This is a genomic window from Acinetobacter sp. YH18001, from assembly GCF_013416975.1.
GTDB lineage: Bacteria > Pseudomonadota > Gammaproteobacteria > Pseudomonadales > Moraxellaceae > Acinetobacter > Acinetobacter pseudolwoffii.
This window is the reverse complement of record NZ_VPEU01000019.1, coordinates 1-51,092: the sequence shown is the minus strand read 5'-3', so window position 1 is coordinate 51,092 and position 51,092 is coordinate 1. Positions and strand designations below refer to the sequence as shown.

At 43.4% G+C, this 51,092-nt stretch carries 46 protein-coding genes and 2 pseudogenes; 23 read left to right on the top strand and 25 right to left on the bottom strand.

The window, feature by feature from the left end; all coding sequences use genetic code 11:
• Positions 1–128: pseudogene (locus tag FTV48_RS08120) on the bottom strand (DUF475 domain-containing protein); the annotation flags it as partial.
• A gap of 231 nt (positions 129–359) precedes the next feature.
• Between FTV48_RS08120 and FTV48_RS08115 the strand changes: the two are divergent.
• Positions 360–833, top strand: coding sequence for a CinA family protein (locus FTV48_RS08115; protein WP_100357155.1), 474 nt, complete (start codon positions 360–362; stop codon positions 831–833).
• A gap of 98 nt (positions 834–931) precedes the next feature.
• Positions 932–1,552: an aminotransferase gene (locus FTV48_RS08110; RefSeq protein ID WP_205668327.1), complete on the top strand. Its 621-nt coding sequence runs from the start codon at positions 932–934 to the stop codon at positions 1,550–1,552.
• A gap of 52 nt (positions 1,553–1,604) precedes the next feature.
• Here FTV48_RS08110 and prpC read toward each other — a convergent pair whose 3' ends face one another.
• On the bottom strand, positions 1,605–2,744 hold the full coding sequence (gene prpC, locus FTV48_RS08105; protein ID WP_005096804.1) for a 2-methylcitrate synthase: 1,140 nt from the start codon (positions 2,742–2,744) through the stop codon (positions 1,605–1,607).
• A gap of 4 nt (positions 2,745–2,748) precedes the next feature.
• Positions 2,749–3,633: a methylisocitrate lyase gene (gene prpB, locus FTV48_RS08100; protein WP_005096803.1), complete on the bottom strand. Its 885-nt coding sequence runs from the start codon at positions 3,631–3,633 to the stop codon at positions 2,749–2,751.
• A gap of 231 nt (positions 3,634–3,864) precedes the next feature.
• On the opposite strand from prpB, the gene FTV48_RS08095 reads away from it, so the two are divergent.
• The 3 genes from FTV48_RS08095 to FTV48_RS08085 all read left to right on the top strand — a co-directional run bounded on the left by FTV48_RS08095 (position 3,865) and on the right by FTV48_RS08085 (position 6,123).
• Entirely contained in the window at positions 3,865–4,512 is a 648-nt protein-coding gene (locus tag FTV48_RS08095) for a TetR/AcrR family transcriptional regulator (protein WP_179999950.1), read from the top strand.
• A 113-nt stretch (positions 4,513–4,625) separates the two neighbouring features.
• Positions 4,626–5,546, top strand: coding sequence for an ornithine carbamoyltransferase (argF, locus tag FTV48_RS08090; protein WP_005171086.1), 921 nt, complete (start codon positions 4,626–4,628; stop codon positions 5,544–5,546).
• Positions 5,547–5,649: 103 nt separating this feature from the next.
• A complete protein-coding gene (locus FTV48_RS08085) occupies positions 5,650–6,123 on the top strand; it encodes a hypothetical protein (RefSeq protein ID WP_179999948.1) in 474 nt (157 codons plus the stop codon).
• Positions 6,124–6,227: 104 nt separating this feature from the next.
• On the opposite strand, the gene FTV48_RS08080 is transcribed toward FTV48_RS08085, so the two are convergent.
• The 7 genes from FTV48_RS08080 to rpiA all read right to left on the bottom strand — a co-directional run bounded on the left by FTV48_RS08080 (position 6,228) and on the right by rpiA (position 12,979).
• Positions 6,228–6,581 (bottom strand): YnfA family protein, encoded by a 354-nt coding sequence (locus FTV48_RS08080; RefSeq protein WP_005096798.1) that lies wholly within the window; start codon positions 6,579–6,581, stop codon positions 6,228–6,230.
• Between the two features lie 96 nt (positions 6,582–6,677).
• Entirely contained in the window at positions 6,678–8,954 is a 2,277-nt protein-coding gene (clpA, locus tag FTV48_RS08075; RefSeq protein ID WP_005171089.1) for an ATP-dependent Clp protease ATP-binding subunit ClpA, read from the bottom strand.
• Positions 8,955–8,963: 9 nt separating this feature from the next.
• Positions 8,964–9,377: an ATP-dependent Clp protease adapter ClpS gene (clpS, locus tag FTV48_RS08070; protein ID WP_005171093.1), complete on the bottom strand. Its 414-nt coding sequence runs from the start codon at positions 9,375–9,377 to the stop codon at positions 8,964–8,966.
• Between the two features lie 18 nt (positions 9,378–9,395).
• A complete protein-coding gene (locus FTV48_RS08065; RefSeq protein WP_074382830.1) occupies positions 9,396–10,145 on the bottom strand; it encodes a DUF6776 family protein in 750 nt (249 codons plus the stop codon).
• Positions 10,146–10,222: 77 nt separating this feature from the next.
• Entirely contained in the window at positions 10,223–11,278 is a 1,056-nt protein-coding gene (argC, locus tag FTV48_RS08060; protein ID WP_171063327.1) for an N-acetyl-gamma-glutamyl-phosphate reductase, read from the bottom strand.
• Between the two features lie 202 nt (positions 11,279–11,480).
• On the bottom strand, positions 11,481–12,158 hold the full coding sequence (locus tag FTV48_RS08055) for a M48 family metallopeptidase (RefSeq protein ID WP_074382831.1): 678 nt from the start codon (positions 12,156–12,158) through the stop codon (positions 11,481–11,483).
• A 149-nt stretch (positions 12,159–12,307) separates the two neighbouring features.
• Positions 12,308–12,979, bottom strand: a complete 672-nt coding sequence (gene rpiA, locus FTV48_RS08050; RefSeq protein WP_005096791.1) for a ribose-5-phosphate isomerase RpiA — start codon at positions 12,977–12,979, stop codon at positions 12,308–12,310.
• A 104-nt stretch (positions 12,980–13,083) separates the two neighbouring features.
• Between rpiA and ilvA the strand changes: the two genes are divergently transcribed.
• The 3 genes from ilvA to FTV48_RS08035 all read left to right on the top strand — a co-directional run bounded on the left by ilvA (position 13,084) and on the right by FTV48_RS08035 (position 16,778).
• The gene (gene ilvA, locus FTV48_RS08045) at positions 13,084–14,622 is read left to right on the top strand and encodes a threonine ammonia-lyase, biosynthetic (protein WP_179999946.1); all 1,539 of its coding nucleotides are present in this window, start codon (positions 13,084–13,086) and stop codon (positions 14,620–14,622) included.
• Positions 14,623–14,784: 162 nt separating this feature from the next.
• Complete coding sequence (locus FTV48_RS08040) at positions 14,785–15,441, top strand: TrkA family potassium uptake protein (protein ID WP_179999944.1); 657 nt, start codon at positions 14,785–14,787, stop codon at positions 15,439–15,441.
• Positions 15,438–16,778 (top strand): TrkH family potassium uptake protein, encoded by a 1,341-nt coding sequence (locus FTV48_RS08035; protein WP_179999942.1) that lies wholly within the window; start codon positions 15,438–15,440, stop codon positions 16,776–16,778. Before FTV48_RS08040 ends, FTV48_RS08035 begins: the two co-directional genes overlap by 4 nt.
• A gap of 70 nt (positions 16,779–16,848) precedes the next feature.
• Here the strand turns inward: FTV48_RS08035 and FTV48_RS08030 are convergent, their stop codons facing one another.
• From FTV48_RS08030 to FTV48_RS08020, 3 genes are all read right to left on the bottom strand, one after another.
• Positions 16,849–17,991 carry a phospholipase A gene (locus FTV48_RS08030; RefSeq protein ID WP_100328678.1) on the bottom strand — a complete coding sequence of 381 codons (1,143 nt, stop codon included), beginning with the start codon at positions 17,989–17,991 and terminating at the stop codon, positions 16,849–16,851.
• A gap of 21 nt (positions 17,992–18,012) precedes the next feature.
• On the bottom strand, positions 18,013–20,952 hold the full coding sequence (locus FTV48_RS08025) for an insulinase family protein (RefSeq protein WP_179999940.1): 2,940 nt from the start codon (positions 20,950–20,952) through the stop codon (positions 18,013–18,015).
• A 165-nt stretch (positions 20,953–21,117) separates the two neighbouring features.
• The gene (locus FTV48_RS08020; protein ID WP_005096782.1) at positions 21,118–21,570 is read right to left on the bottom strand and encodes a GNAT family N-acetyltransferase; all 453 of its coding nucleotides are present in this window, start codon (positions 21,568–21,570) and stop codon (positions 21,118–21,120) included.
• Between the two features lie 277 nt (positions 21,571–21,847).
• Between FTV48_RS08020 and FTV48_RS08015 the strand changes: the two genes are divergently transcribed.
• The 3 genes from FTV48_RS08015 to FTV48_RS08005 are packed head-to-tail and all read left to right on the top strand — an operon-like array spanning position 21,848 to position 23,810.
• Positions 21,848–22,852 (top strand): adenosine kinase, encoded by a 1,005-nt coding sequence (locus FTV48_RS08015; protein ID WP_005171110.1) that lies wholly within the window; start codon positions 21,848–21,850, stop codon positions 22,850–22,852.
• Between the two features lie 14 nt (positions 22,853–22,866).
• Entirely contained in the window at positions 22,867–23,175 is a 309-nt protein-coding gene (locus tag FTV48_RS08010; protein ID WP_171063348.1) for a Rieske (2Fe-2S) protein, read from the top strand.
• Between the two features lie 20 nt (positions 23,176–23,195).
• A complete protein-coding gene (locus tag FTV48_RS08005) occupies positions 23,196–23,810 on the top strand; it encodes an OB-fold-containig protein (protein ID WP_179999938.1) in 615 nt (204 codons plus the stop codon).
• 64 nt (positions 23,811–23,874) lie between these two features.
• On the opposite strand, the gene FTV48_RS08000 is transcribed toward FTV48_RS08005, so the two are convergent.
• Positions 23,875–24,555, bottom strand: coding sequence for a YidB family protein (locus FTV48_RS08000; RefSeq protein WP_100355015.1), 681 nt, complete (start codon positions 24,553–24,555; stop codon positions 23,875–23,877).
• Positions 24,556–24,653: 98 nt separating this feature from the next.
• Complete coding sequence (locus FTV48_RS07995; protein ID WP_074382836.1) at positions 24,654–25,124, bottom strand: DUF6231 family protein; 471 nt, start codon at positions 25,122–25,124, stop codon at positions 24,654–24,656.
• Between the two features lie 34 nt (positions 25,125–25,158).
• Here FTV48_RS07995 and FTV48_RS07990 point away from each other — a divergent pair, with 34 nt between their 5' ends.
• Positions 25,159–26,028, top strand: coding sequence for a DUF2797 domain-containing protein (locus FTV48_RS07990; protein ID WP_005096774.1), 870 nt, complete (start codon positions 25,159–25,161; stop codon positions 26,026–26,028).
• A gap of 63 nt (positions 26,029–26,091) precedes the next feature.
• Here FTV48_RS07990 and FTV48_RS07985 read toward each other — a convergent pair whose 3' ends face one another.
• The 3 genes from FTV48_RS07985 to FTV48_RS07975 form a co-directional block, all read right to left on the bottom strand.
• A complete protein-coding gene (locus FTV48_RS07985) occupies positions 26,092–27,957 on the bottom strand; it encodes a SurA N-terminal domain-containing protein (RefSeq protein WP_179999936.1) in 1,866 nt (621 codons plus the stop codon).
• Positions 27,958–28,087: 130 nt separating this feature from the next.
• Positions 28,088–28,360, bottom strand: a complete 273-nt coding sequence (locus tag FTV48_RS07980; RefSeq protein WP_004786051.1) for an HU family DNA-binding protein — start codon at positions 28,358–28,360, stop codon at positions 28,088–28,090.
• Positions 28,361–28,517: 157 nt separating this feature from the next.
• Entirely contained in the window at positions 28,518–28,997 is a 480-nt protein-coding gene (locus tag FTV48_RS07975) for a phasin family protein (RefSeq protein WP_179999934.1), read from the bottom strand.
• A gap of 203 nt (positions 28,998–29,200) precedes the next feature.
• On the opposite strand from FTV48_RS07975, the gene FTV48_RS07970 reads away from it, so the two are divergent.
• From FTV48_RS07970 to fdx, 8 genes are all read left to right on the top strand, one after another.
• Positions 29,201–29,851: a hypothetical protein gene (locus FTV48_RS07970; RefSeq protein ID WP_179999933.1), complete on the top strand. Its 651-nt coding sequence runs from the start codon at positions 29,201–29,203 to the stop codon at positions 29,849–29,851.
• Positions 29,852–29,963: 112 nt separating this feature from the next.
• A complete protein-coding gene (locus FTV48_RS07965) occupies positions 29,964–30,437 on the top strand; it encodes an Rrf2 family transcriptional regulator (protein WP_005096769.1) in 474 nt (157 codons plus the stop codon).
• A 1-nt stretch (position 30,438) separates the two neighbouring features.
• Positions 30,439–31,656 carry an IscS subfamily cysteine desulfurase gene (locus FTV48_RS07960; protein ID WP_005171123.1) on the top strand — a complete coding sequence of 406 codons (1,218 nt, stop codon included), beginning with the start codon at positions 30,439–30,441 and terminating at the stop codon, positions 31,654–31,656.
• A gap of 107 nt (positions 31,657–31,763) precedes the next feature.
• Positions 31,764–32,150, top strand: coding sequence for a Fe-S cluster assembly scaffold IscU (gene iscU / locus FTV48_RS07955; protein WP_005171124.1), 387 nt, complete (start codon positions 31,764–31,766; stop codon positions 32,148–32,150).
• Between the two features lie 34 nt (positions 32,151–32,184).
• Entirely contained in the window at positions 32,185–32,505 is a 321-nt protein-coding gene (gene iscA / locus FTV48_RS07950) for an iron-sulfur cluster assembly protein IscA (protein ID WP_005096766.1), read from the top strand.
• 103 nt (positions 32,506–32,608) lie between these two features.
• Positions 32,609–33,124 carry a Fe-S protein assembly co-chaperone HscB gene (gene hscB, locus FTV48_RS07945; protein ID WP_100328683.1) on the top strand — a complete coding sequence of 172 codons (516 nt, stop codon included), beginning with the start codon at positions 32,609–32,611 and terminating at the stop codon, positions 33,122–33,124.
• A 34-nt stretch (positions 33,125–33,158) separates the two neighbouring features.
• Positions 33,159–35,018: a Fe-S protein assembly chaperone HscA gene (gene hscA, locus FTV48_RS07940; protein WP_179999931.1), complete on the top strand. Its 1,860-nt coding sequence runs from the start codon at positions 33,159–33,161 to the stop codon at positions 35,016–35,018.
• 15 nt (positions 35,019–35,033) lie between these two features.
• A complete protein-coding gene (fdx, locus tag FTV48_RS07935) occupies positions 35,034–35,372 on the top strand; it encodes an ISC system 2Fe-2S type ferredoxin (RefSeq protein ID WP_005171126.1) in 339 nt (112 codons plus the stop codon).
• Positions 35,373–35,438: 66 nt separating this feature from the next.
• Here fdx and FTV48_RS07930 read toward each other — a convergent pair whose 3' ends face one another.
• The 5 genes from FTV48_RS07930 to aspA all read right to left on the bottom strand — a co-directional run bounded on the left by FTV48_RS07930 (position 35,439) and on the right by aspA (position 43,169).
• Positions 35,439–36,929 (bottom strand): adenylate/guanylate cyclase domain-containing protein, encoded by a 1,491-nt coding sequence (locus FTV48_RS07930; RefSeq protein ID WP_179999929.1) that lies wholly within the window; start codon positions 36,927–36,929, stop codon positions 35,439–35,441.
• A gap of 56 nt (positions 36,930–36,985) precedes the next feature.
• Positions 36,986–37,420, bottom strand: coding sequence for an HIT domain-containing protein (locus FTV48_RS07925; protein WP_004646760.1), 435 nt, complete (start codon positions 37,418–37,420; stop codon positions 36,986–36,988).
• 228 nt (positions 37,421–37,648) lie between these two features.
• Positions 37,649–41,107: a transcription-repair coupling factor gene (gene mfd, locus FTV48_RS07920; protein ID WP_179999927.1), complete on the bottom strand. Its 3,459-nt coding sequence runs from the start codon at positions 41,105–41,107 to the stop codon at positions 37,649–37,651.
• 123 nt (positions 41,108–41,230) lie between these two features.
• Positions 41,231–41,596 carry a hypothetical protein gene (locus FTV48_RS07915; protein WP_005171129.1) on the bottom strand — a complete coding sequence of 122 codons (366 nt, stop codon included), beginning with the start codon at positions 41,594–41,596 and terminating at the stop codon, positions 41,231–41,233.
• A gap of 130 nt (positions 41,597–41,726) precedes the next feature.
• Entirely contained in the window at positions 41,727–43,169 is a 1,443-nt protein-coding gene (gene aspA / locus FTV48_RS07910; protein WP_074383167.1) for an aspartate ammonia-lyase, read from the bottom strand.
• 419 nt (positions 43,170–43,588) lie between these two features.
• Here aspA and putP point away from each other — a divergent pair, with 419 nt between their 5' ends.
• The gene (putP, locus tag FTV48_RS07905) at positions 43,589–45,097 is read left to right on the top strand and encodes a sodium/proline symporter PutP (RefSeq protein WP_100357194.1); all 1,509 of its coding nucleotides are present in this window, start codon (positions 43,589–43,591) and stop codon (positions 45,095–45,097) included.
• Positions 45,098–45,174: 77 nt separating this feature from the next.
• On the opposite strand, the gene FTV48_RS07900 is transcribed toward putP, so the two are convergent.
• Complete coding sequence (locus tag FTV48_RS07900) at positions 45,175–45,669, bottom strand: Lrp/AsnC ligand binding domain-containing protein (RefSeq protein ID WP_100357140.1); 495 nt, start codon at positions 45,667–45,669, stop codon at positions 45,175–45,177.
• Between the two features lie 119 nt (positions 45,670–45,788).
• Here FTV48_RS07900 and putA point away from each other — a divergent pair, with 119 nt between their 5' ends.
• Together putA and trmA are read left to right on the top strand one after the other, a co-directional pair.
• The gene (putA, locus tag FTV48_RS07895) at positions 45,789–49,541 is read left to right on the top strand and encodes a trifunctional transcriptional regulator/proline dehydrogenase/L-glutamate gamma-semialdehyde dehydrogenase (protein ID WP_179999926.1); all 3,753 of its coding nucleotides are present in this window, start codon (positions 45,789–45,791) and stop codon (positions 49,539–49,541) included.
• Between the two features lie 184 nt (positions 49,542–49,725).
• Positions 49,726–50,808, top strand: coding sequence for a tRNA (uridine(54)-C5)-methyltransferase TrmA (gene trmA / locus FTV48_RS07890; protein ID WP_179999924.1), 1,083 nt, complete (start codon positions 49,726–49,728; stop codon positions 50,806–50,808).
• A 157-nt stretch (positions 50,809–50,965) separates the two neighbouring features.
• Here trmA and FTV48_RS07885 read toward each other — a convergent pair.
• Positions 50,966–51,092, bottom strand: a pseudogene (locus FTV48_RS07885) (IS3 family transposase); the annotation flags it as partial.

Sequence of the window (51,092 nt, the reverse complement as noted above, 5' to 3'; positions counted from 1 at the left end):
ATTGCCAGACCCAGCATGATGATAACCACGTCTGAGGTAATCGCAAAGGCACCGATCACGCCATCAAAACTGAATGAGGCATCCAGAACTTCTAAATACAGGAAACCACCAATACCGGCTTTCACTAAGCACTTTATTTTTATTTTTACCACTGTTCAGCTTGAGAAGAAACCTCTATTTGAAAAAATAGTCTAAGCTTTAACCACTCAGGTTTTGTGATCAAATCAGTATCAAATTGTACTAATCCATGAAAAATTTTAACTTTCATAAAAATATAAATATACTCGGAGTTGAACGACAGAAAAAATCTGTCTAAATTAAGCTAAAACCACTCGGATCATAAAGAAAATATAGAGACTATGATAAAGACCTGTTGCAACTTACTCGAAGAGAAAAATATAAAAATTGCCTTTATTGAAAGTGCGAGCTCTGGATATCTATGTAGCCAGTTTTCCATCTGTAAAAGTGACGGCGCCGAAATTCTGGCCGGTGGATTGGTCTGCTACGATGTTGGTGTGAAAACTTCGGTATTAAACATTCCCCAGGCTTTGATCAATAGTTACACTGCCGAATCCATGCCAGTTACTGTTGCCCTGGCAGACGCGGGTAAAAAGATGTTCCGGGATGCAGACTGGATTATTGCCTGTACAGGTTTGCTTAAACCCGGTGGTAGTGCGACACCAGAGAAACCGGAAGGGACTTTTTTTGTAGCAATTAATGATGGTACTCAAGTGCATCAATTCCAGTATTATTTGAAAGGTACTCCACTCGAACGTCTGAATAAACTGTCTGCCGTGGTTGCACACGATATGATTAATCTACTCAATCATTAATCTAGTTTTATAATTACGCCGCAACAAGCTTCATTATTTCTACTGTATTTTAAGATAGATTAGCATGATCAAATGCTAATCTATTTTTTGCGGGTAGAATAACCATGAATATTAAAACTGCGCTGTTTCTGCTCCCTCTTGGCTTGCCCAGTCTGGCTTTTGCTACGGTCGGTGGCCCACAAAATATTGAAATTCTAGGCTATGAAGTCAAAGAGCAAAAGCTCTATGTCATGCGTCATTACCTTGATGGTCGTGGGCGCTTACCACAGCTGTATTATTATAATTTTAAATCCGCAAAACCGAATCAGTTGATTCAGGTCAACTCCTTATATATCAATCCAAAAACCAAACGTATTGATTATGACCAAGACAGTCGCAAGTTTGATCAGGACATTGCCAAAATCAAAAAGCGTTTAGTTCCGCTGAGTCCGATTCAAAGTTCAAAGCCACAACTTAAAATGTTAAAAACCACAACAGGGACGGCAGCTGCCTGGTACGATCCACAAGAAAAAGTGCCAAAATGGACTTATCAATATCAAGTAAAATCTGGCTCACAAAAAAGTCCGACTCATCAAGCGATCAGTTATCAGCAAGGTCTAAAAATTAGCCAGGCCTATAAAGTTCCTAAACAGAATAAAACGCTGGTGACAGTCAAGTATTTGGGGATTCCTTTTGAAACAGGCTATAGCATTGAAGATCCAGTCCTGTTAAGTCGATAAAAAATAAGGTCTCGATTGAGACCTTATTTTTTATTCAAGATATTAATAAATATTAAGCCGCTGTAGAACGCTCGGCGATCGGTACTACTTTACGCAGTTCAGGCCCAGTATAATCCGCGCTTGGACGGATAATACGGTTGTCTGCACGCTGTTCCATCACATGTGCTGCCCAACCTGTGACACGTGACATGACAAAAATCGGGGTAAACAGCTTGGTTGGAATGCCCATAAAGTGATAAGCCGAAGCATGGAAGAAATCGGCATTACAGAATAATTTCTTCTCACGCCACATCACTTCTTCGCAGCGCACTGAGACCGGATACAGTACCGTATCACCGACATCTTTGGCTAAACGCTCAGACCAGATTTTGATGATGCCATTACGCGGATCATTGTCTTTATAAATCGCATGACCGAAGCCCATAATTTTTTCTTTACGTTCCAGCATGCCCAGCATTTCACGTTCAGCTTCTTCAGGCGAAGTCCAGTTTTCGATCATATCCATTGCAGCTTCGTTAGCACCGCCATGTAGAGGGCCACGCAAGGAACCGATTGCACCGGTAATACAAGAATGCATGTCAGATAAAGTCGATGCACATACACGCGCCGTAAAGGTCGAAGCATTAAATTCATGCTCTGCATATAGAATCAGAGAAACATTCATCACCTGTTCATGCAGTTCATTTGGCTTTTCGCCACGTAATAAATGCAGGAACTGTGCACCGATTGAATCATCATCGGTATTTTCTTCAATACGTACACCGTCATGACTATAACGATACCAGTAACAGATAATTGCCGGTAAAGTGGCAAGAATACGGTCTGCAATATCCTGTTGCTGTTCAAAAGACAGTTCAGTTTCAAGATTGCCCAGCATCGATACGCCAGTACGCATCACATCCATCGGATGAGAATCGGCAGGAATACGCTCTAGCACTTCTTTTAAGGCTTGAGGTAGCGTGCGCAAAGATTTTAATTTGGCTTTATAGGCAACTAACTGCTCTGAAGTTGGCAGTTCGCCAAAGAAAATCAGATAAGCCACTTCTTCAAACTGGCAATGTTCAGCCAGATCCTGTACGTCATAACCGCGATAGGTCAGACCTGCGCCACTTTTGCCTACAGTTGAGAGTGAAGTTTTCCCTGCCACTTGTCCACGCAATCCTGCGCCGGTGAGTACTTTTCCTTCAGCCATTTTTTTAATTCTCCTGTTTAAACAGTTTATCTAATGTGTCTTCGAAGCTGTGATAATCTAAAAATTCGTAGAGTTCTTTGCGTTGCTGCATAATATCCAGCACATTCACCTGAGTGCCGTGTTCACGCACCGAACGCATCACTTCAAGGGCTGCCTTTTGCATGGCACGTGTCGCTGATAATGGATACAGCACCATGCCAATACCCTGCTCTGCCAACTCATTTACCGTATAATACGGTGTATCACCAAATTCGGTAATATTTGCCAAGACTGGCACACCCACTGCATCGCATACGGTGCGATACATGGTGATATCGGTCATCGCTTCGGCAAAAATTGCATCTGCACCCGCTTCAACACAGGCACAAGCACGATCAATCACCGCTTGCAGGCCTTCTTTTTGTAGCGCATCGGTACGCGCCATGACCACAAAGTTTGCATCGGTTTTCGCATCGACCGCCGCTTTAATACGATCGACCATTTCCTGCTGTGACACGATTTCTTTATTTGGACGATGACCACAACGCTTTTGTGCCACCTGATCTTCAATATGCACCGCGGCTGCACCAGCTGCAATCATCTGTTTGATCGTGCGAGCAATATTTAATGCACCGCCCCAACCGGTATCGATATCGACCAATAAAGGTGTATCAACACGTTCTGTAATCCTGCGTACATCTTCCAGAACATTATCCAGACTGGTCATGCCCAGGTCAGGCAAACCATAAGAATAATTCGCGACACCCGCACCTGATAAATAAATGGCTTTATAACCGACTTGTTTGGCCATCATGGCAGCATAGGCATTTACCGTACCCATAATTTGCAATGGTTTCTCGACTTCAAGTGCTTGTCTAAATCTTAGACCTGCAGACATTTGTTCTGTCATCTTCCTTTTCCACAGTCTTGGCTATAATTATTGAAACTCGAGTATACTCATTTGGCTTGCTCATTCCACAATCTGATAGAACAAATACTCTAAAACTTTAGTCAAATTTTTAAGTTTTACTTTACCTAATCCGGCAAATACTGCGCTTATGCGGTGCAATTATGAAATATGTACATATATTTGCTATGATGGCATTTCAATCTTTATTGACATGTTGATGTATTATCTCCTATGCAAGACCTCGTCCTAGAACCGCTCGCCAAAGACCTGCCGCAGACCAAACGTGGTCATGAGCGCTGTATTGCGCTGCTGAACAGTGCAACCGAGCTGTTTCTGGAACGGGGTTATGATGCTGTGTCTCTCGATGATATTGTTCAGCATGCAGGTGGCTCCAAAGCCTCCATTTATAAATACTTTGGCAATAAAGAAGGCTTGTTTAAAGCCATCTGCGATTATCGTCGTATCAAGTTTTTTGAAGATATCAGTATTCCAATCGAACTGATGGCACTGGATTTTCGTAGTTATTTAGTACACACGCTACTCAATTTTTATCACCAGATCATGCAACCTGAAAACTCGGCCTTTATGCGTCTGGTACTGGAACAGAGTCAGCGCAATCCGGAACTTGCTCAGCATATCCATGAGCGAGGCCCGGTGCATGTGCAAAGTGCCATTGCTACGGCTTTAGAACAGGCAGATGCGCAAGGTTTATTGCATTGCGAGAATCCGCAATATTCGGCGCAGCTGTATTTTGGTATTTTGCGCAATCTGGAATGGCGTATTCTGATGGGAATTCCGGTACAGGAAGATGATCAGGAAATCGACAAATACATCAGTTATTGTGTGGATCGCTTTTTAGACGGTCATCAAAAAGTCTAGTTTTTTTGCATTTTTCATTGCTTATAGTATATTAGCCGATTCCGTATTTTTTCTTAAACTAACCAACAACTGATTGTTGATCGAGTTTTTCGGCAATTATTGTGGAGTAACGAATGGCTCTCCGTCACTTTCTCACCTTACGCGATTTATCAACTTTAGAACTTAACCAGATTTTGCAACGCGCAATTGAGCTTAAGCGCAAACAGCATAACAATGAAGTGTTCCAACCATTTGTTGGTAAAGTGATGGGCATGATTTTTGAGAAATCGAGTACCCGTACGCGTGTTTCGTTTGAAGCTGGCATGAGCCAATTTGGTGGTAGCGCAATTTTCCTGTCTTCTCGCGATACCCAGTTAGGCCGCGGTGAACCGATTGAAGATTCTGCACGCGTGATCTCAAGCATGCTAGATATCGTGATGATCCGTACTTTCGGTCATGATATCGTGGAACGTTTTGCATCTTACTCAAAAGTTCCTGTGATTAATGCTTTAACAGATGATCACCATCCTTGCCAGTTACTTGCTGACATGCAGACCTATGTAGAGCAACGCGGCTCAATCGAAGGTAAAACTGTTGCCTGGATCGGTGATGGCAACAACATGTGTAATTCATATATTGAAGCAGCACACATGTGGGGCTTTAATCTGAAAATTGCAGCGCCAAAAGGTTATGAACCACAAGAAAAATTCCTGTCTGAATTTGCGCATTGTGTTGAACTGGTCGATACCGCTGAAGATGCAGCCGTGAATGCTGACCTGATTGTGACTGACGTTTGGGCAAGCATGGGCCAGGAAGAAGAACAAAAAATCCGTGAGAAAGCATTTGCAGACTATCAAGTGAATGAACGCCTGATGGATCTTGCGCATCCGGATTGTTTGTTTATGCACTGCTTACCTGCGCACCGCGGCGAAGAAATTTCAGAAAACTTGCTTGACCATAAAAATGCCGTGGTTTGGGATGAAGCTGAAAATCGCTTGCACGCGCAAAAAGCTCTGGTTGAATTCCTGATTAATGAAAATCTGAAAAAAGACTAAATTAAAAGCTGAATCTTCACAAATTAAGCACCAATCTCTGGTGCTTTTTTTGTCTCAGCTCTTATAATCATGATTGAAATGGAATAAAAAGTGATGTTATACAATGCAAAATAAATATTGGGCCTTGGCACTATTGGCAGGTTTTAGCAGTGCGACCTTCTCCGTTCATGCTTCTGAATTTGATCAATATCTTCAGGAAAAAAATATTATTGACAGCAAATTTAAAATTCAGAAAAAAGCTGAACTGAATGAATTACTCGCGGTACTCAGTGCAGAAGATTCCAGAACTTTACCTTTACAGGTCGACCAGAATACAATTATTGAACAATTACAGTTAAGTGCCAATAAAACCACATTAAAAGGTTTAATCACCACACCGGATTTTAGCCAATTTGAAAAAGATCTGGGCCGCAAAGAAGTGATGAAAATGATCCGTAATAATCTGCTCAATAATTGCGAGATTTTCTTTGAGCATCGCTATCAGATTGAAAACCCATACAAGGTCGAGCTCAGCCTGAGCTCGCAAACACAAACCTATAAAACTGATATTTCCCAGAAAGATTGCAAATTGAAATAGTCTAAAGAAATAAGATATTGGCTTTTATTCAGGATTAAAACATCAAGAAAACAAAGAGGTCGCTATAGCTACCTCTTTTTGATGAGGTTTGCTGTTATATCCTGCTAACGCACCAAACCTTGCGGCTGTAGAATTATAATCAGTGCCCCCAGTATTACCACCATCCCGCCAAGTAAATCCCAACGTGACAGCGTTACTTGATCAACGAAGCGCAACCACATTAGCGCCGAAAAAATATAGATGCCACCATAAGCGGCATAAATCCGTCCAGAAGCAGCCGGATGCAAGGTGAGTAGCCAGACAAAAGCCGCCAAAGCCAGAGCTGTCGGAATCCACAACCAGTGACTTCTCCCCTGATTTAAAATCAGGTAGGGAAAATAACAGCCTAAAATTTCCATCAATGCCGTGACCAGAAACAGGCAAAAAGTGGTGAGCAGCTTGGTAATTTGAATATCCATGATTTGTCTTTTGAACTGTATGAATGAATTTGATGATTTAAAATATGAGTGCATGAAAAAACCCGTGCTTGCACGGGTTTTATTTTTTCATATTGATTAAGCAGGTTCAGCAGTCTGGTCTTCAAAGACTTCAAGTTTTAAGCCAACAGCTTTACCATTTTCTTTCTTCACCGACACTGCAACATTACCGCCATTTTCAGCCAGTTCACCAAACAGGATCATTTCTGCCAATGGTTTTTTCAGGTGTTCCTGAATCAGACGCTGCATTGGGCGTGCGCCCATTAAACGGTCATAGCCTTGCTCTGACATCCATTCACGCGCACTCTGATCCACTTCCAGCATGACTTTCTTATCATCAAGTTGCGCTTGAAGTTCGGTCAGGAATTTATCCACGACATTTTCAATGATGCTGCTTGGCAATGCCTTGAACTGAATCACGCCGTCAAGACGGTTACGGAATTCCGGAGAGAAGGCTTTCTTCATCGCTTCCTGGTTATCGTTGCTATTGTCCTGTTCCATAAAGCCAATGCTAATACGTGAAATACTTTCAGCACCAATATTGGTGGTGAGTACCAAGACCACGTTACGGAAATCCGATTTACGTCCGTTATTGTCGGTCAAGGAACCATGATCCATAATCTGCAATAACAGGTTAAAGACATCTGGATGCGCTTTTTCGATCTCATCAAGCAATAGCACACAATGTGGATTTTTATGGATCGCATCAGTCAACAAACCACCCTGATCAAAACCGACATAGCCCGGAGGTGCACCGATTAAACGCGACACCGCGTGGCGTTCCATGTACTCGGACATATCAAAGCGAACCAGCTCTACGCCCATCTGCTTAGCCAGCTGCTTGGTCACTTCGGTTTTACCGACACCGGTTGGGCCAGCAAAAACAAAGCTGCCCACAGGTTTATCTGGAGATTTCAAACCAGCACGAGACAGTTTAATGGCAGACGCTAAAGCTTCGATCGCTTCATCCTGACCAAAGACCACCCGTTTCAGATCGCGCTCAAGATTTTCCAGTACGCTCTTGTCATCTTTAGAGACCGTTTTTGGTGGTATACGCGCAATTTTCGACACGATATCTTCGATGTTTTCTACCGTGATCAAACTGTCATCTTGTTCAGCTTTTAAACGGCGCTGCGCACCTGCTTCATCAATCACGTCAATGGCTTTATCTGGCAAGAAACGGTCATTGATGAACTTTGCAGAAAGTTCAACTGCAGATACCAATGCCTGATCGTCATATTGCACATGATGGAAATCTTCAAACTTCGATTTCAAGCCACGTAGGATATCAATGGTTTCAGAAATAGATGGCTCATTCACATCGATTTTCTGGAAACGGCGTGACAAAGCATGATCTTTTTCAAAGACCTGACGGTATTCCTGAAAAGTGGTTGAACCAATGCAACGTAAAGTGCCATTGGCCAATGCAGGCTTGATCAGATTCGATGCATCCATGGTGCTGCCCATACTGGAGCCTGCACCAATAATCATGTGAATTTCATCAATAAACAGCACAGCTTCAGGTTTCTTTTTCAGCGCATTTAAAAGCTGTTTCAAGCGTTTTTCAAAGTCACCACGGTATTTTGTTCCGGCAACTAATGCTCCAATATCCAGACTGAAAATTTCAGCATTTTCGAGTGGTTTTGGCGCTTTACCATTAACGATCAACCATGCCAAACCTTCTGCAATCGAGGTTTTACCGACCCCCGGATCACCGACAAGAAGTGGGTTATTTTTACGGCGGCGGCACAGAATTTGAGCGGCACGTTCAATTTCTTTTTCACGACCAATCAGTGGATCGGTCTTGCCCTTTTGCGCTTCGATATTGAGATTAGTCGTATACAGTTCAAGCGGACCTGAACTGGCTGAAGATGCAGACTCACCATCGAGGTCTTCAATTTCTTCTTCACCCTGTACTTCTTCTTTACGCGTACCATGAGACAGGTACTGAGTTAGCGTAAGGCGATTAATTTGATGACGTTTCAATAGATAGACGGCAAATGAGTCACGCTCAGAATACATCGCAACCAGAATATCAGCACCTTCTACAGTCCGATCACCACCGCTAGATTGCACGTGAAAAATCGCGCGCTGCAAGATCCGGTCAAAACTTTCTGTTGGGTGTGGTGCCTGATCACTATTTTCACCAAGCTTAGGGGTATGCTGTTCTACGTATTCTTCTAATTCCTTGCGCAACACGATAATGTCTGCGCCACATGCTTTAAGCGCATTTACGGCAGAGTCATTGTCAAGCAAGGCTAATAATAAATGTTCTACGGTCAGGAACTCATGTCTCTTTTGACGAGCCATGCTGACAGCCAAACGTAGTGATACTTCTAATTGACGACTGAGCATGTAACCCCCTTAATCTTTAGGCTCTATTTGGCAAAGTAATGGATGACCTTGTGATCGAGCATAATTATTGACTTGGTTCGCTTTGGTTTCCGCAATGTCTCGAGGATAGACCCCAGCTACACCCTTTCCTTCATAATGTACAGTTAGCATTACTTGTGTAGCTTGGTCAAGATTCATTGCAAAGTATTGTTGTAAAATTTCAATTACAAATTCCATCGGGGTATAGTCGTCGTTCATTAAAACGACAGCATATAAGGGCGGACGTTTCAGTTCTGGCGGTGCAGTCTGCACAGCAAGGTCAGAATCATCACCTTCCAAAGGTTCATTTGCTAAACGCGGGCTGATATGCCAATCAACAATTCCAGATTCATAAAAAGAATTTTTGATATCACTTAAACACATTTGACGTTTATTGCTTGGCATAAGATTTATATTTCACACTTAATTTGCATTTGCTTCGGTTTTCGGAATTTCTGACAAGGCGGCAGACTGATTTTCAACTGCTTTGCCCTGTTCCCAGCTAAAACGACGGATCACCGGTTTGGCACCGCTGAGACGTATCTCAATAAATTCTGGCTTAAAGCCTTTTGGCATGCTCCAGCGACCTGTTAAACGCTCATAATTTTCAAAATTAAAGTTTTTGTCTTCCAGTGGCACCACCAGAATTTCAGTCCCTTTAATCAAGCGTAATTCAATACTCCCGGAGGCACGACTTTTGCCCGGACTAACTTGAACCAGATCAATCTGATATTCAAAGGCATTTTCAGGCAAAGGCTTAATCGACAGGTTTTGCACGGCCAAAGCCAAACCGCCACGCTGACGTAAGACCTCGCGATAAATGGTTCCGACACTTTCAGCCTGCACCTGTTCATCACGTGCCTTGGTCATGGCCAGATAGAGATCATTGGCATTACTCACCGCCAGATCACGCTCCTGAACCGCAGTATTCAGATTCTTATTTAATGTTTCCAGACTGGCTTTTTGTGTCTGTACCACATCGACCAGTTGCTCTGCATCTGCATCATAACCCGCCGCAGTCAAACCCTGACGGTGTCCTACGGTATATCCGAGCACACCACTACTCAAGATCAATACAGCCGCACCAATGACCAAGGGCGTATTGCCTTTCATCAAAGATTTTTTTGCAGCTGGTTCCTGAGGAATGGTCGTATTTGACTCGTTATTCGGCATTTTGATCTCTTGTTTGCTTTATTCAAGACACACATTTAAATCCAAATCTAAATGTGTGTGAAGTTCTAATACGTTTCTTATGGTAATAAACCAATATTATTTAAGCCAGCATCTTCGGCAAATCCGAACATCAGGTTCATGTTTTGTACGGCCTGACCTGCTGCACCTTTCACCAAGTTATCCTGTACAACCAGGACTACCAGCTTGGTCGGTTGCGGCTTGTACAAGGCTATACGCAACTGATTGGCACCACGCACTGAACGGGTTTCTGGTGAGCTGCCTGCTGGCATGACATCGACAAAAGTTTCATTGGCATAGAACTGTTCATACAATGCCTGTAAATCTGCTGCTTGTCCTGCTTCAGTGAGATCGATGTAGATGGTCGACAACATACCACGGATCATTGGCACCAAATGCGGAACAAATAAAATGTGATCAAACACATCTTTTTGACCTGAGATATTTTCCAGAGCTTCGACAATTTCAGGATGATGGCGGTGACCTGCTACGCCATAGGCTTTAAAGTTATCGGCATTTTCAGTATAGATGCCGCCCAAGCTTGCTTTACGACCTGCACCCGACACACCTGATTTCGCATCAATAATAATGCTTTCAGGTTTCACTAGTGCGTCACTTGATGTTAATACTGGCGCCAGCCCCAACTGAACCGTGGTTGGATAACAACCCGGGTTTCCAACTACATTGGCCTGTTTAATTTGTTCACGATTCAATTCAGATAAACCGTAAACAGAGTCTTTTAACAGTTCTGGACAAGCATGTTGCATGCCATACCATTTTTCAAACTGTTGCAGATCTTGTAAACGGAAATCTGCCGCCAGGTCAATGACTTTGGTCTTTGCAGCCACAAGCGCTTCGGCATGTTTCATTGCAACACCATGCGGCGTTGCAAAGAACACGACATCACATTTTTTAAGTTCATCGATATTTAAATCTGAATATTGAAGATCGGTATGTCCGCGTAAACTTGGGAACATGTCATCTACACGGCGACCATTTTCGGTACGTGATGTTAGTACATTCACCTGTACATTTGGGTGTCGTAGCAAAAGACGCAACAATTCAACGCCTGTATAACCTGTACCACCGACAATACCAACAGTAATCACGATCACTACCTCAAATCAAAGTTTCCATTTCGTAACTGCGTAGTATGACAGGAAGTTGAGGTTTTCTAAACTGTTTCAGCGGGGATTACTGGTTTTTTATAAGTACTGAACCCAATTTCAAAATTAAAGAGAGATGGAAAAGTAATATCTATATTGCTTAGGCTATTTTAAGCCTTTATTTCCCTCTCATTCTCTATTCAGTTCAATTTTAAGCTTCCCACCAATATGGCAACGGCGTATTTTTTAGCATTTTCCGATGCTGTTGAAAATTTGCATCATGTTTCTGAACTTCCGCCCAAAAAAGTGAACTATGATCAAAATATTGGGTATGTGCCAGTTCATGTACCGCGACATAACGGGTAATTTCTTCGGGAAATAGCACCAAAGCACTATTCAGCATAATGTCATGCTGAGCAGAACAACTGCCCCAGCGGGTTTTGGGTTGGCGAATATTGCACTTTTTAAAAGGCAGATTGCATTGCTGTGAGACAAGATTTAAATATAGGGGAAGCTGTTCTTTGGCATAGCTGATGACAAAGGCTTTTAAATATTCTTCAGGATGTCGATCACTGACACAGAGCTGTAACTTCTCAGAATCGAAAACAAAGTTATGTTTCTGGCTTTGATAATGAATCTGAACTGGTACGTTTAAATTAAACAGCTGCAGCTCAGTTGGTAGCGTTCGGTCTATTTTTTGGAATTTTTCCTGCTGCGATTGCCAGGTTTTAATCAGCCATTGTTCTGATTGTTTTAAAAATTCTTGAACTTGGCGCTGTGTGCAAAACTGCGGCACAGTTAATTTAATTTGCGTCGGCTCTACACGCAGTCTCAAGCGTGTTGCGCGTAATTTTCGAGTAATTTGGATTTCAGGGAGGTTTGGGGTCATATTTTATTGATTTTATTTTTAATCCTCCCTAACCCTCCTTTTTCAAAGAGGGGCTTTTAAAAGTCTCCCTTCTTGCACTTGTTTTAAAGCAGTGCTTTAAAACTTCGCTCAGGGAGATTTAGGGGAATTTAATTTATAAAATTAAAGGATTAAACCGCAGTACGTTCTTCAATACCATCATTGGTTGCCACAATTGCGATGTCCGCTTTATTAATCGCAAAAATTCCGTTACAGACCACGCCAGGAATATTGTTAAGCGTTTTTTCAAGCTCGAGTGCATTTAAGATATTCAGATTATGCACATCTAAAATCACATTACCATTGTCAGTCACGACACCTTCACGATATGCAGGATCACCGCCCAGAGAGACAATTTTACGTGCAACCGCAGAACGTGCCATAGGAATTACTTCAACTGGCAGTGGGAAATCGTGTCCCAATTGTCCGACCCATTTTGAATCATCCACGATACACACAAATTTTTTCGCAATCGATGCCACAATTTTTTCACGTGTCAGTGCTGCACCACCACCTTTGATCATATGCAAATGACGATCAATTTCATCTGCGCCGTCGACATAAGCATCTAGTCCGCCGACAGAGTTCATATCGACCACTTCAATGCCTAACTTCTTAAGACGTTGCGCCGTTGCTTCAGAACTTGCCACAGCCGCTTCTAACTGAAGTTCTGGCAATAAATCGATTAAAAAGTTAACCGTACTTCCGGTACCTACGCCTAAAATGCCGCCTTTTGGTAAGTGTTTCAGAGCAGCACGGGCCGCTGCTTGTTTTTTCTCATCTTGGGTTGCATATAGACTCATGGCTTCACTCAACTATTTTGGACTTTTGCAGTATTTTCGAACCGCAAAGCCGTATGGTTTGTTACAATAAGCGCCTATTTTAAACTGTTAGATGGAAAATTAACATGCTGTCTCGTTTGGTTCGACAAATATTACAAGCAACGGTCTACGATGTTGCAATCGAAACTCCACTCGAAGCAGCACCACGAATTAGCGAACGACTCAATAATAACATCCGCTTTAAACGTGAAGATTTACAACCGGTTTTTTCATTCAAATTACGTGGTGCTTATAACCGCATTAGTCAATTGCCGAAATCTCAACTGGAACGTGGTGTCATCACAGCTTCAGCAGGCAACCATGCGCAAGGCGTGGCATTATCGGGTAAAAAATTGGGTATTCGCGCCATTATTGTAATGCCAAAAACAACACCAGATATTAAAGTCCAAGCGGTAAAACGCCTTGGGGGTGAAGTTGTTTTACATGGTGACTCATTCGACGTTGCCAACAAATATGCAATTCAACGTGCTCAAGAAGATGGCATGACTTTTATTCCGCCTTATGATGATGAGCTGGTGATGGCGGGTCAAGGTACCATTGCCAATGAAATCTTGCGTCAATGGCGCGATGTTGATTATGTATTTGTAGCGGTAGGTGGCGGTGGCCTGATCGCAGGTGTGGCAGCCTACCTGGGTGATGTTGCCCCGCATGTCAAAGTCATTCCGGTGGAGTATGACGAATCGGCATGCTTAAAAGCAGCTTTAGAGGCCAATGAACGTGTCATTTTACCTTCTGTGGGTTTATTCGCTGACGGTACAGCCGTCGCACAAATTGGTGAAAAACCATTTGAAGTGATTCGCCTGCAAAAGTCAGATAATTCTGGCCCGATCGTAGAACCACATGTGGTACTGGTCAATACCGACGAAATTTGTGCAGCCATTAAAGATACTTATGACGAATGCCGCAGCATTGTCGAACCCTCAGGTGCTATGGCATTGGCCGGCATTAAAAAATATGTCGAAGAACATAAAATCGAAGGTAAAAATATGGTGTCGATTGTGTGCGGCGCCAACATGAATTTCGACCGTTTACGTTATATCGCCGAACGTACCGAACTCGGTGAACGTAAAGAAGCGATTTTTGCCGTGACGATTCCAGAACAGAAAGGTTCATTCCTCAACTTCTGTCGCGCTTTGCAAGGTCGCAATATTACCGAATTTAATTACCGTGCCAGTGATGTCTCTACTGCTCAAGTATTTGTTGGGATCAGCTTAAAAAATGGTGAAAAAGAACGTCAGGAAATTTATGAAACGCTAAAATTCCAGTATGACGTCGATGACCTGTCTGATGATGAAGTGGCAAAACTGCATATTCGTTACCTGATCGGTGGTCATGCCGATATTGAAAATGAACGCCTGTTCCGGGTGGAATTTCCAGAACGTCCTGGTGCTTTATTAATGTTCCTGGAACGTCTTGGCCCAACGCATAACATTACCCTGTTCCATTACCGTAACCACGGCGCTGCGGAAGGGCGTGTTCTGGTGGGTCTGGAGGCGACCGATGCGCAGCAGAATCCGGATGGCTTGATTGAAACCCTTGAAACCATTACCTATCCATATCAGGAAATTACCAATAATCTGGGCTATCAGCGCTTCCTGAAGTAATTGTTAAAATATAGACCGCCTTTCGAGGCGGTTTTTTATGTGCAACTCAAAATCATGATCATACTATTTATCTCGGCATAGCTTGCTGAATAGCAGCGCAATTTTTACGAAATTCTCTTACACTAAAATTGAGATGTAATAAAAATAGTTAGGACAATATTCATGGCATTATTTGCAGTGATTGGGCTGGGTAGTTTTGGTGCGACTGTGGCCACGCAACTGATCAGTCTGAATCATGAAGTGATCGGAATCGATCTGAATAAAAAATATGTAGAAAATATTTCTGATCAACTGACCCATGCTGTAATTGCCGATGCAACCGATGAGCATGTGCTGGATGAACTGAATGTGCAGCGTTGTGATGCCGTAGTCGTGGCGATCGGAGAAGATATTGAAGCCAGTATTTTGTGTGTATTGCACCTGAAAAATATGGGCGTCAAAAAAATCTGGGTAAAAGCCAAATCCAAATCCCATCACATGATTCTGACCCATCTCAATGTCGAGAAAATCATTCATCCTGAAGAAGATATGGGCGTGCGTGTGGCTCAGTCTTTAAGCTACCCGATGGTCAGTCGTTATATGGCACTGGAAGATGATCATTATATTGTCAAAATTCAGATTCATGCCGATCATCATGCTACGCCGCTCAACCAACTGATGAAGCACGCCCCTGAAATCACCACCTTATTACATAAGCGCGGATCAGTGGTGCAATACCAGGTCGCATCCGACCTGATTCTGCAGGAAGGCGATATTCTTGTGGTTGAAGGATTACTGGAGCCTTTACGCCATCTCGCCAGATATTTTAAAACGCTATGAGAAGTTCTGACTTAAAGCAACATAGAACCATTAATCTCAGCCCACCGAGTTTATTGGCCTTGGGTTTTCTCGGATTAATCCTGATCGGTTCACTGCTACTGATGTTACCTATTGCCCATCAGGGTGATATCAGCTGGTTGCAAGCCATTTTCACGGCTACTTCTGCGGTGACCATTACCGGACTGTCCGTAGTGAATGTCGGTGAAGCCTATACGGTATTTGGCCAGATTGTCATTATGTTTCTGCTGCAATGCGGTGGACTGGGTTTTATGACCTTTGCCATTCTGGCAGTGATGAGTCTGGCACCCAAGATGGGGCTCAAACAGCAAGTCATGGCACAGGAATCGATTGGCCAGACCAGCCTGAAAAAAGTCAGTTTTACCATTAAAGCGGTATTTTTATATTCCCTGTTTTTTGAAGCTATCGGTACGCTGATTCTGACCTTGTCCTGGCTCAGAGAATATCCGTTCAGTGAAGCACTCTTTTATGCTGCCTTTTATAGTGTGTCAGCGTTCAATAATGGTGGATTTTCGCTTTTTCCAAATAGCTTGATGAGCTTTTCAGGGCAGTATCTGATCACCTTTACCATCAGTATGCTGTATATCATTGGTGGTATCGGCTTTCTGGTGCTGATGGATGTCAAGCAACATAGACGCTGGCGCAAGTTAAGTACCAATAGCAAGCTCATTCTTTCGACGATTCTGGGGCTCAATCTGAGTGCGTTTATCGTACTTTGGCTATTGGAGGCTTCCAATCCACAGACCTTAGGTCTCATGAGTTTGGGCGATCAGGCCGTGAATGCCTGGTTCCATGCCACCGTTCCCCGCTCTTCAGGTTTTCATAGCTTGCCAATGGAACAAATGAGTGATGCATCCACTCTAGTTACCATATTTCTAATGTTTATTGGTGGAGGTTCCTTAAGTACGGCGGGCGGCATTAAGGTCGGTACGTTTATTATTGTGGTCATCAGCGTAATCAGTTTTTTAAGACGCGAAGATGAGATCCGGCTGTTTAATCACTCTATTCCTGAAAAAACTACGTTTAAAGCATTGGCCGTCGTGTGTATTACTGCAGCGTTGATCATGATGGGTTTTATGAGCTTATTAATCCTGGAACCTGAGCAGGATTTTCTGGATCTGTTGTTTGAAGCCGTGTCTGCGGCCTGTACCGTCGGTTTGTCCCGAGGGGTAACTGAGGAGCTACAACCTGCCAGTTTGATCATTCTGATGCTGTTAATGTTCGCAGGGCGTCTAGGGCCACTGACGCTTGCTTATTTTATTGCGACTCCCAAAAAGAGTCGTCTCAAACATCCGCCTTCAGAAATCCAGATTGGTTAATCTACCTAGAAAAAACCATGCATCGGCATGGTTTTTTATTTTCATTGCAAGATGATTCAAAATGGGAATTTTAGAACCAGTTCATTAAGGAAACACCCAAGCCCACATAAGTGGCACGATGGTTATAATCAATCAGACTTTCGCCATAGCCATCAAAAAGCTGGAATTGACCACGTAAACGGCCACTGATCGGGAATGACCAGTCAAACTGGATTGCACCACGATTGTCATCACCGCCTTTTAAGGTATGACGCAGCATCAAGGAAAAATCATGCTCGTTATGACGATAAAAAGCCGTCATGTCGCCGCGTCCAATATAGTTCTTGATCTCGGGATTGTTATCGTCGTCACGATTCTCTTCAAAGCGATACCAAGGGCGAACCATCAGGGCAAAATTGTCTTTTTCAAAGCCCAGATTCAGCATGACGCGGTTCCAGCTACGCGACAACGGGTCAGAACGGCCATTGGACTGATGATTAATGGTTAGTCCCAACATACGCCAGTTAAGACCAAAAAGGTCATAATTGGTACGCAAAACAAAACTTGCTTCGGGTTCATAATTGGTTTCACGAAACGGACGTGACTCTTCCGAGTTATAGACCTGCCAACGTGAAGACTGAGTATAACCGAGCCAGAGATCCCCATTATTCCCCAGAATATTTTCAACGGCCTTGGTTTTTAGAGACAGTTGAAACTTTGCTTCGATTGAGGTGAGATTTTGATCCTCTTCTACCGTATTTTGTGGATTTTCACTCTGTGGAAATTCATTTTTCTTTGAAGTCCAAAAACCGGGCATCAGGTAAATTGGCTGATAAGAACGGATGTTCCAGGTACCCAGTTTACTTTCCGGAGACAATTCCCAGCGACTATCCAGCAAAGACAGATTTGGTGTCAGCTTTGATCCTTCAGAAGCATAAATATTAGAAACGGTTTGTCCCATTCTGGCTTTTAAATTATCAGGTTCAGGCGCAATTTCTACTGCTGCACGACGTTCAGAAACGATCACCGGCTTATCGATAATCGCTATTTTAAACAAGCTATCATAACAGGCCAGACGTTCTGCACTGATTTCCAGTGCTGCACAGGCTTCAGCCGTTGCCGGCATGGGACTATTTACCACTATTTTTTCTTCCGCATTCACTTGCGTCCCAACTGTACAGCCCAGCACAACGCTCAGCTGCAGAGTTGAGCGCCTAAACGAATTAAGCGCCATCCCTTATCCTCATTTTTTTATTTATAGAACTTGTTGAATTACAAAACCAAGCTGCTCCAGCGTTTCACGTTTTGCCACTGGCGCCACGACTGCCTTAGTAGCCTGCTGCTCAAGCAGATAAGTTTGTGCAACACGCTTTAAATCATCCAGTGTGACATTTAACAGACGTTCACGTAATTTCTTACGGAATGCTGGTGTACGCTGATGCAGATAGGCATAACATGCAGTGATTGCCTCGCCCGCTGGTGAACCCGGTTTATCCATACTGGCAATCAGACCCAGAATCGCTTCTTCCAGTTGATGCGGCTGTTGCGGCGCATTGAGTAACCACTGAATACTGGCATCAAAGTCCTGAAAGGTTTCTGCCAGACGCGGGTCACGGTAGCTGTAGAAACGGAATGAACAGGCATTGCCGTCATAGCTGGCACCACCGCCATAAGCACCACCTTTTTCACGGATTGCACTGTGCAGGAAGCCATTACGTAAATAACCCGCCAGCACCATCAAGGCAGCAGCATCAGGATGCGCCACTTCGACCGCCGGATAAGCAGCCGCGCAGAACTGGACATTGGCCTGAATTAACCAGGCTTCATGCTGATCATGCGTCACTTTTTCGATTTGAGTCAGTGCAACCGGTGCAGGATCAACCGCCAGTTTGTCCCAGACATTCTGGATTTCTTCAATCAAGCTATCAGATTGCGGCTCTTCACACACCAGCAGGAACTGCTTCGGGGCTTGCAACAAGACACGATGAATTCGTTTTAACTCGTCAATCAGCAGATCATATTCAGCCGGATCTTTTTCAATTTTAGAGACCAGCTCGATCAGCCAGTTTAATGCACCCAAACCAGTATTGTGATAATCACGCAATGCCAAGGCACTGTGCTGACGAGATGCAGATTGCATCGCATAGCTATGCCCCGAACCGGAAACACGTGACTGCCAACGTGTTTTACGCTGTTGTAACAGTTCAATAATACGGTCTTTTTCATCAAAACGCAGCTGTTCAAAACCGATCTTTAACAGACGAATGGCATCTAAATGATTCACCAGCGATTTGGTGGTCAGTGTCAGCCAAGCCGTGATCTTGTTTTTGTCATCGACTTTAGAGCGCAACGATGCGCCCATACCCAGACCGCCACTTACCGCAGTTTGCAGTTGCTGGAATTCCAGATAATCATATTCACCCGCACCGACTTCGCCCATCAGGATCGAAAGCAGGTTGAAGTATGGCGACTGCACCACTTCATCTGGAATATTCACTAAAACCTGTTGATAATAAATACCATTGGTACCGGCATGATACAGATTCAACGGCGTATCGACCTGATTACAGATAATCTCGCGTAACTGGCCCTGAACAATCTGTAATTCCGCAGGTACATCTTCCAGACCGACTTTTGGCAATAAGTTCAAGTCATCCGGTGTATCCTGACGCACATTCAATGCTTCAGTCTGGGCAATAATGTCTGCTTTCTGCTCTTCGGTCAGATTCTTGCCAATTTCAGCCAGACGGGCTTTTTCATCGGCCGCTTCTTTGGCAGATTTGGTCGCATCCGGAACCAGCGTCAATTGTACACGATGCGGATTATCCAGCAGATGCTCTTGAATCAGGTTGGATAACCACATTGGATCTTGCAGTTCTTCTTTCACCGCAGCAATCGCGGAATCCACATCCCAGACTTCGACCGGATCACGGTGATGAATCGCACTGCCCAAACCGCTCAGAATCAGGCTCAGACCATAAGGCGTGCCATCCCCATTGATTTCACGCTGATGCAGTTCAATTTGATGCAAAATTGCATCGACCATGTTCTGATCGACCGGTTTAGAGGCGACATCTTCTAAAACTTTAAACACGCCATTTTTAAATTCTTCTGCATGTTCAGGATTTGAACCCTGCACCGCACAGTAAAAAGTCATTTCAAAATTAGAATCATCCACGCCCATAAATGGACCACTAGACTGTGCATAATCACAGGTTTCCAGATAATGACGCAGTGGTGATGCTGAATCTTCCAGCAGAATCCCTTCGACTAAACGCATACCCAAACGCAGTTTAATATTGCTGGCTTCTGGCAATAACCATGACAGCACATGATAGGTTTTATCCTGCAAATCTTCAGCATCGACCGCATAGCTGTCTGTCACAGTCAATGGTGCAGTCAAACGGGTTTCAGGCGTTGGATATAAGGTCTGACCTTGCTCAAATTTGGACAATGCCAGTTTTTCAAACTGTTCTTGCAGTTCAAATGCAGATTGATTACCAAAAGTCATGAAGACTGCATTACTTGGATGATAATGTGACTTATAGAAGTCGACTAACTCTTGGTAAGTTAAGTCAGGAATATCTTTAGGATCACCGCCAGAATTATAATGATAAGTGGTATGCGGATATAAATGATGCGCCAGCGTATGATACAGCTGGTCTGAAGGCGAACTCATCGCCCCTTTCATTTCATTAAAGACCACGCCTTTATAGACTGGCTCGCCATTTTCCAATTCAATGCGAATGCCTTCCTGAGCAAAATCCAGTGGATTCAGGTTCGCAGCAAATGCCGCGTCCATATACACTTCAAGCAGGTTTTGAAAATCTTTGCTGTTTTGCGTTGCAAATGGATAAGCCGTCCAGTCTGCCGCAGTAAAGGCATTCATGAAGGTGTTCAATGAACGGCGGATCATCAGGAAGAATGGATCGCGCACCGGGAACTTTTCTGAACCGCATAATGCAGTATGTTCCAAAATATGTGCTTCGCCTTTAGAATCCATCGGCTGGGTACGAAACGCCACCAGAAAGACATTTTCATCGTGATTGGTCGCCAGGTGATAATGTGTGGCACCAGTCACTTTATGTTTATATTCAGACACAAAAATGTCTAAAGCTTCAACATGTTGTTGACGTAACAACTGAAACGCAGGATGTACAGTTTGAGAAATGGTTTCAGTGACATCTACAGTCATGCGATCTCCTAATGCTTTAATTAAAATAACTAAGGACATTATAGCTTTAGTTATCTGAATTATTCACGTTGAAAACCGAGGATTTTGATCGAATTAAGTAAACTTGATCATTTGAAAATTAAATCATCAAATTTACTGGCTAAGTCTGGCTCAACAGCCGCAAGATCACGAAATCAAATATTTGAAGTAGTTATAACTTGGATTATTTTCCACAAATACATAATTCTGTTTTTGATAGAAGCTGGCAGCCAGTCGGGTATCTGTTTGCAGACATAAGGCCGAATAATGCGGAGCTGCCAACTGTTCCAGATAAGCCAGAAGCTGTTTACCGACCCCATGCAGCCGATATTTTGGATGGACATAGAAACGGCGCACACGACCAATCCGCTCTTCAATGCCATTATCGCCCCATTGCTGGTTTAGGCCACCACAGGCAATCAGTTTTTTGCCATCATGCGCGACCAGTAAATGTTCATTGGCTTGAGCAAAGCAGTTTTTACCGGTGCGATATTCTTCAATTAACTTATCCAACACATCTAAGCCTTCTTTACGCGCAAGGGTCGCTAGCGTTTCGACTTGGTCAGGAAGTTGTTCAACTTTTACAATTTTAATATCCATATACGCACACTATTTGAAATGATTGTGAAGAATGATCTTCGCAGAACGACTTTAAAGTATCATGTCGAACGCGATATATCCTTATAAATAAAATTTGATGCTTAAATCAATGCTACAGCAACGTAGTGCATAAAAATAAGTCAAATCTTAGACCAAAGATAGTCACTGAATAAAATACAGCATTTTTGGAAAATATTTGAAAATGATTCAGCAAACTACAGCAATCCCAAGCAATCGTGTAAACTTGGCACTTTCATTTTTAATGTGATATTTGAACATGGCAAATGTTGATCTTTTTGCAATTGGTAATGCGCTGATTGACCAAGAATTTAAAGTGTCTGACGACTTTTTAACTGCACATCACTTGCAAAAAGGCACCATGCAGCTGACAGATGGTGATACTCAGGCCAGACTTTATCAAAATCTTCAAGCGACTCAAGTTTATAAGGGTCAGGCTTCAGGCGGTTCAGCAGCCAACACTACCGTGGCATTTTCTGCACTTGGCGGTTCTGCATTTTATGGTTGCCGTGTTGGTAATGATGAACTGGGGCAAATCTATCTGAAAGGTTTAAATGATGCAGGCATTCAGACCACAATCCAGTCGATCAGCGAAGGTGTAACGGGAACTTGTATGGTTCTGGTGAGTCCTGATTCTGAACGTACCATGCATACTTATCTAGGTATTACTGCTGAACTCACGGATCAACAAATTGATTTTAGTGCGCTAAATACTGCGAAATGGCTATATATCGAAGGTTATTTATCGACTTCTGAAACAGCACGCCATGCCGTCAAACAGGCACGTGCAATTGCCCGCGCTAACGGAGTTAAAATTGCTTTAACTTTATCGGATCCTGCCATGGTGCAATATGCGCGTGCCGGTCTGGATGAAATGATTGCAGAAGGTGTCGACCTGTTGCTGTGTAACCAGCAAGAAGCCCTGATGTATACAGAGACCGATAATATTGACGCGGCTCTAGTTAAATTAAAAACACTCAGTCAACACGTTGTCATTACATTGTCAGCCGAGGGTGCACTTATTTCGGATCACGACAATACATTTAAAGTTCCTGGCCGCAAAGTTACTGCAGTAGATGCGAATGGTGCCGGTGATGCATTTGCCGGGGCTTTCCTGTATGCCTTGAATGCCAACCTAGGTCTTAAAACTGCGGCTGAACTGGCGATTTTAATTTCCAGTCAGGTGGTTTCGCAATTTGGCCCACGTTTAGCGATTGAAGACTATGCGGCATTATTACAAGACTTTCAGAAGGAATGTGCTTAATGTTTAAAATTTGTATGACCGAAGATGTTCCAGAGCGTGAAGCACGCTCTTTTGAACTGGACAATGGGGATATTATTTTTATTACCCAGCGCGATGGAGCTTTTTATGCCTATCAAAACCTGTGTCCGCATTTGCAAGTCGAGCTGGAATTTCTGGAAAACCAGTTTTTGGATCGTGATCAGGAATTTATTGAATGTTCAACGCATGGTGCACTATTTTTGGTAGAAAGCGGTGAATGTATTTCCGGGCCTTGCCAAGGTCAGTCACTTGAAAAAGTAGAAATTACCGTGCATTCTGATGGTGGAATTTACCTCACAGAATAAGACCTAAAACGGACTTCACCATGCCTGCATTTTTTCTAGACTATAATCTGATGCCTTTTCATCTCAGTTTATTGGCGATTATTTTATTCGGCGTGGTGAAAACCATTGGTTTCTATTTTGGACTCAGATCCAGCAAATTTTTGCAAAAAATTTCACCTTATAATTTTCAACAATTAGACCTGTTGAATGTCAAATTCTCCAAAACCCTAATTGTATTTTTCTTTCTGATGAATTTCAGCTTTGCTGGCTATGTTTTACAATTCCTGATCTATTCTCAGGAGTTTGAGTTTCTGCCCGCTTATTATCTGATTATTCCAGCTTTAATTATTGCCACTTTTTTTACGATTTTCATGATTCATTGCCTGGATCAGGTCATTCCACCCAAATATAAAAAGAATAATGTCAATTTGCTCGGCCGTCTGGCAACGATTTCAAGTGGCAATGCCCGCCCTGGATTTTCTGCTCAAGCGCGGGTTCGAGATGAATATGGGCAACTGCATTATGTACAGGTAGAACCGGAATTTGGTGAACTGGGTTTTCAATCGCAAATTATTTTAATTCGTACCCGAAAATCTCATTATATTGCCAAAAAAATCTGTGAGTCTAACCAGCTGTTTAGCCTGAACCTAGATTAGCGATTTTAAAGTCTGCATAGCATTAAAAATCCCGACTCAAATCGGGATTTTTACATGATGGAATTTATTTTTTGAGAAGCCCTGAGACCATATTCAAGACATTTTGAATATCATTATTGGCTTCCTGCTTACTGGTCTGTTCACCCTGTGGCGTAAGTGAGTCAATAATCTGCGGCAAAACTTGTGAAATTGCACTATACACATCCTGTTTAGGCGCATGAGTTTGCTGTGCAACTTCTTCAATTTCCTGATCATCAAACAGATTTTGTACCTGCTGCGGATCGACATTCGCATTTTCACCCGGGCCAGTCGACACCCAGTCATCAACCTGACTATTCAACCCCTGTCCTTTAAGCTTATCCAATGCACCCTGTAAACCACCCTGTTTTTGAATCCAGGCCAGTACCAGAGGTAGCACCGCAATCAATAAGGTTTTGCCAGTCGAACCTCCTCCCAATCCTGAACGGGGTTGAGCAGTACTTTGACGATTTGCCCCACCTAACTGACTGAGAACTGAACCTAAAATTGCACCCAAACCATTTTGTCGGGTCTGCTGGCCGGCTTGATTCTGCTGATTCTGATTGTGTTGACTCTGATCTTGTTGAGTCTGAGATTTATTCAAATGACCTAGTACCGATCCCAGGATATCTGCCAGACCACCCTGCTGTGAAGATTGCTTTTGAGACTGCCCGCCACCCAATGCCTGCTTAGCCAATATTTCCACGATATTACTCAGATTCGTCATGCTCTATATCCTGTATGCATCATAGTTACAGAATACGGTCTGTCCTCATATTGTCTAGGCAGGATTGTGTTAATATTTGCAATTAAGCAGGCATAGGCTTACCAGCGAAATTTATCCCAGTTTTCCGGATTGGCCCAGAACTTGGAATTAAACCAGTCGGGCACATGCTTATAGGTTAAAATATTAAACTGCCACAGCGCAAAATCCGCCCCGTGCGTGGTCTTGTCAATCAGCTGGGTAAATCCCAAAGCTCTCAATAGTTTTTCATCTTGCAGCCGACTGATCACCACCAGACGTTTAGCAAATAAATCACGCAATTTCACCAAGATTTGACTCATGATCTGTTCAGACAAGTTTTCGGTTTCTATCGTATCCAGCATTACCACAGCCAGGTCATAACGCTGCTGAAAAGGCAGATTTAAAAAGCCAGATACGCTAAAATAGTGCCATTGAATAGATGGCTGAAACTGGACTTGCCTTAAGTCCTGCCCAATACAAATAGCAGTATGAATTGGCTGTTCCTGTGCGAAATCGTCTAGCATTGAAGTAATGACATTCTGCTCAGCCATAACTGCATCCTTATGATTTAAGTGAGTAATCTTTATGGAACTTCAGGGCATTTGCCATAAAATGCATGTCGGCCTCAAAGACCTTAGTGTAACTGATCAACAGATACAGCGGGCAAATGTTGAGTATAAATTAATTCTGGATCGTGCAGAAATTGATCTTCCGTTTAATTTAGGCCAAGACATCGAGATTGAATGGACGGGGAAGATTTATTGCGTATCTTGTGGCAATAAAACCTCAAAATCTTTCTCGCAAGGTCATTGTTTTAAATGTTTTAAGACCAATGCTTCATGTGATATGTGCATCATGAAGCCAGAAACCTGTCATTATCATTTAGGCACTTGCCGCGAAGATGAATTTGCCCAGAATGTCTGCTTTCAACCGCATATTGTCTATCTAGCCAATTCCAGTGCATTAAAGGTCGGGATTACCCGTACCAGCCAAATGCCGACCCGCTGGCTGGATCAGGGCGCAACCCAAGCCCTGCCGATTATGAAAGTTGGCTCACGTCGCCTCTCTGGCAAATTGGAAGTCATGTTTGGTACGCAGGTCGCAGACAAAACAGACTGGCGCAAGCTGCTCAAAGGTGAAGCAGAACCACTGAATCTGATTGAAGTCCGTGAACAGCTGTTAGAAGAATTTGCACCTAAAATTCAAAGCATTCGTGAAGAATTTAATCAGAATCTTGAGTTTAATGAAAATATTGAAGTGCTTGAGCAGGAATTGGCACGCGAGTTTATTTATCCGGTCGAGCAATATCCAGAAAAGATTAAATCACATAATCTGGATAAAACTCCGGTGATTCGTGGCAAATTACAGGGTATTAAAGGTCAGTATTTAATTCTGGATACCGGTGTAATCAATATGCGTAAATATACCGGTTATGAACTGATTATTCGTGCTTAAACCCTCATTTGGCTAGAGCATAAAAAACCAGCCCGCAGGCTGGTTTTTTTATTCAAGATCGTCTTATTTGATTTTTGCCTGAGATTTCAGGTAGCGCGTATAGTCATCAAATTCTTGCTGACCACGAAGTTGCTGATACAACTTCACCAACTCACTACGTTGCTCTGCACTCAATACATCCACCGGGTTTTTCTTTACTTCTGATACCGCAACCACGACCAGCTCATTTGGCATTTTCGCTGTGGTCACTGACCAATGGCCTGCTTTTGGTGTCGGAAGACTAAAAGCGGCACGTTGTACATCACGTTTTAGCAAACCTTCAGCACGGGTATACACGCCAGCATCTTCAAAAATCAAAGCACCTTTGGCGACTGATGCAGCAGGTTTGGTTTTGAACTCATCCAGAGCTTTCTGAATTTTTGCTTTTGCCAAAGCAGCGGCTTTGTCTTCAATCAATTGAGCCTGAACACGCGGTTTCGCTTCTGCCAGTGTTTGTTCACCAGCTGCATGATAGTCACGCACCTTGATCCAGGCCACATCACCATTGGCCAACTGAATGCTTGATGAAGCATTACGATCACCATTTTTGACATCATCATTAAACAGTTTGACTTTAAGGTTGGCATCGCTCAACACTGGGTCACGGGTTGAAAGTTTTACTCCTTGGGCTTTCTGAACCTGCACGCCTTTCACTTCTTGTGTAACAACCTCCAGAGAATCACTTCCCACCACCATATCATTCAAGCTATTCACCGTATCGGAGAATGCATTGGATTTTTTAGCAGTCAAAACCTCTTCAGATAAACGTGCTTTTTGTGACTCAAAAGATGGCACAGCCACATCAGGCGATTGCACAGAAATAATATGATAACCATAATCTGTTTTCACAGGAGCAGAGACCTGACCTGATTTTAAAGAGCTAACAGTCTGATCAAATGTGCTACCAAATACGCCAGTTTCATAAACTGCAATTGCTCCGCCTTTAGACTTGGATTCAGGATCTTCAGAATATTGTGCTGCAGCCTGTGCAAAAGTGTTACCGGCTTTAATTTTCGCTGCCACTTCTGCAGCCAGTTTTTGTGCTTCAGCATCACTACGACTGTCCGCCGTAATCAAAATATGCTTCACCTCTGGTTTAACTGCCTGTTTTTGTGTCGCAACAAAGGCTGTATACGCTTCCTGAAGTTCAGCATCTGTCACTGCCAAACCCTGTGCTTGAATATCACTTGGCTTCAACACCACATAGTCGACATCGACACTGGTCGGCTGTGTAAACGATCCCTTGTGCTGTTCATAATAGGCAGCGACTTCAGCATCGCTGACTTTGACATCTTGTTTATAACTGTCCAGATTAATACTGGAAATATGAATATGACGCTGTTCAGTCTGTAAATCGGCAATTTGCTGCATTTCGACCGGACTCACCAGTGGATAGTCCAGGAATGTCGAAGACAGCATTTTCAGCGCATGATCTTTACGCAAACTTTCGACTAAAGCACGATTGGTCATGCCAATTGATTTAAGATAGTTCTCATATAAAGCATCAGAGAACTTACCATCTTGCTGGAAAGTCGGCTGCTGGGCAATCATCTGTACAATTTGCTGGTCACTCAGGCTGATGCCTAATTCTTCTGCCTGTTGTAGCAATAAAGTACGTGAAACCAAAGTATCCATGGCTTTCTGGTCAATGAAGCTTTGATTCAGCAAGGTTTCATCGCCATTGGCATAACTGAGATATTGTTCTTTAAATGATTTCGTCAGTGACTCTAATTCTTTTTGAGATATTTCAGTTCCGTTCACGGATTTTGCCGCATCAGAGCTCCCGCCGCTAAAATATCCTTCAATACCTACAAGCGCTAACGGGGTCAAAAACAGAACGAGTAAAACTTTACCCAACCAACCCTTAATAACTTTACGAAAAGCTTCCATAAGTATTCCAATATTTTATTTGCAAAGGATTTTAACCGAAAATACCCATTGAATGAATGTGTTAATCATCACAATTTATTTTATCAATAAAAAACGCGCCAAAGAAGGCGCGTTTCATCGCTGGGTAAGCTTAAGCTACAGCGTCTTTTAAGCCTTTACCCGCTTTGAAGCTAGGCACTTTGCTTGCTTTGATCTCAAGAGTAGCGCCAGTCTGTGGGTTACGGCCAGTACGTGCAGCACGTTCTTTTACACCGAAAGTACCAAAACCAACCAAAGTAACTGTATCACCCGCTTTTAAAGCTTCAGTAACAGAAGCAATTGTAGCATCTAAAGCTTTACCTGCGTCAGCCTTAGATAATCCCCCTTTCTCTGCAATTGCATCAATTAATTCTGATTTATTCATGAAGATTACGTCCTCTTAATATCGTTTATTTAAGGTTCAAGAATTTGTTTAACATGCCATAACGCCTTTATAGCAATGCTTTAGGTATAAACGCAATACTTAAGAACCTCTTTTTTTTCAAAAAAAATGCGAAAAAAACATTGAATAATAAATAAAGTCATTTTATTTGTGTTTTTTTCGACAATTCTCCCTGCATTTTTTCTTGTTCCACAGTCAACTGATCAACCTTGGCATGCAACTGAAGGATTAAACGTTCCAAATGCTGTACATCCTTAAGTGTGACTAATCCTATACGATTCAATGAGTGATGAACAGAGTTGTCGATCAATTTTTCCACTTTATCTTTGGTGTCTGTAACCGACTCTTTGGCCTTTTCCGAGACCTTTTCTACAGTTTGATCTGCAATATCTGCAGTTTTAGACTCCAGTTCTTCTCCAACCTTGACCAGTGAGTCAAACAGTTTATTGCCTTCTTCTTCGGCACGTGAAAATGCTCCCAGTCCAGCCAGCCAGATCTGTTTGGTGTATTTACGAAAATCAAGAGCCGATTTGCGCTCCGAGGCAGATTTGGACTTGGCTTTCATTGTTTTCTGGTTTAAAGCTTCAGCTGAGTCTTGTGCTGTTTTTGACTCGTCCATGTGCACGGCTCCTGTTTGTTTTCTGCGCAATTATTATAAATTATTCTACAAAATCACTGCATAATAGCAAATTTAGTACTTGATAGATTTGCTAAACTGTTCTACAAAGCAATTTATTTCAAGTCTAATTTGATTTAACCCTGAAATCTCTTCACAGGCAGGAAGCTTTTTCACTTTATATTTCAGGTAAGGATTGGTTGTATATGAGCGAATCGCAACAAAGTCAAAATCAACCGCATTTGTTGCTTACGATGATGTTAATTGTTTTAGAAACAATATTTACCTTCATTCTCAAGCATGATCGTGTCGTTGCATTACAAGCCAAGAAGTTTGTAGATGAAAATATCTCGATTAAAATCAATAGCTATATTCCATATTTCGACTTTTATGTGCAATTTACCACAAATGGTCTTTTATTTGACCATAAAGCACCGGGTCGCATTGTAGATCTGGATGTGCGTACTACACTTCCCGATCTGATCAAAATTTTTATTTTTGGCAATCGTCGTAGCATTCGTAGTATGCGCATTGATGGTCATCAGGTTTTGAAAGACGAATTTCGTGATTTATTAACAGTATTCAGCTTGCCAAAAGTATTAGCCGACTGGAAACACTGGCTGTCTGAAACACCCACTGATGAAACGGAAATTATTGCGTCCAAAAAGCGTATAGCACCACTCTTAAAGAAAATTGAAGAGCAGCGTTCCAAGATCAATACCTTGCAAGTAGAAGTCAAACAGTATAAAAACCGCCTGAAACGGATCGAACGCCGTCAAAAGCGCATTAATATTGTTTTTGGCCTGAGTAGCATACTTTTGATTACGTTATTAGTGTATAATTGGCTCAGTATCTAAATCTTTCATTATGAAAAAATTAAATCCCACTAAGGTCTACTAAAAATAACTTGACTAATTTAGTCGGGATTCTTAAAATCGACACATCTAGTCTAACCATGTGTATCGAATCATGCGCCTAACCACTCGCGGTCGCTACGCTGTGACTGCTCTACTTGATCTAGCTTTGCAGCCTTCTGAAAAAACGATTACGCTCGCCGAAATTGCGGCACGTCAAACTATTTCTGTTGCGTATCTTGAGCAGTTATTTGCGAAACTCAAGCGCCATGGCTTAGTTTCAAGTGTTCGTGGAGCAAATGGTGGATACCATTTAGCACGTAATGCAGATGAAATTACTGTGTTAGCAATTATCGAAGCTGTAAACGAAACAGTTGATGCGACTCGCTGTGACCATAAAGGCAACTGCCAGAATGGTGCGATGTGCTTGACTCATGATTTATGGCAGGAACTCTCCCACCACATTGCCGATTATTTAGCAAAAATCTCGCTTGCTGATCTGGTTGCACGTGACAATGTACAAACAGTGTCATTACGCCAAAATTCAGCACCCTTTGATTCAGCCCTTTTATCGGTTACAGGTATTTGACATGAAACGTCCGATTTATCTTGATTATGCAGCTACGACTCCGGTAGATCCTCAGGTTGCTGAACGTATGATGGAATGTTTAACATTCGAAGGTACCTTCGGTAATGCTGCATCTCGTTCACATGCTTATGGCTGGCAAGCAGAAGAAAAAGTTGAATATGCACGTGAACAGGTCGCTAATTTAATTAAAGCTGATCCACGTGAAATCGTATGGACTTCAGGTGCAACCGAATCAGACAACCTTGCGCTTAAAGGTGTGGCTCATTTCTATGCATCGAAAGGTAAACATATCATTACCTCTAAAATCGAACACAAGGCAATTTTAGATACGTGCCGTGAGTTAGAGTCTGAAGGTTTTGAGATTACCTATATTGAACCACAGCCGCAAACCGGTTTAATTACTCCGGAAATGGTTCAAGCAGAAATTCGTCCAGATACGATTCTGGTTTCACTGATGATGGTGAACAACGAAATCGGTACGGTTACTGATGTTGCAGCGATTGGTGAAATCACTCGTGCCAACAAAATTTTCTTCCATGTCGATGCAGCACAAGCGGCAGGTAAAGTTGAAATTGATCTTTCAACTTTAAAAGTAGACCTGATGAGCTTCTCTGCGCACAAGATCTACGGCCCTAAAGGTATTGGTGCCCTGTTTGTACGTCGTAGCCCACGTGTACGCCTAAAAGCTGAAATGCATGGTGGCGGTCATGAACGTGGTATGCGTTCAGGTACGCTGGCAACGCATCAAATCGTGGGGATGGGTGAAGCATTCGAACTTGCAGGCAAGAATCTGGAAGCTGAACAAACCCGCTTACGTGTACTTCGCGACAAGCTTTGGAATGGCGTACAAGACCTTGAACAGGTGTTCTTGAATGGTCATCCTACACAAAACGTAGCGAACTACTTGAATATCAGCTTCAACTTTGTTGAAGGTGAATCACTGATGATGGCCTTGAAAGATGCTGCGGTATCTTCAGGTTCAGCATGTACCTCTGCAACACTTGAACCCTCTTATGTACTTCGTGCATTGGGTCTTTCAGACGAGCTTGCACACAGTTCGATCCGCTTCAGCTTTGGTAAATACACCACTGAAGAAGATATCGATCATGTATTGAGTATCACTAAAGCTGCTGTTGAGAAGTTACGTGAACTTTCTCCGCTTTGGGATATGTTTAAAGAAGGTATCGACCTTTCTAAAGTTGAATGGGCTGAGCACTAATCTTCATTCTGAGATAGTGACCAATCGGTTACTATCTCATTGAGAAAAGTTTTTTAACCCCCATATTTAATAATACTAAGGCTGACCCCGAGGTTTGGAGAAGCAACATGGCTTATAGCGAAAAAGTAATTGATCATTACGAAAACCCTCGTAATGTTGGCGTTTTAGATAAAAATGCTGAAAACGTTGGTACCGGTATGGTTGGTGCACCCGCATGTGGTGACGTGATGCGTTTACAGATTCAAGTCAACGATGCAGGCGTGATTGAAGAAGCACGTTTTAAAACCTATGGTTGTGGTTCAGCAATCGCATCAAGTTCTTTGGTGACTGAATGGCTCAAAGGTAAAACTTTGGATCAAGCTCAAGCAATCAAGAATATCGATATTGCAACTGAACTGGCACTTCCACCAGTAAAAGTACACTGCTCTGTTCTTGCAGAAGATGCAATCAAAGCAGCTGTAGAAGACTACCGTAACAAGAAAGTTAAAGCTTAATTGTTCCACGTTTTTAAATTTTAACGGAGTTTTCATGATCCATTTAACTGAAAATGCTGCAACTCATATCAGCAATTATTTAAAAAATCGCGGTAAGGGTGAAGGCATTCGCGTTGGTGTGAAAACTTCAGGCTGTTCTGGTCTGGCTTATGTACTCGAGTTCGTTGACGAAGTCGATACACATGACCAAGCATTTGAGCAGTTTGGGGTTAAAGTATTCATTGATCCGAAAAGTCTGGTTTATCTTGAAGGTATGGAGATGGACTATGTTAAAAACGGCTTGAACGAAGGCTTTGAATTTAACAACCCCAACAAAAAAGGCGAATGCGGTTGTGGTGAATCCTTCACTGTATAAACCCGGCAGTTATTCTCTTTTGACATTAAAACAGTGTGTTTCACACTGTTTTAATTGCATTTATACAGTTATTTTTGCACATTAATCGCGGACCCCATCTCCCATGAATCATTTTGAGCTGTTCAATCTTCCAGTAGCACTCGATATTGATTTGACAACTTTAAAAACTGAATTTTTAAAGTTACAGCAACAATATCATCCCGATAAAGCTGAAGACAAAGATCAGGCCCTGATTAAATCAAGTGATATCAATCAGGCTTTTAAAGTTTTGTCAGCGGTCGATAGCCGTGCAGCGTATTTATTGTCCCTCAAGAAACAGGATTATCACTTAGATCAATCGATCAGTGATTTTGAATTCTTGCAGGACGCTCTGGAAATTCGTGAACAACTCGACGATGCCACCTCTGCTGAAGATTTAACTTCACTGAAAGTTGAAGTACAGCAATGGATTGACGGGCTGGTTCGTGAGTTTAAAATTGACTATACCGATGAAGACTGGGCTGAAGCACGCGATACAGTGCGTAAACTACGCTTCTTTGTTAAAGTCATGGCAGATATCGACAAGGCGGAAGACCGCTTCCTGGACGATGACAGCTTTGACCTTGATGATGATTTCTAATTTTTAATATTTAACGTGCAAAGGATGTAACACTATGGCTCTCTTGCAAATTGCAGAACCAGGTCAATCAAGTGCACCACATGAACACCGCATTGCGATTGGTATCGATTTAGGCACCACCCACTCTTTGGTTGCCACGGTTCTTTCAGGTAAAGCCAAAGTGCTGAATGACGAACAAGGTCGTGTGCTACTTCCTTCTATCGTGCATTATGCAGAACAGCAGACTCAATATGGTAATGAAGCCGCGCCTTTTATTACCAGCGATCCTAAAAATACCATCGTTTCAGTCAAGCGTTTCATGGGGCGCTCTCAAGCGGATATCAAATTCCAGCATCCTTATGCCTTGGTGGGCGAAGCGAATGAAATGCCGGCTTTTGAAACCGCACAAGGTCGTAAAACTCCGGTTGAAATTTCTGCAGAAATTTTAAAGCAGCTCAAAGATCGTGCTGAAGCAAGTCTGCAAAATCCGGTGAATGGTGCAGTGATTACCGTTCCAGCGTATTTTGATGAAGCACAGCGTCAGGCAACCCGAGATGCTGCCCAGCTTGCCGGTTTGAATGTTTTACGTTTATTGAATGAGCCAACCGCTGCTGCTGTGGCTTATGGCCTCGATCAGGAAAGCAACTTGAGTACAGATCGCAACTATGTGATTTATGACTTGGGTGGCGGTACTTTCGACGTTTCGATTCTGCGCTTCTCTCAAGGCGTGTTTGAAGTGCTGGCGACTGGCGGCCACACTGCCCTCGGTGGTGATGATCTGGACCGTTTAATTCTGAAATGGGCCAAGAAACAGCTAAACATCGAAACCTTAGATGATGCTGAATATGCACATTTTATTGTGGCAGCGCGTAAGGCCAAAGAAGCACTTTCAGATGCTGAAACTGTTCAGATTCAATTACTCGATCAAGTTTTAAACCTTGACCGTCCAACCTTTGAAGAAATCATTAAAGTTGCTTTGGACAAAACCATCAGCGTATGTAAACGTGTGATGCGTGATGCCAAGCTTGAACTGGATGACATTCAAAATGTGGTTCTAGTGGGTGGCTCAACCCGTTCTTATGCCGTACAAAAAGCAGTTGGTGACGTATTTAGCCAAGAACCGCTGTGCACGATTAACCCGGATGAAGTGGTTGCCATTGGCGCATCGATTACAGCAAACCAACTGATTGGCAACTCGACTGATGGTTCCTTATTACTGGATGTTACCCCACTGTCTTTAGGTTTAGAAACCATGGGCGGACTGGTGGAACGTTTAATTTCACGTAATACTGCGATTCCTGTAGCACGTCGTCAGGAATTCACCACCTATCAAGATGGCCAGACTGCCATGTTGATCCATGTGGTTCAAGGTGAACGTGATCTGGTTGAACATTGTCGTAGTCTGGGTCGTTTTGTCTTGCATGGCATTCCACCAATGACAGCCGGTCAGGCACGTATCGAAGTAACTTTCCAGGTCGATGCTGATGGTTTGTTGATGGTATCTGCCAAAGAAACAACATCTGGCGTGCATGCGCAAATTGATATTAAGCCATCTTATGGCTTATCTGGTGAAGATACCGAGCGCCTGTTGCTTGACGGTTATAAATTTGCCGAGGAAGATAAAAATCTGCGTCATTTGAATGAAACCAAAGTTGAAGCCCAGCGTGAGCTGGAAGCACTGGTTCAGGCACTAAAAGTAGATGCCGCTCTGTTGACTGAAGAGCAACTGGCAGCACTGCAAACTGCACAGGCACAACTTGAAACCGAGCTTCAAGGTTCAGACATCAAAGCGATTGAATCTGCAGTTGAACAGCTTAAAATACATAGTGATGCTTTTGCAGCAGCACGTATGAATCAACATATTGATGCCGCTCTTAAGGGCACTAAACTCGACGACTGGTCAAACTCAAACTAATTTAAGGTAACGACTATGCCACGTATTAAAGTTCTTCCACATGCGCAGATTTGCCCCGAAGGTGCTGAGTTTGAAGTCGAACACAATGCCAACCTGTGCGAAAGCCTGCTCAAAAATGGCATTAAAATCGAACATGCCTGCGATATGTCAGCTGCATGTACGACGTGCCACGTTGTGGTACGTCAAGGCTTCGACAGCCTCGAAGAAATGGATGATGTAGAAGCAGATTTACTGGATCGCGCTTGGGGTCTGGAACCTGATTCGCGTCTTTCTTGTCAGGTCACACTGGTCGATGAAGATCTGGAAATTGAAATTCCAAAATACACCATCAATCATGCTTCGGAAAATCATTAAGATTTTTCTTGAAAGATCATATAAAAAACCACGCTTAGACGTGGTTTTTTATATTTATGAGAATGATTAAATTATTTTGGAGTCTTTGAGTGATTCAAATTCGTCTTGTGGCTGGAGATGCTCAATCACTTCATCTTCAAGTTTAAGCTTGACGATGCCCTGAGAGTTGGTCAATTTCTGCTGAGTTTCAATGCGTTTAATCATTTTTTCCAGTACATGAATCAATTCTGGATATTCAAAGTTTTGTACTTCGTCTAGATTGAGCAGTAAATGAAAGCCTTTATATTCATAGTCGAACCAACGTTGATACTCAACTTTCTGCGATGCATATTTTTCCATTAGCTGCCAGGTTCTTACCGGTGCTTTAATGCCTTTCAAGAAAATTGGTTTCTTCGGCGCACATAAATAATCATTTTTGATCAGATTATGAGTATCTTCTGAAATCAGGATTTCATCCACTTCAGCTGCACTCTGTAAGCGCGCTGCCAAGTTGGCATCTCGTCCTACAATGGTATAGGCCATCCGATGCGTCGCACCATAATTCCCGACGTGGCAATAACCGGTCGAAATACCCATACGGATATGCAGTGGCGGATAACCCATTTTAATCCAGCGCTCACGCAGCAGTTTCATTTGCTGACGCATGGCAATCGCCATTTCCATACAGTTCTTGGCATCCTGCTCTACGCCTTCAGAGTTTGGATCACCAAAGAAAATCAGGATGGCATCCCCCATGAATTTATCAACAGTCGCTTCATAATTTTTGGCGATTTCGGTCATATGCCGCAAATAATCATTGAGCAAGAATGCTAAATCATCTGGAATAAGCGTTTCAGACAGTTCTGTAAAGCCTTGAATATCCGAGAAGAAAATTGTTAACTTTTTACGCTTATATTCAATTTTCGCTTCAGATTCACCTTTCATGATGGATTGCCACAACTGCACAGGCGCATAACGACTCAGCTGATTGGCAAATTCCATATAACGGTTCATCTGTTCAAAATAATGATTTTTCTTCTGGGTCATATATTGCACACGACCACTTTGATAAAAACTTCCGACACCAAAATAGGTAATCAGGCAGATGAAGCCTAAAACCGTCAGTTCACTGCTGGTCGGTTCAAAATAAGTCCCAAAACCAAAGACCAGAATATTGGCCAGATAAAAAACGGTGATCCCGACCAGACTGGCCAGAGAAGCCATCATCAATGAAATTTTATTACTGATTGCGGTATAGAGTATTGCCACCAAACCCAGCAAGGACAATACCAGATCCAGCTGTACTGCGGCTAAAACCACTACAATGACAATAACATCAATCAGAAAAAGAACATTGCGCCGAATACGATAATCATGGCGATAGATCAACCAGCGCGACAGTTTCGAGCTAATCAATAAAATCAGGAATAAAAATACAGGAACAAAGAGCTGATACTGGGTATCCGGTTCAGTGTAATGAAAGACGACCAGAACCAGAGACAGCATGATATAGCCCATCAAGCGATGAAAATATTCAAACTGTTGTGGTTCTTTTTGAATCCAGTCGTCTAATTGCATTCAGTCACTCCCTGAAATCCGCAATCGTTCATAGATCTCGGAATACTTGGGGCTAATCAGTCCATACGCCAGTCAAATGGCATATCACCTTGACCACGTAGCGCCAGCATGAGTGTTTGACGCATATGTGCCAATACTTCACTGCTATAAGGAACAGCTGGTGTACCCCAAACAGGCTTCGGCCATGCTACATCGTTCTGATAACGAACCACATGATGAAAATGCAATTGCGGAACCATATTGCCCAATGCCGCGACATTCATTTTATCCGCACGGAAAACACGTGCCAGCTGGCTTGATAACCAGCTTGATTCACGTAAAAACTGCTCTTGGTCAGCTTGGCTCAATTCATATAATTCAGAGACACCCGGCACACGTGGAATCAGGATCAGCCAGGGAAATTGCATATCATTCATCAAACGACATGTTGACAAAGGAAAGTCGCCTACAAAAAAAGTATCTTGAGCAAGTTGTGGATGCAAACTAAACATATCTTTATAAATGATGCAAAATTAGAATGATGGCTAATACTAACATATCCAACCGAAGCTGAATATTGAAAGCAATGTGTTTAAAGACAAATTCTCATGATTTGTTGCAAGGCGCATCACGAGAATTTGTTCGAACATTTCATTAAAAAATCTGGTTTATCATTCCTGAAAATTTCAATGAAAATGAAATGTATCATGAAGTTTTAAACTGATTTAGTCTAAATCAAATTAGCCCACTTCTTTCAATAGACTGTCCAGCAAATCCTGAATAAACTGAATCCGCTTTTGGTAATCTTCCAGCATGACCATGACCTTAAGACGTTGCCCGCCATTCATCCGGAAATAGGTTGGATGTTTCTGCATCATCTGGATAATGGTCATGGCCTGAACCGGGGTATCTGGCGCGAATTCCACATGCCCACCTTGAGCACTAATATCAATTTTGGTGATGCCAAGCTGCTCGGCTTTGAGACGAATCTGATGTACGGCAAAGAGCTGTTTGACCGGTTGTGGCGGTATGCCAAAACGGTCGATCAATTCCATCCGGATATTGTCCAGCTTCTCCTGAGTATCAGTATTACTGATACGCTTATAGAACAACAGACGCTGATGCACATCTCCGAGATAATCATCCGGAATGAGCGCTGGCATATGCAGGGTAATTTCTGCGGTCAATGACAAGGGTGCATCGAAGTTTGGGGTTTTACCTTTTTGAATGGCTTTGGTGGCTTTTTCCAGCATTTCCATATACAGGCTATAACCAATCGCCTGCATTGAACCGCTCTGCTGTTCGCCGAGTAATTCACCTGCCCCGCGAATTTCCAGATCTTCGGTGGCCAGCATAAATCCGGCCCCCAAGGTCGAAGCACGCTGGATCGCATCCAGACGTTTTTCGGCATCGCCTTTTAAGGCTTTTAAAGACGGCACCATTAAATAGGCATAGGCCTGATGATGCGAGCGCCCGACTCGGCCACGGAGCTGATGTAATTGTGCCAGGCCCAGTTTGTCAGCACGTTCAATCAAAATGGTATTGGCATTTGGGACATCAATCCCGGTTTCAATAATGGTCGAACAGACCAGAACATTGTATTCCTTGTGATAGAACTGCTGCATCACCTGCTCCAGTTCACGTTCACGCATCTGACCATGTGCCACAATCACCCGGGCTTCCGGCACCAATGTACGAATATGCGCTGCGGCACGGTCAATCGTATCGACTTCATTGTGCAGGAAATAGACCTGACCACCACGCAACAGTTCACGCAGAATCGCTTCTTTAATGGTGTCATCGGTATGTTCTTGCACAAAGGTTTTCACCGCAAGACGGCGTGCCGGCGGTGTGGCAATAATCGATAGATCACGCATGCCACTAAAGGCCATATTTAGTGTACGCGGAATTGGAGTGGCTGTCAGGGTCAACATATCGACATCGGCACGCATCGCCTTGATCCGCTCCTTGTCACGTACTCCGAAGCGATGTTCTTCATCGACAATCATCAGGCCAAGATTTTTAAACTGGACATTTTCCTGCAAAATTTTATGCGTACCAATCACGATATCCACTTTCCCTTCAATCAGGTCGTCAATGGTCTTGGTATGTGCTTTGGAAGAACCGAAACGTGACAGCACTTCAATCCGAACTGGCCAATCGGCAAAGCGGTCTTTGAATGAATCATAATGCTGTTGTGCCAGCAAGGTGGTTGGCACCAGAATCGCCACCTGCCGGTTATTCTGTACCGCAACAAATGCAGCACGCATCGCCACTTCCGTTTTACCAAAGCCGACATCACCACAGACCAGTCGATCCATCGGTTTGGCTTGTTGCATGTCATGCAGCGTGGCTTCAATCGCATTGGCCTGATCCAGTGTTTCTTCATAGGCAAAGCCACTGGCAAACTGCATATACAGACTTTGATCAATTTCAAAACTGATGCCGGGTTTAGAGACACGGCGTGCCTGAATATGCAGCAACTCGGCCGCAACATCATGAATCTGTTCCAGCGCTTTATGTTTGGCTTTATTCCATGCATCTGTCCCGAGCTTATGCAATGGTGCCAGATCCGGATCACCACCGCTATATCGGCTGATTAAATGCAGATTGGTCACCGGCACATAGACTTTGGCCGCATCGGCATAATCCAGCTGCAAGAATTCATGATCCTGATCATCAATACTTAAGGTGACCAGACCGGCATAACGCCCAACTCCATAATCAATATGCACCACAGGCGCGCCCATGGTCAGTTCAGTCAGACTGCGAATCAGAAATTCTTCTGAAACTTCCTGCTGACGTTTACGGCGGCGTTGTACCACGCGATGTTCATAGAGCTGGTTTTCAGAAATGATGCTGACACGATCGGTCAGCACCAGACCACGCTCTAATGGCGCATTGGTAATCGCAATCGCATACAGGGAGGTGATAAAGCTCTCAAAGTTATCAACCGTCGGAATATCACCCAGACTTGGTCGTAACGCATCTTTTAAGCTTTCACGGCGTCCGGCACTCTCTGCCACCAGCAGAACCGGATGATTGGCCTGATCGATATATTTTTTGACTTCAATAAATGGTTTTTCACGTTTTGGATCGACAGGCAGACGTGGTGGCAACTGGGTATCGAGGTTCAATACGCCGGCTTTTTGGTCAAAAGGCGTTTGGGCGGCAATAATACGTGCAAATTGATTCAGCTGCTCCAGAACCTGATTGGTCTGAAAGAACAGGCTGTCTGGGGGTAGGATCGGCTGATCAACATTGTGACGGCGATCTTCATAACGGCGCACCACATCTTGCCAGAATTGGGTCAAACTCTCGTCTAAAGCCCGATCTGTAATGACAATGCCATTCTTTGGTAAGTACGAAATAAGTGAGCTTTGGTCTTGCATGGCCTCAGCACTGAAAAACAGCGGTAAATAAAACTCGATTCCCGGTGAAACAATGCCCTCCATCACATCCAGATAGATCGGGTTTTTCTTTGGATTGGCAGTTGAGAAAAATTCGGCATAACGGTCACGGAAGGTGGCACGGCCTTCCTTGAGTGGAAATTCCTGTGCCGGCAATACGGTAAACTGTTGCAAACTTTGTGTGGTGCGCTGAGTTTCGGAATCGAAAAATTTCAGGCTTTCAATTTCATCATCAAACAGGTCAATCCGAATCGGTGCTTCCTGCCCCGAGGCATAAATATCCATGATACTGCCGCGTACCGCAAACTCACCCGGATCATAAACCGTATCGACCAGATGATAACCGGCCTGAATCAGCTTTTTCTTCTGTTGTTCCAGATCGAATTTCTGTCCGACGTGAATATCAAAATGTTCACCCAAAATCCATGAAGTCGGTGCGATACGCTGTGCCAAGGTTGAGGCAGAAAGTAACAGCACGCCAGTTTTTGGCATATTGGATAAAATCGCCAGACGTTCCGAGACAATATCCTGGTGCGGAGACAGGCGGTCATAAGGCAAAATTTCCCAATCTGGAAAAATCGTGGGTTTAATCCCATAAAATTCCAGTTCACTTTCCAGTTGACCCAAATGCTGGTTATTGCGTGCAATCACAATAAATAAACGCGATTGCTGCTGCACGATTTCTTTGAGCAACAATGCCGTCGAGGAACCTTGCAGATTGCCTAACCAGCGTTTCTCGCCTGCTTTGAGTTGTGGTAAATTGAGTTGGGAAATTTCTTGTTGGAACATGGATATAGCTTTAAAGTCTAAATAACCTGAGGCTTATACTAGCACGATGATCTCAGGATATTTTGTTATTTTTATGCAGTCTTGCCACATCCATACGCTTCGATTTCAAGCCACTTTTAACACTTATTTTTTCTCTCGCAGAAAGTTACGATAATAATCATTTAACTTCTTGAGGATCATTTTAAATTGCAGCAGGTTCTCTTCGGTATTTCCCAAAGTCACATTAAAACGCTGATGGGCAATTTCCAGATCAATCTTTTCATTGATCAGCATCGCGGTGTCGTATAAAGCTTTTAAATCATCAAACTGTTTTAGACGGCGATTGGACAAATATTCTAAGCGTGCGGCCAGTTCCTGATTTAAGTCAATGCCATCCACGATATAACCTGTGCCTTCGACATGCTGGATATTCTGCTCGTCTAAATATAACTGTGCAGCAGTCGGTTTATTAGTTTTAAATAATGCACTGATTTTATCAAACATCGCCATTTACCCAGCCAAATAAAGTTCAGACCCTAGTCTAGATGAAAATGCCTCAAATCCACATATCGAACTTGAGGCAAATTGTCAAAATCACAACAATCAGTTGAGTTGAGCTGTTTCAAGACAATTTATGCTATCAAGAAACCTGTTCGAGCTGACTCTCTGCTACAGGTATTTCAGACACCAGATTTTCAAATGCAAAGATTTCTTCTAATTGTGTTTCGCTTAATAAACCGAGTTCCAATACCACTTGCGGCACGGTTTTATTTTCACGCATACATTGTTTACCAATTTCATCACATTTGGCATGCCCCAGAATCGGCTCAAGTAAGGTCACAATCCCGACACTGCGCATGACCGAACTTAAACAGATTTCTTCATTGGCCTGAATGCCAGCAATACATTTCTGATTCAGGGTTTGCATGCCTTGAGTCAACAATTGAATCGACTCATTCATGGTCAGGGCAATCACAGGTTCCATCACATTCAGTTGTAACTGCCCAGCTTCCGCTGCCATAGTAATGGTCAAATCATTACCGATGACCCGGAAGGCAATCTGATTGACCACTTCCGGAATCACAGGATTGATTTTTGCCGGCATAATTGATGAGCCTGCTTGCAATTCCGGTAAGCGAATTTCAGCCAGACCTGTACGTGGTCCCGAGCTAAGCAAGCGCAAGTCATTACAGATTTTGGACAGTTTCACTGCCAGGCGTTTTAAACTGCTCGACAAGATAATAAAGACACCACAATCACTGGTGGCCTCCACATAATCTTCTGCACCTTTTAAAGGCAGCCCCGTCAGGTGCGCCAAAGTTTCGACGACTCGCGTCGCATAACCTGGCGGCGTGTTTACCCCAGTCCCGATCGCTGTTGCACCTAAATTGACTTCCAGCAATAACTGGCGCATCTGCTCAATCAGTTTTAAATCTTCCTTTAATAAAGTCGCAAAAGCCCGGAATTCCTGCTCCATGGTCATCGGGACGGCATCTTGCAACTGGGTACGCCCCATCTTGATCACATACTGAAATTCGGCTGCCTTCGTATATAAACAGTCAATCAGTGCTTTCAGCACTGCCAATAATTCATTCAGGCTGCTATAAGTTGCCAAACGTAAAGCGGTTGGATAGACATCATTGGTCGATTGCGAAGTATTCACATGATCATTCGGATGCAGGATGTGATACTCACCTTTATGATGCCCCAAGATCTCTAAGGCGATATTAGCAATGACTTCATTGGCATTCATATTAATTGACGTACCAGCACCGCCCTGATAAGGATCAAGTGGAAAGGCCGCTTGCCAGTTTTCAGGATGCTGAATCAATTCATTACAGGCTCTTTGAATAGCAGTACTCGTCTGCTCGGATATTTTTTGAAAATGCAGGTTGGTCTGTGCCGAAGCTTTTTTGACCTGAGCCAATGCACGAATAAAATGTGATTGTTGCCCTATCGCCAATCCTGAAATCTGGAAATTTTCGATGGCACGTAAAGTGTGAATCCCATAATAGCTGTGTAATGGGATCTGTTTTTCCCCCAATAAGTCACGTTCAATGCGGGTCGGTTCGATTTGCAGCATATTGTCCACTAAAAAATACCTTGGCGATGCACCGTATTTGGTGTGGTCTCAATATGAGCAAACAAATACAGAGCGAATAGGAGGACTTTAACCTAAATTTGCTAATATTTATTACCAATACAGTAAAGCTGTGAGTTTTGTAAGATCATGTAAATAAAAAGCTAAAATTTAAATATTTTAATTGCTTATTCTAAATTAGCTTCTTTTGCCTCAATCCAATACTTTATCTCTCTGTGTTAAGTGGCTTAACTTTCCTTAAGTTCCATCTAGTTAAATTGGTATTTACAATAAACATACATAAAAGCTGTGTAAATGTTACAGAGTGTAATTTTTAAACCGTGCTTGAATCACTGCCTTGTGATCTCCGTACAAAAAATCATCTGGAACGATGGTTTCCATATTTACAGGATGCCCTGCCTATGACTTATTTAAATCCGACCCTGATTACCTTCATGTTTTATATTATCGCCATGATTGCCATCGGTTTATATGCTTACCGTGCAACCTCCAATTTTGATGAATATATTTTAGGTGGACGTAGTCTGGGCAGTGTCGTCACAGCTCTTTCCGCAGGTGCATCAGATATGAGTGGCTGGCTGCTGATGGGTCTTCCGGGCGCAATTTACCTGTCTGGCCTGTCAGAAGCCTGGATTGCCATCGGCCTGATTATCGGAGCGTGGCTAAACTGGTTACTGGTGGCAGGTCGTCTACGGGCGCATACCGAATACCAGAATAACGCCCTGACCCTGCCAGATTATTTCACCAGCCGTTTTTCCGACCGCAAACGCATTTTACGGGTCTTGTCTGCCTTGGTGATTCTGGTGTTCTTTGCAATTTATTGTGCCTCGGGCATGGTCGCAGGTGCACGCCTGTTTGAAAGCCTGTTCGGCTGGAATTACACCACAGCGCTTATCATCGGTGCGATGGCGACAATTTTATATGTGTGTATTGGTGGTTTTCTGGCAATCAGCTGGACGGATACTTTTCAGGCCGGTTTGATGATCTTCGCACTGTTGCTGACCCCGATCATTACCTTCCTGGCCTTGGGTGACAATAGCCAGCAAGTGAGTGTCATCCTTGAATCTGCCCGTCCACATGCGTCCAGTATGCTTGAAGGCTTAAGCGTGGTGGCGATTATTTCCAGTCTGGCCTGGGGTTTGGGTTATTTTGGTCAACCACATATTTTAGTGCGCTTCATGGCAGCAGATTCAGTGAAGACCATTCCTGCTGCACGCCGTATTGGCATGACCTGGATGATTCTGTGTCTGGGCGGCGCAGTGGCAGCTGGTTATATCGGGATTGCCTATTTCACCGTTAATCCAGCATTCGCCTCGGTGGTGAACCAGAACCCTGAAACCGTGTTTATGGAATTGACTAAAATCCTGTTTAATCCATGGATCGCTGGCATCGTACTTGCAGCTATTCTGGCCGCGATTATGAGCACCTTGAGCTGTCAGCTTCTGGTCTGTTCAACCACCCTGACTGAAGATTTATACAAGAGCTTCCTGCGCAAAAATGCCTCGCAAAAAGAACTGATCTGGGTCGGTCGTGCTATGGTTTTAGTAATTGCGTTAATTGCGATTGCCTTGGCGATTAATCCGAACAGCAAGGTTTTAGGTCTGGTGGCTTATGCCTGGGCAGGCTTTGGTGCAGCATTTGGCCCCTTGATTATCTTGTCTTTGTTCTGGAAGCGTATGACCCTCAACGGCGCGATTGTCGGCATGCTGGTCGGTGCGGTGACGGTAATCGTCTGGAAAAACTATATGGGTGATACCGGCCTGTACGAGATTATTCCCGGTTTTATTCTGGCTACCCTGAGTATCGTGATTGTCAGCTTAGTGGATAAGGCACCGAATGATGATGTGGTACATCGTTTTGAAATGGCCAAAGCTGAATATCAAAAAGAAATGGCTGAAATGAAAAAATAGTCTGGATATTCAATACAATAAAAGGGACTTTCAAGTCCCTTTTGTGTTTTTTAGATTAGTCGTTAATACGCTACAAATTATTTAGATTTTCCCGGTATTTTTAGATGGATCTGCTGACTTTCTTTAATCACCTCCATCACCGGATAACTGCGTGTTTCCTTGATCCCGGGCAGTTGCCATAAGATTTGCCCGGAAATTTTACGGAATTCATCCATATTGGCGCAGCGGATTTTTACCACAAAATCGAAACCGCCACTGATCATATGACATTCAATAATTTCTGGAATCTGCCGGACTGCATGGGAAAACTCATCTAAAACATTCGGTGTGGTTTTATCCAGTAAAATCTCTACAAAAACCACAAAAGCGTTATTGAGCAGATTTGGATTCAGACGGGCTTCGTAGCCCAGAATATAGCCTTCTTTGGTCAGTTTCTGCACCCGCGCCAGTGCCGCGGTCGGCGATAAATTTACCAGTTCAGCCAGTTTAATATTGGATAACTTGGCATCGGATTGTAATAAACTCAGGATACGAATATCTATACGGTCTAGGCTTAAATAAGGAGGCTGCATTAGAATTATTCTCTAAAAAATGTAAAAACTATAGTGAGATATTTGTCAAATATTCTGTGATTATAGATTAAAACTCGTTAGCCCCGCTAGATCTGATTGCAGCAGTACAGGATGTCACTATGCCGACCACACTAAGCCCCACCTATGGTTCAGATGCCATGAAGCAGCCAAATTATATCGCCGAATTCAAAGATAAAAATGAATACGAACAACGTATCAATACCACATGGCGCCGTGCGGAAACTGAATGCGTCGAAGAACTCTTGCTGCATAGTGAAATTTCCTCCGAACTCAGCGACAAGATTCAAGCGCTTGCCTTTGATCTGGCGCATTCCTTGCGTGAACGTAAAAATTCAGGCGGTAAAGCGGGCATCGTACAAGGATTATTACAGGAATTTTCCCTATCTTCTCAGGAAGGCATTGCCCTGATGTGTCTGGCCGAAGCCTTGCTGCGTATTCCAGACAAAGCCACGCGTGACCTGCTGATCCGCGACAAGATCAATCAGGGCAACTGGAAAGAACATCTCGGTCAAAGCCAGCTGATGTTTGTCAATGCCGCAGCCTGGGGCTTGATGCTGACGGGTAAATTAATGGAAACCCCACAGCAAAAAAGCCTGTCCAGTTTATTAACCGGCCTGTTGGCGCGCAGTGGTCGCGGCATTATCCGTAAGGCTGTCGATGTTGCCATGCGCATGATGGGCGAACAGTTTGTGACGGGTGAAACCATTGATGAGGCACTGAAAAATGCAGAACGTCTGGAAGAAAAAGGCTTTCGTTATTCCTATGACATGCTTGGTGAAGCAGCACTGACCGATCCGGATGCGGAACGCTATTATCAGGATTATCAGCAAGCGATTCATGCCATCGGGCAAGCCTCGCAGGATAAAGACGTTTATGATGGCCCGGGCATTTCCATCAAACTCTCTGCCCTGCATCCGCGTTATCAGCGCGCACAGATGGATCGTGTACATGATGAACTGTATGGAAAAATGCTTAAACTCGCGGTCTTGGCGAAACAGTACAATATCGGTTTAAACATTGATGCCGAAGAAACTGATCGTCTGGAAATTTCCTTGCAACTGCTTGAACGCCTGTGTTTTGAGCCGCAATTACAAGACTGGAAAGGCATTGGCTTTGTGATTCAAGCCTATCAAAAACGCTGTTTCTATGTGGTAGATTATATTGTTGATCTGGCCAAACGTAGTCAGAAACGCCTGATGATTCGTCTGGTCAAAGGTGCCTATTGGGACAGCGAGATCAAGAAAGCACAGATTGAAGGCATGTCGGACTATCCGGTATTCACTCGTAAGGTGCATACCGATCTGTCTTATATCGCCTGTGCGCGTAAATTATTGGCTGAACCGGATTATATCTATCCGCAATTTGCCACGCATAATGCACAAACCGTGGCCACGATTTACCAACTGGCGCAACCTGAGCAGTATTATGCGGGTCAATATGAATTCCAGTGTCTGCATGGCATGGGCGAACCCTTGTATGAAAATGTGGTGGGCGACAAGTCAGCGAATAAGCTCGGTGTACCTTGTCGTATTTATGCGCCAGTCGGCAATCATGAAACCTTATTGGCTTATCTGGTGCGTCGTTTGCTGGAAAATGGCGCAAATACGTCTTTTGTCAACCGGATTGCCGACAAAACCCTAAATATCGAAGATTTGATTGAGAATCCACAACAAACGATTTTAAAAGCTGCACAGCAGGAAGTCATGATCGGTGCCAAGCATCCGCATATTCCTTATCCGCAAGATCTGTATGGCACACGTATTAACTCATCGGGTCTGGATCTCGCCAATGATGCAGAGCTGAGCGCCTTAAATGAAGTCGCTGCCAGCCTGAAAAACACACAATTTCAGGCAGCAGCCATGGGAACGGCATTTACAGGGACCGACACAAGTAACGCAGTGCAAATCATCAATCCGGCACAACATCAGGATGTAGTCGGTACAGTCTATGAAGCGACTCAGGAACAGGCTGAAATTGCCTTAACGCAAGCTGTCAATGCACAAGGTTTCTGGGCCAATTTGCCAAAAAATGAGCGAGCAGCCTGCTTAAATAAAGCCGCGGATCTGATGGAACAGCGTTTGCTGACACTGATGGTGATTCTGTCCCGTGAAGCTGGCAAAACCTATGCCAATGCCATTGCCGAGGTCCGGGAGGCGGTAGATTTCTTGCGCTACTATGCCGGTCAGATGTTGGATTTAGCTGAAAATACACAGATTCAACCTTTGGGTACCGTGCTGTGTATCAGTCCATGGAACTTCCCGTTGGCAATTTTTACCGGCCAGATTTCAGCAGCGCTGGTCGCGGGCAATACCGTTATTGCCAAACCGGCAGAACAGACCCCGCTGATTGCTGCACAAGCGGTGCAGATTTTATGGGAAGCGGGCATTCCGCAAGACGTCTTACAGCTCTTGCCGGGTCAAGGTGAAAGCATTGGTGCGCAGCTCAGTGCGGATTCACGCATTCAGGGCATTATGTTTACCGGCTCAACCGAGGTCGCCCATATTCTGCAAAAAACTGTAGCGGAACGTCTGAACCAGTTTGGCGAAAGTGTGACCCTGATTGCTGAAACCGGCGGTCAAAATGCCATGATTGTCGATTCATCTGCATTAACTGAGCAGGTGGTGCTTGATGTGGTTAATTCTGCCTATGACAGTGCCGGCCAGCGTTGTTCTGCTTTGCGTGTGCTCTGTGTGCAAGAAGACAACCTGGATGCTATGCGCACGATGCTCAAAGGTGCCATGCAGCAGTTAAGAGTCGGCAATCCGATTTTATTAAAAACCGATATTGGTCCGGTGATTGATCTTGAGGCCCAGCAAAATATTCAGACGCATATTCAGCAGATGCGCAGCAAAGGTCACAAAGTCCATCAACTGATGTTTGACCAAGATGAGACTGAATTAACCCAAGGCACCTTTATTCCGCCAACATTGATTGAACTTCCAAACCTGAACGATCTGGAGCGTGAAGTCTTTGGTCCGGTGCTGCATCTGATCAGCTATAAATATGGTGAACTGGAACAGTTATTGGAACAGATCAACAGCAAAGGCTATGGTCTGACCATGGGCTTACACACACGTATTGATGAAACCATACAAACCGTGATTGCGCGAGCAGAAGTCGGTAACTTGTATATCAACCGTAATATCGTCGGTGCAGTTGTGGGTGTTCAGCCTTTCGGTGGTGAAGGCTTGTCCGGTACTGGCCCTAAAGCTGGTGGGCCGCTTTACATCTACCGTTTAATGCAGCAGCTTTCCGAGAAGAAACTGGCGCAGCCTTATGCCATGCGATCTGATCAAGCCCCTATTGAACACAAACCAGTCCAGGAATTTAAGGCTTGGGCCTCTAAAACTTTCCCCACAATCTCCTTAAAAGCACCCAGCCAGATTGCGACCGGACAAAGCTTTAGTTTGCAAGGTCCAACCGGCGAAGAAAACCAGTACATGATCCTGCCACGTGAAAGTGTTCTATCTTTGGCGCACACCGAGCAAGACCAGATTCAGCAAATTTTGGCCATTTTATCGGTCGGCAGTCGCCCTGCAGTATTGGCTGAAAATACTTTTGTGCTGAAATATCTACAAACAATGCCAAAAGCAGTTGCTACCCGATTCAAAGTTATTCAAGATATTGAAAGTGGGGAATTTGATGCTGTATTACATCATGGTGATGCTGCGAAATTGATTGATTTACAGAAGCGTATTGCGGCTCGAAAAGGCCCCATTGTAGGAATCACGCATTTAAACTCAGGCAATCATGACATTCCGGTGGAGCGATTGGTGCTTGAACGGGCCATTAGCATCAATACGGCAGCAGCTGGTGGCAATGCCAGTTTGATGACGATGAGTCATCTCTAAATTAATCGAATCATCTTGGCATTTTTCTGTTCATGATTTCCTCTTTACGGCCAAATTTTTCTCCTCAGAGGGTTTGGTCTTTTTTATGCAGTTTTTAAAGCCGCTCAGCCACAATAGGCTTAGGCAGATCAGCAATTATTTGCTACCATTTGCGCTTTAAAATATTTGCGACTTCTTACTGCATATGACTTCATCTTATCAGCAACAACTCGATGCCAAAATTGAACGCATCAGCGCTCAGTTTGCCGAATATCAACCACCTGCCCTCGAAGTATTCCAGTCTCCTGAAAAATATTTCCGCATGCGTGCTGAATTTCGGATCTGGCATACTGAGGATGACATGTTCTATGCCATGTTCGAGCGCAATGAAGATCAACAGAAAAAAGTCATCCGCATTGATGAATTTCCGGTTGCAGACCTCAGTATCAATCAGTTGATGCCTAAATTACTGCAAGCGCTCAAAGCAGATCCGTTATTATCGATACGTCTGTTTGAGGTACATTTTCTGGCGACCTTAAGTGGTCAGGTTCTGGTTTCTCTGATTTATCATCGTAAACTGGATGAAAGCTGGGAACCGGCAGCCAAAGCACTGGCAGAACAGTTAAATATCAAGTTAATTGGCCGCAGCCGTGGACAGAAGTTTGTCCTGTCTGATGAGTATGTGGTGGAAGAACTTTCTGTTTTTGATCGTACCTATCAATACAAACAGATCGAAAGCAGCTTTACCCAGCCGAATGCCCAAGTCTGCCAAAACATGCTGGAATGGGCATGTGATGCAGCAGAGCAATCTGATCAAGATTTGCTGGAATTATATTGTGGTAATGGTAACTTTACCCTGCCACTCTCGACCAAGTTCCGCCGTGTTCTGGCAACCGAGTTAGCCAAATCTTCAGTCTATGCGGCTGAGTGGAATATTGAGCAAAACCAGATTGGGAATATTCAGGTCGCGCGTCTTTCTGCAGAAGAGTTCACCCAAGCTTACAACGGCGAGCGTGTTTTCCGCCGCCTGCAAGAAGCCAATATTGATCTTGCGACTTATGATTTCGATACGGTATTTGTCGATCCACCGCGTGCCGGTATTGATGATGAAACGCTTAAACTATTACAGCGCTTCCAACGCATTATTTACATTTCTTGCAATCCAGACACATTGCATGACAACCTGAAACAGTTGTCTCAAACCCATAAAATCAGCAAATTCGCTATGTTTGATCAATTTCCATATACGCACCATGTAGAAACGGGCGTATTGTTAGAAAGAAGATAAAGAATTTGTTTCAATTTATTTTCTTGTTACAAAAAAGGAGTTTTTCGAAATTCCTTTTTTTATATCTTAAATCATTAACTTAATAACAAATTATCATTTGTACAGCTAAAAATATCGTTAGCTCTTTGAGCTTCAATCGGAAATTTTAAAGACCAACTGCTGCTTCTAAACGATTGGTATAGCGAATAGAAAGATATTGAACACCTCTATCTGAATGATGAATCACATTCTTAGGCATACCTCGATCGTGCAATGCTTGCTCCAATGCATCGAGCACCATATCT

Coding starts and splice junctions, on each gene's coding strand:
- FTV48_RS08115 (WP_100357155.1), top strand. CDS start 360: ATGATAAAGACCTGTTGCAACTTACTCGAAGAGAAAAATATAAAAATT.
- prpC (WP_005096804.1), bottom strand. CDS start 2,744: ATGGCTGAAGGAAAAGTACTCACCGGCGCAGGATTGCGTGGACAAGTG.
- prpB (WP_005096803.1), bottom strand. CDS start 3,633: ATGACAGAACAAATGTCTGCAGGTCTAAGATTTAGACAAGCACTTGAA.
- FTV48_RS08095 (WP_179999950.1), top strand. CDS start 3,865: ATGCAAGACCTCGTCCTAGAACCGCTCGCCAAAGACCTGCCGCAGACC.
- argF (WP_005171086.1), top strand. CDS start 4,626: ATGGCTCTCCGTCACTTTCTCACCTTACGCGATTTATCAACTTTAGAA.
- FTV48_RS08085 (WP_179999948.1), top strand. CDS start 5,650: ATGCAAAATAAATATTGGGCCTTGGCACTATTGGCAGGTTTTAGCAGT.
- FTV48_RS08080 (WP_005096798.1), bottom strand. CDS start 6,581: ATGGATATTCAAATTACCAAGCTGCTCACCACTTTTTGCCTGTTTCTG.
- clpA (WP_005171089.1), bottom strand. CDS start 8,954: ATGCTCAGTCGTCAATTAGAAGTATCACTACGTTTGGCTGTCAGCATG.
- clpS (WP_005171093.1), bottom strand. CDS start 9,377: ATGCCAAGCAATAAACGTCAAATGTGTTTAAGTGATATCAAAAATTCT.
- FTV48_RS08065 (WP_074382830.1), bottom strand. CDS start 10,145: ATGCCGAATAACGAGTCAAATACGACCATTCCTCAGGAACCAGCTGCA.
- FTV48_RS08055 (WP_074382831.1), bottom strand. CDS start 12,158: ATGACCCCAAACCTCCCTGAAATCCAAATTACTCGAAAATTACGCGCA.
- rpiA (WP_005096791.1), bottom strand. CDS start 12,979: ATGAGTCTATATGCAACCCAAGATGAGAAAAAACAAGCAGCGGCCCGT.
- ilvA (WP_179999946.1), top strand. CDS start 13,084: ATGCTGTCTCGTTTGGTTCGACAAATATTACAAGCAACGGTCTACGAT.
- FTV48_RS08040 (WP_179999944.1), top strand. CDS start 14,785: ATGGCATTATTTGCAGTGATTGGGCTGGGTAGTTTTGGTGCGACTGTG.
- FTV48_RS08035 (WP_179999942.1), top strand. CDS start 15,438: ATGAGAAGTTCTGACTTAAAGCAACATAGAACCATTAATCTCAGCCCA.
- FTV48_RS08030 (WP_100328678.1), bottom strand. CDS start 17,991: ATGGCGCTTAATTCGTTTAGGCGCTCAACTCTGCAGCTGAGCGTTGTG.
- FTV48_RS08025 (WP_179999940.1), bottom strand. CDS start 20,952: ATGACTGTAGATGTCACTGAAACCATTTCTCAAACTGTACATCCTGCG.
- FTV48_RS08020 (WP_005096782.1), bottom strand. CDS start 21,570: ATGGATATTAAAATTGTAAAAGTTGAACAACTTCCTGACCAAGTCGAA.
- FTV48_RS08015 (WP_005171110.1), top strand. CDS start 21,848: ATGGCAAATGTTGATCTTTTTGCAATTGGTAATGCGCTGATTGACCAA.
- FTV48_RS08010 (WP_171063348.1), top strand. CDS start 22,867: ATGACCGAAGATGTTCCAGAGCGTGAAGCACGCTCTTTTGAACTGGAC.
- FTV48_RS08005 (WP_179999938.1), top strand. CDS start 23,196: ATGCCTGCATTTTTTCTAGACTATAATCTGATGCCTTTTCATCTCAGT.
- FTV48_RS08000 (WP_100355015.1), bottom strand. CDS start 24,555: ATGACGAATCTGAGTAATATCGTGGAAATATTGGCTAAGCAGGCATTG.
- FTV48_RS07995 (WP_074382836.1), bottom strand. CDS start 25,124: ATGGCTGAGCAGAATGTCATTACTTCAATGCTAGACGATTTCGCACAG.
- FTV48_RS07990 (WP_005096774.1), top strand. CDS start 25,159: ATGGAACTTCAGGGCATTTGCCATAAAATGCATGTCGGCCTCAAAGAC.
- FTV48_RS07985 (WP_179999936.1), bottom strand. CDS start 27,957: ATGGAAGCTTTTCGTAAAGTTATTAAGGGTTGGTTGGGTAAAGTTTTA.
- FTV48_RS07980 (WP_004786051.1), bottom strand. CDS start 28,360: ATGAATAAATCAGAATTAATTGATGCAATTGCAGAGAAAGGGGGATTA.
- FTV48_RS07975 (WP_179999934.1), bottom strand. CDS start 28,997: ATGGACGAGTCAAAAACAGCACAAGACTCAGCTGAAGCTTTAAACCAG.
- FTV48_RS07970 (WP_179999933.1), top strand. CDS start 29,201: ATGAGCGAATCGCAACAAAGTCAAAATCAACCGCATTTGTTGCTTACG.
- FTV48_RS07965 (WP_005096769.1), top strand. CDS start 29,964: ATGCGCCTAACCACTCGCGGTCGCTACGCTGTGACTGCTCTACTTGAT.
- FTV48_RS07960 (WP_005171123.1), top strand. CDS start 30,439: ATGAAACGTCCGATTTATCTTGATTATGCAGCTACGACTCCGGTAGAT.
- iscU (WP_005171124.1), top strand. CDS start 31,764: ATGGCTTATAGCGAAAAAGTAATTGATCATTACGAAAACCCTCGTAAT.
- iscA (WP_005096766.1), top strand. CDS start 32,185: ATGATCCATTTAACTGAAAATGCTGCAACTCATATCAGCAATTATTTA.
- hscB (WP_100328683.1), top strand. CDS start 32,609: ATGAATCATTTTGAGCTGTTCAATCTTCCAGTAGCACTCGATATTGAT.
- hscA (WP_179999931.1), top strand. CDS start 33,159: ATGGCTCTCTTGCAAATTGCAGAACCAGGTCAATCAAGTGCACCACAT.
- fdx (WP_005171126.1), top strand. CDS start 35,034: ATGCCACGTATTAAAGTTCTTCCACATGCGCAGATTTGCCCCGAAGGT.
- FTV48_RS07930 (WP_179999929.1), bottom strand. CDS start 36,929: ATGCAATTAGACGACTGGATTCAAAAAGAACCACAACAGTTTGAATAT.
- FTV48_RS07925 (WP_004646760.1), bottom strand. CDS start 37,420: ATGTTTAGTTTGCATCCACAACTTGCTCAAGATACTTTTTTTGTAGGC.
- mfd (WP_179999927.1), bottom strand. CDS start 41,107: ATGTTCCAACAAGAAATTTCCCAACTCAATTTACCACAACTCAAAGCA.
- FTV48_RS07915 (WP_005171129.1), bottom strand. CDS start 41,596: ATGGCGATGTTTGATAAAATCAGTGCATTATTTAAAACTAATAAACCG.
- aspA (WP_074383167.1), bottom strand. CDS start 43,169: ATGCTGCAAATCGAACCGACCCGCATTGAACGTGACTTATTGGGGGAA.
- putP (WP_100357194.1), top strand. CDS start 43,589: ATGACTTATTTAAATCCGACCCTGATTACCTTCATGTTTTATATTATC.
- FTV48_RS07900 (WP_100357140.1), bottom strand. CDS start 45,669: ATGCAGCCTCCTTATTTAAGCCTAGACCGTATAGATATTCGTATCCTG.
- putA (WP_179999926.1), top strand. CDS start 45,789: ATGCCGACCACACTAAGCCCCACCTATGGTTCAGATGCCATGAAGCAG.
- trmA (WP_179999924.1), top strand. CDS start 49,726: ATGACTTCATCTTATCAGCAACAACTCGATGCCAAAATTGAACGCATC.